This window comes from Janthinobacterium sp. SUN033, from assembly GCF_030397595.1.
Taxonomy (GTDB): Bacteria; Pseudomonadota; Gammaproteobacteria; order Burkholderiales; family Burkholderiaceae_D; genus Janthinobacterium; species Janthinobacterium kumbetense.
This window is the reverse complement of sequence record NZ_JAPQNV010000002.1, coordinates 686,124-743,425: the sequence shown is the minus strand read 5'-3', so window position 1 is coordinate 743,425 and position 57,302 is coordinate 686,124. Positions and strand designations below refer to the sequence as shown.

At 64.6% G+C, this 57,302-nt stretch carries 49 protein-coding genes, 1 other RNA gene and 1 pseudogene (1 of these 51 only partly in view); 23 read left to right on the top strand and 28 right to left on the bottom strand.

Translation table 11 applies throughout. The features are described 5' to 3' along the window. From OX460_RS11960 to OX460_RS11950, 3 genes are all read right to left on the bottom strand, one after another. Nucleotides 1–1,046, bottom strand: partial view of an ABC transporter transmembrane domain-containing protein gene (locus OX460_RS11960; protein WP_289898739.1) — the 5' portion only. It extends 763 nt beyond the left edge of the window; only the first 1,046 of its 1,809 coding nucleotides appear in the window; it begins with the start codon at nt 1,044–1,046; its stop codon lies beyond the left edge, outside the window. Next, entirely contained in the window at nt 1,036–2,787 is a 1,752-nt protein-coding gene (locus tag OX460_RS11955; protein ID WP_289898738.1) for an ATP-binding cassette domain-containing protein, read from the bottom strand. Before OX460_RS11955 ends, OX460_RS11960 begins: the two co-directional genes overlap by 11 nt. Nucleotides 2,788–2,952: 165 nt before the next feature. Then, nucleotides 2,953–3,801, bottom strand: a complete 849-nt coding sequence (locus tag OX460_RS11950; protein ID WP_289898737.1) for a phasin family protein — start codon at nt 3,799–3,801, stop codon at nt 2,953–2,955. Between the two features lie 390 nt (nt 3,802–4,191). Here OX460_RS11950 and OX460_RS11945 point away from each other — a divergent pair, with 390 nt between their 5' ends. From OX460_RS11945 to OX460_RS11885, 13 genes and pseudogenes are all read left to right on the top strand, one after another. Next, nucleotides 4,192–5,466, top strand: coding sequence for an amidohydrolase family protein (locus OX460_RS11945; RefSeq protein WP_289898736.1), 1,275 nt, complete (start codon nt 4,192–4,194; stop codon nt 5,464–5,466). A gap of 36 nt (nt 5,467–5,502) precedes the next feature. Beyond that, entirely contained in the window at nt 5,503–6,021 is a 519-nt protein-coding gene (locus OX460_RS11940; protein WP_099666740.1) for an N-acetyltransferase, read from the top strand. Beyond that, a complete protein-coding gene (locus OX460_RS11935; protein WP_289898735.1) occupies nt 6,018–6,548 on the top strand; it encodes a GNAT family N-acetyltransferase in 531 nt (176 codons plus the stop codon). Before OX460_RS11940 ends, OX460_RS11935 begins: the two co-directional genes overlap by 4 nt. Nucleotides 6,549–6,693: 145 nt before the next feature. Next, entirely contained in the window at nt 6,694–7,956 is a 1,263-nt protein-coding gene (locus tag OX460_RS11930) for a sugar ABC transporter substrate-binding protein (protein WP_251350744.1), read from the top strand. A gap of 120 nt (nt 7,957–8,076) precedes the next feature. Next, nucleotides 8,077–8,967, top strand: a complete 891-nt coding sequence (locus OX460_RS11925) for a sugar ABC transporter permease (RefSeq protein WP_289898734.1) — start codon at nt 8,077–8,079, stop codon at nt 8,965–8,967. Next, on the top strand, nt 8,955–9,782 hold the full coding sequence (locus OX460_RS11920; RefSeq protein WP_289898733.1) for a carbohydrate ABC transporter permease: 828 nt from the start codon (nt 8,955–8,957) through the stop codon (nt 9,780–9,782). The genes OX460_RS11925 and OX460_RS11920 overlap by 13 nt, the downstream gene beginning before the upstream one ends. 21 nt (nt 9,783–9,803) lie before the next feature. After that, complete coding sequence (locus OX460_RS11915) at nt 9,804–10,844, top strand: NAD(P)-dependent alcohol dehydrogenase (protein WP_289898732.1); 1,041 nt, start codon at nt 9,804–9,806, stop codon at nt 10,842–10,844. 2 nt (nt 10,845–10,846) lie between these two features. Continuing rightward, nucleotides 10,847–11,947 (top strand): annotated as a pseudogene (ugpC, locus tag OX460_RS11910) (sn-glycerol-3-phosphate ABC transporter ATP-binding protein UgpC); the annotation flags it as partial. A gap of 63 nt (nt 11,948–12,010) precedes the next feature. Beyond that, nucleotides 12,011–12,901 carry an AraC family transcriptional regulator gene (locus tag OX460_RS11905; protein ID WP_077408099.1) on the top strand — a complete coding sequence of 297 codons (891 nt, stop codon included), beginning with the start codon at nt 12,011–12,013 and terminating at the stop codon, nt 12,899–12,901. 17 nt (nt 12,902–12,918) lie between these two features. Further along, nucleotides 12,919–14,388, top strand: a complete 1,470-nt coding sequence (gene xylB, locus OX460_RS11900) for a xylulokinase (protein ID WP_289898731.1) — start codon at nt 12,919–12,921, stop codon at nt 14,386–14,388. An 85-nt stretch (nt 14,389–14,473) separates the two neighbouring features. After that, nucleotides 14,474–15,133, top strand: coding sequence for a TetR/AcrR family transcriptional regulator (locus OX460_RS11895; RefSeq protein ID WP_289898730.1), 660 nt, complete (start codon nt 14,474–14,476; stop codon nt 15,131–15,133). Beyond that, complete coding sequence (locus OX460_RS11890) at nt 15,117–15,689, top strand: cytochrome b (RefSeq protein WP_289898729.1); 573 nt, start codon at nt 15,117–15,119, stop codon at nt 15,687–15,689. The genes OX460_RS11895 and OX460_RS11890 overlap by 17 nt, the downstream gene beginning before the upstream one ends. A 229-nt stretch (nt 15,690–15,918) precedes the next feature. Then, on the top strand, nt 15,919–17,544 hold the full coding sequence (locus OX460_RS11885; protein WP_289898728.1) for a methyl-accepting chemotaxis protein: 1,626 nt from the start codon (nt 15,919–15,921) through the stop codon (nt 17,542–17,544). On the opposite strand, the gene OX460_RS11880 is transcribed toward OX460_RS11885, so the two are convergent. Further along, nucleotides 17,541–19,706 (bottom strand): TonB-dependent siderophore receptor, encoded by a 2,166-nt coding sequence (locus OX460_RS11880; RefSeq protein ID WP_251350625.1) that lies wholly within the window; start codon nt 19,704–19,706, stop codon nt 17,541–17,543. The two genes, OX460_RS11885 and OX460_RS11880, sit on opposite strands and share 4 nt — an antisense overlap. Before the next feature lie 407 nt (nt 19,707–20,113). Between OX460_RS11880 and OX460_RS11875 the strand changes: the two genes are divergently transcribed. Then, complete coding sequence (locus OX460_RS11875; protein WP_289898727.1) at nt 20,114–21,928, top strand: EAL domain-containing protein; 1,815 nt, start codon at nt 20,114–20,116, stop codon at nt 21,926–21,928. Here the strand turns inward: OX460_RS11875 and OX460_RS11870 are convergent. The 10 genes from OX460_RS11870 to OX460_RS11825 form a co-directional block, all read right to left on the bottom strand. Continuing rightward, nucleotides 21,919–24,369 carry a TonB-dependent receptor gene (locus tag OX460_RS11870; protein ID WP_289898726.1) on the bottom strand — a complete coding sequence of 817 codons (2,451 nt, stop codon included), beginning with the start codon at nt 24,367–24,369 and terminating at the stop codon, nt 21,919–21,921. The genes OX460_RS11875 and OX460_RS11870 overlap by 10 nt on opposite strands. 77 nt (nt 24,370–24,446) lie before the next feature. Beyond that, nucleotides 24,447–25,400 carry a FecR domain-containing protein gene (locus OX460_RS11865; RefSeq protein WP_289898725.1) on the bottom strand — a complete coding sequence of 318 codons (954 nt, stop codon included), beginning with the start codon at nt 25,398–25,400 and terminating at the stop codon, nt 24,447–24,449. Further along, complete coding sequence (locus tag OX460_RS11860; protein WP_289898724.1) at nt 25,397–25,939, bottom strand: sigma-70 family RNA polymerase sigma factor; 543 nt, start codon at nt 25,937–25,939, stop codon at nt 25,397–25,399. Before OX460_RS11860 ends, OX460_RS11865 begins: the two co-directional genes overlap by 4 nt. Nucleotides 25,940–26,062: 123 nt before the next feature. Beyond that, nucleotides 26,063–26,416 (bottom strand): DUF3325 domain-containing protein, encoded by a 354-nt coding sequence (locus tag OX460_RS11855; protein WP_289898894.1) that lies wholly within the window; start codon nt 26,414–26,416, stop codon nt 26,063–26,065. Beyond that, complete coding sequence (locus tag OX460_RS11850) at nt 26,416–28,044, bottom strand: PepSY-associated TM helix domain-containing protein (protein ID WP_289898723.1); 1,629 nt, start codon at nt 28,042–28,044, stop codon at nt 26,416–26,418. Before OX460_RS11850 ends, OX460_RS11855 begins: the two co-directional genes overlap by 1 nt. Further along, nucleotides 28,041–28,379: a DUF3649 domain-containing protein gene (locus tag OX460_RS11845; RefSeq protein WP_289898722.1), complete on the bottom strand. Its 339-nt coding sequence runs from the start codon at nt 28,377–28,379 to the stop codon at nt 28,041–28,043. Before OX460_RS11845 ends, OX460_RS11850 begins: the two co-directional genes overlap by 4 nt. 2 nt (nt 28,380–28,381) lie before the next feature. Continuing rightward, on the bottom strand, nt 28,382–29,128 hold the full coding sequence (locus OX460_RS11840; protein ID WP_289898721.1) for a DUF4198 domain-containing protein: 747 nt from the start codon (nt 29,126–29,128) through the stop codon (nt 28,382–28,384). A gap of 377 nt (nt 29,129–29,505) precedes the next feature. Further along, the gene (locus OX460_RS11835; protein WP_289898720.1) at nt 29,506–31,902 is read right to left on the bottom strand and encodes a TonB-dependent receptor; all 2,397 of its coding nucleotides are present in this window, start codon (nt 31,900–31,902) and stop codon (nt 29,506–29,508) included. 91 nt (nt 31,903–31,993) lie between these two features. Next, nucleotides 31,994–33,094, bottom strand: a complete 1,101-nt coding sequence (locus OX460_RS11830; protein ID WP_289898719.1) for a FecR domain-containing protein — start codon at nt 33,092–33,094, stop codon at nt 31,994–31,996. Next, nucleotides 33,094–33,579, bottom strand: a complete 486-nt coding sequence (locus tag OX460_RS11825) for a sigma-70 family RNA polymerase sigma factor (RefSeq protein ID WP_289898718.1) — start codon at nt 33,577–33,579, stop codon at nt 33,094–33,096. The genes OX460_RS11830 and OX460_RS11825 overlap by 1 nt, the downstream gene beginning before the upstream one ends. Before the next feature lie 168 nt (nt 33,580–33,747). Here OX460_RS11825 and OX460_RS11820 point away from each other — a divergent pair, with 168 nt between their 5' ends. Then, nucleotides 33,748–35,379 (top strand): alpha-D-glucose phosphate-specific phosphoglucomutase, encoded by a 1,632-nt coding sequence (locus OX460_RS11820; protein ID WP_289898717.1) that lies wholly within the window; start codon nt 33,748–33,750, stop codon nt 35,377–35,379. A 46-nt stretch (nt 35,380–35,425) separates the two neighbouring features. Here OX460_RS11820 and OX460_RS11815 read toward each other — a convergent pair whose 3' ends face one another. The 5 genes from OX460_RS11815 to groES all read right to left on the bottom strand — a co-directional run bounded on the left by OX460_RS11815 (nt 35,426) and on the right by groES (nt 40,448). Continuing rightward, nucleotides 35,426–37,000: an oligopeptide:H+ symporter gene (locus tag OX460_RS11815; RefSeq protein ID WP_077408069.1), complete on the bottom strand. Its 1,575-nt coding sequence runs from the start codon at nt 36,998–37,000 to the stop codon at nt 35,426–35,428. An 82-nt stretch (nt 37,001–37,082) separates the two neighbouring features. After that, nucleotides 37,083–37,640 carry a GNAT family N-acetyltransferase gene (locus OX460_RS11810; protein WP_251350638.1) on the bottom strand — a complete coding sequence of 186 codons (558 nt, stop codon included), beginning with the start codon at nt 37,638–37,640 and terminating at the stop codon, nt 37,083–37,085. 93 nt (nt 37,641–37,733) lie between these two features. Beyond that, entirely contained in the window at nt 37,734–38,210 is a 477-nt protein-coding gene (locus tag OX460_RS11805; protein WP_251350640.1) for a hypothetical protein, read from the bottom strand. A gap of 247 nt (nt 38,211–38,457) precedes the next feature. After that, the gene (gene groL / locus OX460_RS11800; RefSeq protein WP_034786546.1) at nt 38,458–40,107 is read right to left on the bottom strand and encodes a chaperonin GroEL; all 1,650 of its coding nucleotides are present in this window, start codon (nt 40,105–40,107) and stop codon (nt 38,458–38,460) included. Between the two features lie 50 nt (nt 40,108–40,157). Next, nucleotides 40,158–40,448 carry a co-chaperone GroES gene (gene groES / locus OX460_RS11795; RefSeq protein ID WP_010400979.1) on the bottom strand — a complete coding sequence of 97 codons (291 nt, stop codon included), beginning with the start codon at nt 40,446–40,448 and terminating at the stop codon, nt 40,158–40,160. A gap of 536 nt (nt 40,449–40,984) precedes the next feature. Here groES and OX460_RS11790 point away from each other — a divergent pair. From OX460_RS11790 to OX460_RS11770, 5 genes are all read left to right on the top strand, one after another. Next, nucleotides 40,985–41,731, top strand: coding sequence for a hypothetical protein (locus tag OX460_RS11790; RefSeq protein ID WP_289898716.1), 747 nt, complete (start codon nt 40,985–40,987; stop codon nt 41,729–41,731). 129 nt (nt 41,732–41,860) lie between these two features. Then, the gene (locus OX460_RS11785) at nt 41,861–42,151 is read left to right on the top strand and encodes a DUF904 domain-containing protein (RefSeq protein WP_306558416.1); all 291 of its coding nucleotides are present in this window, start codon (nt 41,861–41,863) and stop codon (nt 42,149–42,151) included. Beyond that, the gene (locus OX460_RS11780; RefSeq protein WP_034747344.1) at nt 42,151–42,462 is read left to right on the top strand and encodes a cell division protein ZapA; all 312 of its coding nucleotides are present in this window, start codon (nt 42,151–42,153) and stop codon (nt 42,460–42,462) included. Before OX460_RS11785 ends, OX460_RS11780 begins: the two co-directional genes overlap by 1 nt. 54 nt (nt 42,463–42,516) lie before the next feature. Further along, a non-coding RNA gene (gene ssrS / locus OX460_RS11775) (6S RNA) lies at nt 42,517–42,694 on the top strand. A gap of 78 nt (nt 42,695–42,772) precedes the next feature. Next, nucleotides 42,773–43,237, top strand: coding sequence for an EVE domain-containing protein (locus OX460_RS11770; RefSeq protein WP_099666763.1), 465 nt, complete (start codon nt 42,773–42,775; stop codon nt 43,235–43,237). Between the two features lies 1 nt (nt 43,238). Here OX460_RS11770 and OX460_RS11765 read toward each other — a convergent pair whose 3' ends face one another. The 3 genes from OX460_RS11765 to OX460_RS11755 form a co-directional block, all read right to left on the bottom strand. Continuing rightward, on the bottom strand, nt 43,239–44,726 hold the full coding sequence (locus OX460_RS11765; RefSeq protein WP_289898715.1) for a diguanylate cyclase: 1,488 nt from the start codon (nt 44,724–44,726) through the stop codon (nt 43,239–43,241). 192 nt (nt 44,727–44,918) lie between these two features. Beyond that, nucleotides 44,919–45,749 carry a prolipoprotein diacylglyceryl transferase gene (gene lgt / locus OX460_RS11760; RefSeq protein ID WP_289898714.1) on the bottom strand — a complete coding sequence of 277 codons (831 nt, stop codon included), beginning with the start codon at nt 45,747–45,749 and terminating at the stop codon, nt 44,919–44,921. Between the two features lie 79 nt (nt 45,750–45,828). Then, nucleotides 45,829–46,740 (bottom strand): LysR family transcriptional regulator, encoded by a 912-nt coding sequence (locus OX460_RS11755; protein ID WP_289898713.1) that lies wholly within the window; start codon nt 46,738–46,740, stop codon nt 45,829–45,831. A gap of 182 nt (nt 46,741–46,922) precedes the next feature. On the opposite strand from OX460_RS11755, the gene ilvD reads away from it, so the two are divergent. Further along, entirely contained in the window at nt 46,923–48,788 is a 1,866-nt protein-coding gene (gene ilvD / locus OX460_RS11750; RefSeq protein ID WP_289898712.1) for a dihydroxy-acid dehydratase, read from the top strand. A gap of 345 nt (nt 48,789–49,133) precedes the next feature. Then, nucleotides 49,134–49,445 (top strand): c-type cytochrome, encoded by a 312-nt coding sequence (locus OX460_RS11745; RefSeq protein ID WP_099666767.1) that lies wholly within the window; start codon nt 49,134–49,136, stop codon nt 49,443–49,445. Nucleotides 49,446–49,466: 21 nt separating this feature from the next. Here OX460_RS11745 and OX460_RS11740 read toward each other — a convergent pair whose 3' ends face one another. Next, nucleotides 49,467–50,474: an NAD-dependent epimerase/dehydratase family protein gene (locus tag OX460_RS11740; protein WP_251350651.1), complete on the bottom strand. Its 1,008-nt coding sequence runs from the start codon at nt 50,472–50,474 to the stop codon at nt 49,467–49,469. A 91-nt stretch (nt 50,475–50,565) separates the two neighbouring features. On the opposite strand from OX460_RS11740, the gene OX460_RS11735 reads away from it, so the two are divergent. Beyond that, on the top strand, nt 50,566–51,468 hold the full coding sequence (locus OX460_RS11735) for a LysR family transcriptional regulator (RefSeq protein ID WP_251350652.1): 903 nt from the start codon (nt 50,566–50,568) through the stop codon (nt 51,466–51,468). Between the two features lie 91 nt (nt 51,469–51,559). Here OX460_RS11735 and OX460_RS11730 read toward each other — a convergent pair whose 3' ends face one another. The 5 genes from OX460_RS11730 to folD form a co-directional block, all read right to left on the bottom strand. Beyond that, nucleotides 51,560–52,702 (bottom strand): branched-chain amino acid ABC transporter substrate-binding protein, encoded by a 1,143-nt coding sequence (locus OX460_RS11730; RefSeq protein ID WP_070301412.1) that lies wholly within the window; start codon nt 52,700–52,702, stop codon nt 51,560–51,562. 249 nt (nt 52,703–52,951) lie between these two features. Then, the gene (locus OX460_RS11725; RefSeq protein WP_289898711.1) at nt 52,952–53,329 is read right to left on the bottom strand and encodes a hypothetical protein; all 378 of its coding nucleotides are present in this window, start codon (nt 53,327–53,329) and stop codon (nt 52,952–52,954) included. After that, nucleotides 53,326–53,751 (bottom strand): DNA polymerase III subunit chi, encoded by a 426-nt coding sequence (locus OX460_RS11720; RefSeq protein WP_289898710.1) that lies wholly within the window; start codon nt 53,749–53,751, stop codon nt 53,326–53,328. Before OX460_RS11720 ends, OX460_RS11725 begins: the two co-directional genes overlap by 4 nt. Before the next feature lie 5 nt (nt 53,752–53,756). Further along, entirely contained in the window at nt 53,757–55,826 is a 2,070-nt protein-coding gene (locus tag OX460_RS11715) for a M3 family metallopeptidase (RefSeq protein WP_289898893.1), read from the bottom strand. 94 nt (nt 55,827–55,920) lie between these two features. After that, a complete protein-coding gene (folD, locus tag OX460_RS11710) occupies nt 55,921–56,766 on the bottom strand; it encodes a bifunctional methylenetetrahydrofolate dehydrogenase/methenyltetrahydrofolate cyclohydrolase FolD (protein WP_289898709.1) in 846 nt (281 codons plus the stop codon). Between the last annotated feature and the right edge of the window lie 536 nt (nt 56,767–57,302).

Sequence of the window (57,302 nt, the reverse complement as noted above, 5' to 3'; positions counted from 1 at the left end):
GGTGTTTCCCTGCCCTGCGCGTGTTCGAGCGCCTGCGCTTCGTCCAGCAGGGCCGAGACGCGCGCCGTCGCCACCACAGATTGCTGCAATTGACTGAACTGCATGGTGATCTGGATCAAGGGTTCGATCACGCGCGCGATGTAGCTGATGAATGCGTACAGCACGCCCACTTCCACAGCGCCCATCTCGCGCCGGCCGAAGCTGAAGATGACGACGGCCAGCAGCACGATGTTGAGCATGTCGAGCGCGGGGCGCAGCAGCCAGGCGTTGGCGCGCAATTCCTGCATGCGCGCCGTGTAGTGGTCCTGGTTGATGCCCGTGAAGCGCGCGCCGAAGCGCTTTTCCGCGTTATTCGCCTGCAGCACGCTCATGCCGCCGATCGATTCGGCGATCTGCCCGTTGATTTCGCTGCGCAGGGCGCGCGCGCGCGTGACGGCCGGCGCGCTCCAGCGCTGGTACAGGAAGACGATGACCAGCACGGCCGGCAGCAGGGCCAGCACGATCAGCATCAGCCGCCAGTCGAGGAAGGCCATGGCGGCCATGGTGCCGACCAGCACGATGGAGCTGTCGAGGATGACGAACAGCACTTGCACGTACAGCGATTTCACGGCTTCCGTGTCGTTGGTGACGCGGCTGACCAGCTGGCCCGTGATGGCGCGGTCGAAAAAACTCATCGGCAGGCGCAGCACGTGCTGGTACACGGTTTCGCGCAGGCGCTGCACCGAGCGCATGGCCAGGCCGGACAGGCGCACCAGCTGCAGATAGCGCAGGCCGGAAGCGACCCAGCCCGTCAGCAGGCAGCCGCCCAGCAGCAGGGACATGCGCGTCCAGTCCAGGTTGCGCGGCAGCAGATGCTGGTCGATCAGGGCCTTGCCCAGGATCGGCCCCGTCACTTCCAGGGCGGCGGCGAGGATCAGCCAGAACGTGGCCCAGTACAGGTGGCGCAGGTCGGGCGCGGCGGCGCGACGCAGCAGGCCGATGGCTTGCGCGGCCTGGCGGCGCACGGATGGCGTGGCGGTGGTGGCGTGGTCGGTCTTAGATGGCATCGAGGCTGGCCTCCAGTTGTTGATAGCGCCACTGGCTGGCATACCAGCCGTCGCGCTGCATCAGCGCGTCGTGGTTGCCCGTTTCCGTCACGTGGCCATCGCGCAGGACCAAAATCAGGTCGGCGTTGACGACGGCGCTCAGGCGGTGGCTGGCGATGATGGCGCTGCGCTCGGGGCGGCGCGCGCGCAATTCTTCCAGGTGCTGCAGGATGCGCGTTTCCGTGCCCGTGTCGACTGCGGACAGCGCATCATCCAACAGCAGCAAGCCGTTGTCGGCCAGGAGAGCCCGGGCGATCGCCACGCGCTGGCGCTGGCCGCCGGACAGGGTGATGCCTTTTTCGCCCACGTGCGTCTGGTAGCCGTCGGGGAATTGCAAAATGTCCGCATGGATGTCGGCCAGCTGCGCCGCCCGTTCCACTTCCTCGCGCGTGGCGCCGGGACGGGCCAGGGCGATATTGTCCGCGATGGTGGCGGAAAACAGGAACGATTCCTGCGGCACCCAGCTGATGGCAGCGCGCAGCGCATGCAGGGTGTAGGCGTCCAGCGGCTGGCCATTCCACGTGGCCGTGCCCGATTGCGGCGTGACCTGGCGCAGCAGCACGCGCAGCAGGGTCGACTTGCCGCTGCCCGTGGGGCCCACCAGGCCCAGGGTCTGGCCCGGCTGCAGGCGTAGCGAGATGCCGGACAGCGCGGGCGCCGTCTGGCCTGCGTAGGCGAAGCCGATGTCCTGCAATTGCAGGGGGCCGGGCGTCAGCGTATCAATAGTGCCATGGTCGTCGATGGCCAGCGGCGCATCGAGCATCGGCTGCAGGCGCTGCCAGGCGGCGCGGCCCCGTTCGATCAGCGAGAGTACCCAGCCGGCGGCGAACATGGGCCAGATCAGCTGGCCCAGGTACATGGAAAAGCTCGTCAGCGCGCCGATGGTCAGCTGGTCTTGCCACACGAGGTAGCCGCCCAGGCCCAGGGTCAGCGCCGTGGCGGCCGTCAGGGTCAGGCCGACGGCCGGTTCATACGCCGCTTCCCAGCGCTGCGCCGTCAGGCTGGCGTTCGCCGCGTGGCCGGCCAGGGTGGAGAATTGCTTGCTGCTGCGCTCTTCCAGGCCCAGCGCGCGCAGGGTGCGCACGCCCGACAGCGATTCCTGCACATGGTCGTTCAGCGCGGAAAAGCGTTTCAGCGAATCCGTCGACGCCGTATGGATATGGCTGGAAATGCGCCAGAAGGCCAGTCCCATCAGCGGGAAGGGCAGGAGGGCGATGCAGGCCAGGCGCCAGTCCACGCCCAGCAGCATGATGCCCAGCACCATCAGCAGGGTCAAGGTGCCGTCGAAGCCGGCCAGCATGGCTTCGCCGGCGGCCATTTCGATGGCGTCGATGTCGTTGGTCGCCAGCGCCATCAGGTCGCCCGTGCGCTGGTTCTGGTAAAACGACGCGCCCTGCTGCGACATGCGCGTGTAGAAGCGCGTGCGCAGCATCACGCCCAGCTGGTAGGCGGCCTTGAACAGGGTGATGCGCCAGCCCACGCGCAGGAAGTAGATGACGACGCCGACGGCGAGCAGGGTCAGCAGCTCAAGCCACAGTTCGGCCGCCGTCATGCGGTGTGCGGCCAGGGCGTCGATGATGGCGCCCACGCGGCGCGGGATCCAGACGGTCAGTGTTGCCACGCCTGTCAGCATGACGGCAGCGGCGGCATACGCCGGCCAATGCTGACGCACGAAGCCGGCGATGAGCCTCGATAAACTCATGGTTACCTTTTGTTTTGAATAATGGGGTGTCGCGGGGCGGAAGGACGGGCACGCGGACGGAAAGTACGCGTAGGATACAACAAGGCGGAAAAGCGCGCTGTGGGCGGGCACGCAAAAAACGGGCCGTAGCCCGTTGTTTTGCTGCATCAGTGCCGTGCGCGAGGCTTACTTGCGACCGCTGCCTTTGCCGCCCAGCATGTCGAGCTGTTTCGATGGCGTGCCCTTGGGCGCAACCTTGGCTGCCGGCTTGGCGGCTGGCGCAGGGGCGTGCTTCACGGCGGCCTTGGCCACGGTCTTGCCGGCGGCGCTGGTCGGCTTGGCGGCCGGTTTGCTCGTAGGAAATGGTTTCGCGGCCGGCTTGGCCGGTGCTGGCGCGGCGGCTTTCGCTGGCGCGGCGACGGGCGCCGGTGCGGGCTTGGCCGCTTCAGGCTTGGCTGCCGGCTTCGCTTCGACCACTTTCACGGCAGGCTTGTCGGCAATCTTCTCGGCAACCTTGGCAGGCGCCGCTTCCGGTTTGGCTGCCGGCGCGGCGACTGGTGCGGGGGCTGGCGCTGCCTTGGCGGCAGGCTTGGCCACGTCTACAGGCTTGGCGGCAACGGGGGCAGCTGCCGCTGCAGGCGCAGGTACGGCGGCCAGCGCGGGCTTGGCTGCTGCAGGCGCGGGAGCGATGGCAGGGGCGACGGCATCGAGACGGGCCTTGGCCGAGGCCAGCAATTCAGCCTGGGTGCTCGAGGCGATGCCGAACAGCTGGCGGCTGTAGGCCAGCACGCTTTCGATGTTCGGCTGGGCCTGGCTGGTGCTATAGCTGAAGAAGTCGCGCGGATCCTGCGTTTCCAGCAGGTGCTGCGCCGTTTCCGCCGTGTGCGACAGGGCGGCCTTGCCTGCGTTCAAGTTCAGGGCGATGATTTTCTCGGCGCTTTCAAAGACTTTGCTGGTGAGGGTGCTGAAGATTTGCAGCTGGTTTTCCAGTTGCGACTTGGCGGCGCTGGAAAATTGTTCAGGAAGCGGAAACATATTTACTCCTTTGTACGGATTAAAATGCTGGCAAAACGCTCTGCAAAATCCCGAAAACCAGAGTTGGCCGCGTTTTGTAAAGTGGGTAGCGCGCTAAAAGCTGATCATGGACTTTTTATGATGCAACGCAATATGAATATTCTAGCGGTGATTCGAGTTAGTTGAAAGCTATTTTCTCAAGGGCGTGCGCCGCATGTTTGCCACGGGCTGGCTGTATTCATGCGCCTGGCAGCATTTGCAGATAGTTTGCGCGTGCGCAAAGCGTTGTCATGGAATCTATGGCTACGCTTTTGCCAGTGAGTATATTCGTGCACTGCAGCATCCTTGAGGAAATAAGATGACAATGCACTGGAAGCACCAGGTACCGCAGTCAACCGAAGGAGTGTCCGCATGGACCTAGTCATCCGCAATGCCAGCCTGCCCGACGGGCGCCGCGCCATCGATATCGCCATCGAGGGCGGCCGCATCGCCGCCGTCGGCCCCGCCTTGCCCGTGACGGGCGCGCAAGAGATCGACGCCGCCGGCGACCTGGTCACGCCACCGTTTGTCGACGCCCACTTCCACATGGATGCCACGCTCAGCTATGGCCTGCCGCGCGTGAACGCCTCCGGTACTTTGCTCGAAGGTATCGCCCTGTGGGGCGAATTGAAGCCGCAATTGACGCAGCAGGCGCTGGTGGACCGCGCCTTGCAGTATTGCGACTGGGCCGTGGCGCGCGGCTTGCTGGCCATCCGCTCGCACGTGGATATCTGCGACCCGCGCCTGCTGGCCGTCGAAGCGCTGCTCGATGTGAAACGCCAGGTGGCGCCGTATCTGGATTTGCAGCTGGTGGCCTTCCCGCAGGATGGCATCCTGCGCAGCCCCGGCGCCTTCGACAATCTGAAGCGCGCCATCGCCATGGGCGTCGACGTGGTGGGCGGTATCCCGCATTTCGAACGCACCATGGCCGACGGCGCGGAATCCGTGCGCCTGCTGTGCGAATTTGCCTGCGAGCGGGGCCTGATGGTGGACATGCATTGCGACGAATCGGACGACCCGCTGTCGCGCCACATCGAAACCCTGGCCTTCCACAGCCAGCGCCTCAGCATGCAGGGCAGGGTGACGGGGTCGCACCTGACGTCCATGCATTCGATGGACAATTACTATGTCAGCAAACTGCTGCCCCTGATCCGCGAGGCGGGCGTGGCGGCCATTGCCAACCCCCTCATCAACATCACTTTGCAGGCGCGCCACGACACGTATCCGAAGCGGCGCGGCATGACGCGCGTGCCCGAGATGCTGGCCGCCGGCATTCCCGTCGCCTTCGGCCACGACTGCGTGATGGATCCGTGGTACAGCCTCGGTTCGGGCGACATGCTGGAAGTGGCGCACATGGGACTGCACGTGGCGCAGATGACGGGCCAGCAAGCGATGCACGACTGCTTCCTGGCCGTGACGGAGACGCCGGCGCGCATCCTCGGTCTCGAGGGCTACGGCATCGCGCCCGGCTGCCATGCGGACTTGCTGATCCTCGATTGCAGTTCGACGGTGGAAGCGCTGCGCCTGCGCGCGGCGCGGCGCCTGGTGCTGCGGCGCGGGAAAGTCGTCAGCGAATCGCCCCGCGCGCAATCGCGCCTGCACCTGCCGGGGCGGCCCGATAGCGTGAATTTCCGCCTGGGGCGCTGATACAATCAGCCATCACTTGTTATCGGGAGCACCGCCTTGAAAGAAATTGACATCCGCCCGGCCACCGAAGCCGATTTTGACGCCATGTGGCCGATCTTCCAGACGCTGGTGGCCGCCGGCGACACCTATACCTTTCCCGCCGATACCACGCGCGAAGCGTGCCACGCCTACTGGTTCGGCCCTGGCGTGCAAAGCTTCGTCGCCGTGATGGGCACGGAGCGGCTGCTGGGCATGTACAAGCTGGTGGCGAACCAGCCGGGCCATGGCTCGCACGTGGCCAACGCCTCGTTCATGGTCGACCCGGCTGCGCAAGGCGTGGGCGTGGGCCGCCTGCTGGGCGTGCACTGCATGGAAGAAGCGCGCCGCGCGGGCTACCTGGCGATGCAGTTCAACTTCGTCGTCAGCACCAACCTGGCCGCCGTCACCCTGTGGAAAAAACTGGGCTTCACGGTGGTCGCTACCCTGCCGCTGGCCTACCGCCACGCGCAACTGGGCTATGTGGACGCCTACGTGATGTACCAGCTGCTGAGCGACCCGATGCAGTGGCCGGCATGAGCGGCGCCATCACCATCTGCGAGACGCCGCGCCTGCGCCTGCGCACGGTGACGCCGGACGATGCGGCCTTCTACCTGGAGCTGGTCAACGACCCGTCGTGGATCGCCAACATCGGCCAGCGCAATCTCCACACCGTGGAGGCGGCCCGCGCGGCCCTGGAAACGGGGCCGATGGCGCAGTTCCGCGAGCAGGGCTATTCCCTGTACATCGTCGAGCGCCGCAGCGATGGCGCGCCTGTCGGCATGGCTGGCCTGGTGCGGCGCGACAGCCTGCCCGGCCCCGATATCGGCTATGCCGTGCGCCCCGCCTACTGGGGGCAGGGCTATGCCTACGAGGCGGCGGCCGCCATCGTGCGGCACGCGCAGCAGGTACTGCGCCTGCGCACCCTGTACGGCATCACTTCGCAGCAGAACCAGGCGTCGATCAATCTGCTCAACAAGCTGGGGTTGCGCTACGAGCGTTTCTCGCGCCTGCCGCCGGAGGGCAGGGAGACGAATATCTACCGCAAGGATTTTCGCCAGGACTGAGACGGAAAATCCGTATCGGCGAAGTGAAAAAAAGTATTTAGAAACCGGCGCCTTTTGTAGTGGTGATGCGCCGTCTTTGTTTTTATAGTGGTTTCACCGGTGGAAAACCGCCGGACTATAAAAATGGAGACGTGTTATGAAAATCATGACTGCTGTTGCATGGGGCGCCCTCATGTCCGCCGGGTTTGCAGACGCCTCGGCGCAAAGCTGCTCGGTGCCCGTGATCAAGGTGCTGGCGCAAAAAAGCCTGGGCCTGACGGTGATGGAAAAGACCCTCGCCGAGTATGAAAAGAAAAGCGGCACCAAGGTACAAATCAGCTATTTCGGCGAAAACGACCGCCGCTCCAAGGCCAGGCTCGATGCTTCCACCAAGGCCGGCTCCTACCAGATCTACTACATCGACGAAGCCAACGTGGCCGAATTTGCCACGGCCGGCTGGGTCGTCCCCCTGCTCAAATACCTGCCCAAGGAAGCCGACTACGACGACTTCCTGCCGGGCCGCCGCGCCGTCGCCTCGTACAAGGGCGTGGCGTATTTCGCGCCCCTGATCGGCGGCAGCGACTTCCTGTTCTACCGCCGCGACCTGCTGGAAAAGGCCGGCATCGCCGTGCCGAAGACGCTCGACGAACTGGTCGCCGCCGTCAAGAAAATGAACAGCCCGCCAAATGTCTACGGCTGGGCGGCGCGGGGCCAGCGCGGCTCTGGCATGAATGTCTGGCGCTGGTCGCCGTTCATGCTGGCCGCCGGCGGCAAGTGGGAAAAGGATGGCGTGCCGACTTTCAATTCGCCGCAGGCCGTGAAAGCGACCACCCTGTACCGCGACCTTTTCAAGTATTCGCCGCCGGGCGGCGCCACCTACGACTGGAGCAATGCGCTCGAAGCGTTCAGGTCGGGCAAGGTGGCCTTCATGATCGAGTCGACGCCCTTCGCCGACTGGATGGAAGACCCGAAAAAATCGTCGGTGGTCGACAAGGTCGGCTACGTGCGCCCGCCCGCGCCGCTGGCGTCGGCCGCGTACGGCCATGGTCTGGCCATTTCCGCCACGGGCGCCAAAGATGAATGCACGCGCCAGGCGGCCGGCAAGTTCATCGCTTTCGCCACGGGCAAGGAGCAGGAACAGGCGCGCCTGAAGGACAACGTCTTCAGCGACTACAACCGCACCAGCACCATCAACAGCGACTACTTCCGCAAGCACGTCAAGCCGCAGATCCAGGCGGGCCTGACGGACACCACGCCCGTCTCGCGCGTCACCATCTGGCCTAGCCCAGAGTGGCCGGACATCGGCGACAACCTAGGCGTGGTGCTGGAAGAAGTGTTTACGGGCACGCGCGGCGACGTGCAGAGCGCGCTCGATGAGGCGAATGAGTATGCGACTGAGGTGATGCAGCGGGCCAACAGGCGTAAATAAGCCCTTATCGCCAACGACTCCACCAGCTAAAACCAGGGGTCAGACCCGACGGGTCTGACCCCAGCTCTTGCTTTTGGGGTGACGCCAGCGCTTGTCCGTTCTCGTTTGAAAGCCATCACCATGCCGCATTCCATCCGTAAAAAACGCCACACCTGGCTGCCGGCCGTCTTTCTGACGCTGCCGCTGCTGGTCCTGCTGATACTGGGCCTGGTGCCCAGCATCGCCGCCATCAACCTGGCCCTGCAAAACCGCGTACTGCGCTACAGCGATAGCGACTACGTCGGCTTTGCCAATTTTCTCCGCCTGTTCGGCGACCGCCGCTTCGTCAATGCCGTGCAGGTATCGGCCATCTGGGAAGTGGTCACCGTGGCCGGCTCGCTGATCGTCGGCGTGTTGCTGGCCGTGTTCCTGTTTGAGAGAGTCAAGGGACGCACCCGCGACATCATCGCGCTGCTGCTGATCGTGCCCGTGCTGCTGCCGCGCGTCTCGGCCGCCTTCATCTGGAAGTTCATGTATTCGCCGCTGATGGGCATCCTCAACTGGCTGCTCGAGTGCGTGGGCCTGGGCGGCACGGCCTTGCTGTCCGATCCCGCCACGGCCCTGTATGCGGTGGCGCTGGTCGACATCTGGCAGTGGGGCCTGTTCTTCGGCGCCGTCATCCTGAAGCTGCTGGAAACCCTGCCCGCCGAACCGCTGGAAGCGGCGCGCCTCGATTACGCCAGCACGCTGCAGGTGTATGCGTATATTGCGCTGCCGATGCTGAAGGTGCCCATCATGAGCCTCGTGTTCATCAAGATGGTCGAGTCGCTGCGCTCGTTCGACCTGATCTACGTGATGACCAAGGGCGGCCCCGGCATCTCCACCGAAACCCTGGACATGTACGCGTATGCGCAAGGCATCGGCCTGATGGGCAAGGTGTCGTATGCGTCCAGCATGGCCGTGCTGATGATGCTGGCCACGACTGTCATCTTCACTTTACTCTGGAAGCGGGTCGCCAAATGGGAAAACTGACTGTTCGGCGCGGCATGGACCATGCCGCCACCACCGCCATTACCACCGCCATCGTGCTGGTGGCGCTGTTTCCCATCCTGTGGGCCGTGCTCAATTCCTTCAAGGAGCTGATGGACATCGTCACGCCCGTGCCGCGCTTTTTCTTCAGCCCGACCCTGGCTAACTACAAGCAGGTGCTGGCCAGTCCGGAAGTGCTGACGGGACTGGGCAACAGCGTGGCCATCGTCGGCGTGGCCGTCTTGCTGGGCGCCGTGCTGGGCGTGCCGGCCGCGTATGCGATCGCCCGCTATCCGGTTCCCGCCAAGAAGGATATCCAGTTCTTCCTGCTGTCCTTGCGCTTCTTGCCGCCCGTGGCCGTCGCCATTCCGCTGATCTCAATCTGGATCGACCTGGGCCTGTACGACTCGCGCCTGTCGATGGTGGTGACGTATCTGCTGGTGACCTTGTCGACCATCATCTGGCTGTCGATTCCCGCCTTTGCCCGCATCCCGAAAGAGATCGAGGAAGCGGCGGCGCTGGACGGCTACGGCCCGTACCAGGTGTTCTGGCACGTTGCCCTGCCGGTGGCCTCGAAGACCCTGATGGGCGGCATCGTCTTCAGCTTCGTGCTGGTCTGGAATGAACTGATGATCGCGCTGGCGCTCACCTCGTCGAAAAGCATGACCCTGCCCGTGGTGGCGTCGGCGTTTACCTCGATGGGACAGGAAGTGCCGTGGGGCGTGGTGAACGCTTCCACCGTGCTGCTGGCGCTGCCGCCGCTGCTGTTCGTCGGCATCCTGGGCCGGTTGCTCAACTCCATGCTCAAACATAAATAACGATAAACAAGGAAGACAATCATGCAAGCACTCGTACTGGAACAGGCGCATTCAATCACCTTGCGCGACATCGACGTGCCGCTCGCCGTCGGTCCGCGCGACGTGAAAATCAGGATTCATACCGTGGGCATCTGCGGCAGCGACGTGCATTACTTCAAGCACGGCAGGATCGGCCCCTTCGCCGTCGAAGCGCCGATGGTGCTCGGCCACGAGGCATCCGGCGTGGTGGCGGAAGTGGGCGATGAAGTCACGCACCTGAAGGTGGGCGACCGGGTCTGCATGGAGCCGGGCGTGCCGCAGTTCGATTCGCCGGCCACCATGCGCGGCCTGTACAACCTCGATCCCGCCGTGCGCTTCTGGGCCACGCCGCCCATCCACGGCTGCCTCACGCCGTATGTCGTGCATCCGGCCGCGTTCACCTTCAAGCTGCCCGACAACGTCAGCTTCGGCGAAGGCGCCATCGTCGAACCGCTGGCCATCGGCTTGCAGGCGGCGAAAAAGGCGGCCATCAGGCCGGGTGATGTGGCCGTGGTGATCGGCGCGGGCACCATCGGCGCCATGAACACCCTGGCCGCGCTGGCGGGCGGCTGCTCGCGCGTGATCCTGGCCGACCTGGTGCCGGAAAAGCTGGCCCTGTTCGCGGATAATCCTGCCGTGACCACGGTCGATGTGCGCCAGGCCAGCCTGGCCGACACGGTGCGCGAGGCTACCGATGGCTGGGGCGCCGACATCGTCTTCGAGGCTAGCGGCAGCATGCGCGCCTACGACAACATCACCGACCTGCTCTGCCCGAACGGCTGCCTGGTGCTGGTCGGCATGCCGCCGGATAAGGTGCCTTTGGATATCGTCGCCATCCAGGCCAAGGAGGTGCGCATCGAATCCGTCTTCCGCTACGCGAACATCTTCCCGCGCGCCATCGCCTTGCTGGCCTCCGGCAAGATCGACGTGAAGCCCTTCATTTCGCGCACCTTCGGCTTTGCCGACGGCGTGCGGGCGTTCGAGGAAGCGGCCCTGGGCCATCCGCGCGACGTCAAGATCCAGATCGAACTGGCGGGAGACTGATCATGGCAAATATCGCCTGCAGGCAGCTGCACAAGACGTATGACGAGAAGACGGCCGTGCTGCAGCCATTCGACCTGGACATCGATGACGGCGAGTTCATCGTCCTGCTGGGGCCATCGGGCTGCGGCAAGTCGACGCTGCTGCGCATGATCGCAGGCCTGGAAGACATCAGCGGCGGCGAGCTGCTGATCGGCGGCGCCGTCGTCAACGATTTGCCGCCCCGCGCGCGCAACGTGGCCATGGTGTTCCAGAACTACGCGCTGTATCCGCACATGACGGTTTACGACAATATCGCCTTCGGCCTGCGCCGCCTGAAGGTGCCGAACGACGAGATCGAGCGCCGGGTGCGCGAGGTGGCGGCCATCCTCAGCCTGGACAGCCTGCTCGATCGCAAGCCTCGCGCCATGTCGGGCGGCCAGCAGCAGCGCACGGCGATTGCGCGCGCCATGATCAAGACGCCGCAGGTGTTCCTGTTCGACGAACCGCTGTCGAATCTCGATGCCAAGCTGCGCGCGCAGCTGCGTGCCGACATCAAGCGCTTGCACCGTCGCCTGCGCACCACCACGTTGTACGTCACGCACGACCAGCTCGAAGCGATGACCCTGGCCGACCGGGTGGTGTTGATGAAAGGCGGGCATATCGAGCAGATTGGCACGCCGGCGGAACTGTACAACCATCCGCGCACCCTGTTCGCGGCTGGCTTCATCGGCACGCCGGCCATGAACTTCATCGATGGCGTCGTCGAAAAGGAGGGCGGACAAACGGTGCTGGTGTGCGCCGGCTACCGCTGGCCCCTGGTCTCGCCACGCTTCGCCGCGCTGGCGGCGGGTTCGCGTGTGGTCTTCGGCCTGCGTCCGAATCATTTGCGGGCAGCGCCAGCGCAGGCACGAACGCAGGAGCCGGCGGGTACGCATGGCCTGGCGTGCGCGATCGACCTGGTCGAGCTGCTGGGCGCCGAAGCGCTGATCAGCTTTCAGTGCGGCGCATTGACCTTGTCGGCCCTGCTGCCGGCGAATGCGGCCAACAGCGCGGCGCAGGTAGGCCAGACCCTGGCGCTGGCTTTTGACGAGGAACACATGCATCTGTTCGACGCCGACAGCGGGCTGGCGGTGGCCGCGGGCTGAAGTCGTTAAAATAGGGGACCGAGACCGTGCAAGGGAACTGCCGTGACGCCTGACTTGGAACTGATCCACAAACCGATCCACGAATCGTTTCGCGCGTGGGCGCACGGCTTTCCGCACACCGTGGCGAAATGGCATTTTCATCCCGAGTACGAACTGCACTTCATCATCACGTCGAGCGGCAAATTCTTCATCGGCGACCATATCGGCAGTTACGGGGCGGGCAATCTGATCCTGACGGGGCCGAACCTGCCGCACAACTGGGTCAGCGAACTGCCGGAAGGCGTGGTCCTGCCCGAGCGCGACCTGGTGCTGCAGTTTTCCAGCGACTTCATCGAACGTTGCGCGCTGCTGTTCCCGGAAATGGCACCCCTGAAAGCGCTGCTGGGCGAGGCGGGCAGGGGCTTGCAATTTCCCGATGCGCTGGGCCTGCGCCTGGTGCCGCTGATGAAGGAATTGACGACGGCGCAGGGCTTGCGCCGCGTCGAACTGTTTACGCGCCTGTTCGGCGAGCTGTGCGACTGCCGCGAACGGCGCCCGCTGGCCAGCGTCACTTACCTGGCGCAGGCGGGACGCTACATGTCCTCGACCATCAACCTGGTGCTGGCCTACATCAAGCAGAACATCACGCTCGATTTCTGCGAGCAGGACGTGGCCGACGTGGCGGAGATGAACACCCTGAAATTCACGCGTTTCTTCCGCAAGCATACGGGCACTTCGTTCATCCAATACGTGAACCAGGAACGCATCGCGCTGGCCTGCGAGCTGCTGATGAACACGGACATGAAGGTCACCGACATCTGCTACCGCACGGGATTCAACAACCTCTCCAATTTCAACCGCCAGTTCTTGGCGCACAAGCAGATGTCGCCGTCGAAATTCCGCTCCTGCCTGCTGATGAACATGCCCGAGCCGTCAGGCGACGGCCATTCTTAACTTTCTTTTGGAATCAAATGACTTATCTCGGTATCGATATCGGCACTTCCGAAGTCAAGGCCATCCTCACCGATGACGCCCAGGCTATCCTGGCCAGCGCCGGCGTGACCCTGCGCGTCTCCAGTCCCCATCCCGGCTGGTCGGAACAGAATCCCGAGGATTGGTGGCACGCCACCCTGGACGTCATCGCCGCCATCCGCGCCGCGCAGCCGGTGGCGTTTTCCGGCTTGCGCGGCATCGCGCTGTCGGGCCAGATGCATGGCGCCACCCTGCTCGACAAGCAGCAGCACGTGCTGCGCGCCGCCATCCTGTGGAACGACACGCGCGCGTTTGCCGAATGCGTGGAACTGGAAGCGCTGGTGCCCGAGTCGCGCGCCATCACGGGCAACCAGGCCATGCCCGGCTTCACGGCACCCAAGCTGCTGTGGCTGCAAAAATACGAGCCGTCGCTGTTCCGCGCCACGGCCAAGGTCTTGCTGCCGAAGGATTACGTGGCCCTGCGCCTGACGGGCGAGTATGTCTCCGACATGTCCGACGCTTCCGGCACCCTGTGGCTGGACGTGGCCAGGCGCGACTGGTCCGAGCGCATGCTGGCGGCCACCGGCCTCACGCGTGAGCATATGCCGCGCCTGGTCGAAGGCAGCGCTAGCGCCGCGCAGGTGCGATCCTCGCTGTGCCAGGAATGGGGCATCGCGCACACGGTGCTGCTGGCCGGCGGCGCGGGCGACAACGCGGCGGCCGCCGTGGGCCTGGGTGTGGTGGAGCCGGGCGCCGGCCTGCTGTCGCTGGGCACGTCCGGCGTGCTGTTCGCCGGCAGCGACGGCTTCGCGCCGAATCCGGGCCAGGGCGTGCACGCGTTTTGCCATTGCCTGCCCGAGCGCTGGCACCAGATGAGCGTGATCCTCAGCGCCGCGTCCAGCCTCAGCTGGGTGGCGCGGCTGACGCAGTCGTCCGATGTCGGCGAACTGGTGAACCTGGCCGAAGGCGTCGAGGCGCGCATGGCGCCCGTCTTCCTGCCGTATTTGAGCGGCGAACGCACGCCGCACAACGACGCGTCCGCGCGCGGCGTGTTCTTCGGCCTGTCGACGGAACACGGGCGCGCGGAGCTGGCCTACAGCGTGATGGAAGGCGTGGCCTTTGCCATGGCCGACGGCAATGCGGCCCTGCGCAGCGCCGGCACGCGGCTGGAAGAAGCGTCGTTCGTGGGCGGCGGTTCGCGCAGTCGTTTCTGGGCCCAGCTGTGCGCGAATGCCTCCGGTCTGAACGTGCTGCGTCACGACCACGGCGTGGCCGGCGGCACCCTGGGCGCGGCGCGCCTGGCGCAGATGGCGGTGACGGGCTTGCCGCCCGCGCAGGTGTGCACGCGCCCGCCCGTGCAGGAAACGGTGGCGCCGCAGGCGTGCGCCGTGCTCGACGAGCGGCTGGCGCGCTACCGGCGGCTGTATCCGCTGCTGCGCGCGGAGTTCGCGGGAGCGGCTGCGCACTGACGCCGGCAGGTATTTTTGCATTGACATACGTAACGTATGTCAATAACATGCTTTCACATACGCTACGTATGTGAAAGGACTGTCCATGCCCGTCTCCACCGTATCACCCCCGCGCCGCAGCCGCAGCAGCATGATCGAGGAAACCCGCGCCCGGCTGCTGGCGGCGGCGCGCCATGCGTTCGCCGAACAGGGGTATGCGAATACCTCGATGGATGATTTCACGGCCGCCGCCGGCCTGACCCGCGGCGCGCTGTACCACCATTTCGGCAGCAAGGAAAAATTGCTGCTTGCCGTGATCGATCAGCTCGAGGGCGAAGTTGGCGAGCGCCTGCAAGCCATGGCGGACGCCGCGCCCTCTTCGTGGCAAGCGTTTCGCCGCCGCTGCCAGGGCTACCTGGAACTGGCGCTGGTGCCCGAACTGCGCCGCATCATCCTGCAGGATGCGCGCGCCATGTTCGGCGATGTGCCGCAGGCGCACCAGAGCGTCGGCATCGCCGCGTTGCAGGCGGCGCTGCAGGGGCTGATCGATGAAGGCGTGGCGCTGCCTGCGCATACTGGCGTGACGGCCCGCATGCTGTATGGCGCCGTGACCGAAGCGGCCTTCTGGATCGCCGAAGCCGATGGCGACCCGCCCGCGCGGCTGGCCATGTCGCTGGCCGCCCTCGACAAGCTGCTCACTGGCTTGTTGGCCGACCCCGCATCCGCTTTCACTTCCCAGGAACCGCCCCATGCAATGGAAAAATAACGCCGACCGTTTTGGTGCGCTCGCCAAGTTCTTTCACTGGACCAGCGCCGCCGCCTTTATCGGCGCGTATGTCGTTGTCTACTATGTGATCTGGTTCCTGGACGAAGAGGCGCCCGGTACGCTGGCGGTATTGAACGTGCACTGGATGCTGGGCTTGCTGGTGGGCGCGCTGGTGCTGCCGCGCCTGGCGTGGCGGCTGCTCGACGTGCAGCCGCAGGATCCGCCCGGCTCTGCGCTGGAGCACAGGCTGGCGCATGCCGCGCACTGGGGCTTGTATGGCCTGCTGATCGTGCTGCCCCTGACCGGTTACGTGGGCACGGGCCTGCATACTGACTTTGGCCTGTTTACCGTGCCCAGCTTTCGCGATACGGCGCTGTTCGAGTCGATGGCGACGACTTTCGGCATGACCTGGGAAAGCTTCGAGGCGCCGGTGGATATCGTGCACCACTTCCTGGGCAAATGGGTCGCCTGGGGCGTGGTGGGCCTGCATGTGCTGGCCGCCGTGTTCCATCACCGCGTGCGCAAGGACGATGTACTGACCCGCATGCTGCCTTGATGCGGGTACGGGCAAGATTGCCCGGACGACCATGACGGTGACGGAAAATCATGACCATCCAGTCAACCTTGCGCTGTAATTTGTTGTTTCTATGTTGAAAGTGTTTCTCTAACGAAAGCGCTGCTTGGTTTTTCACGGGGCGCGCCCCATGATTTCTTCATTTGGTGAGAATTGGTTAGTTTTGGCGACGTCTTTGTTGCCATCCTGTTCTTGCCGCCGGGAGAAACACATGCAACTCGCGAATCTGAAAATTTCCGTCCGCCTGGGTCTGTTGGGCGCCTTCTTTTTTCTTGCGCTGGTGTTCGTGGGCGTGCGCGGCTGGAGCGCGCTCGACGCGGCCAGTGCGCGCAGCGCGGACGCCATGCAGCGTTCCGTCGCCTTGACGGAAGCGGTCGACGCGGCGCGCAGCGCGCAGGTGGAATTCAAGATCCAGGTGCAGGAATGGAAAAACATCCTGCTGCGCGGCGGCGATGCTGCCGCCTTCCAGCGCTACCGCGAAGCGTTTGTCGCCAGCGGCGCGCAGACGCGCAAGGAATTGAAAAGCCTGCAGGCGATGATGGGCGCATTAAAACTCGACACGGCACCCGTGGAGCAGGCGCTGCAGGCGCACGACGCGCTGGGCGTGAGCTACCTGGCGGCGCTGCAAAAGTATGACGGCGCGCGCGCCGACAGCGCGCAGGCCGTCGATGCGCTGGTCAAGGGCATGGACCGCGAACCGACACGCCAGATCGACGCCATCGTCACGGCCATCGGCAAGCAGTCGCACGCCCTGATGGCGCAGATGAAGGAGCAGGATGATGCCGCGCACCGCAGCGCCAGCATCGCCATGCTGGCCACCGTGCTGGTGACCCTGGTCGTGGGCTCCGTCACCGTGTGGTGGCTGATCCGCAGCATCATGGTGCCGCTGGGCGCGGCCGTCGGCATCGCCCAGCAGGTGGCGGCCGGCGACTTGCGCGCCGTGGTGGCCGACGGCAGCCGCGATGAAATCGGCGACCTGCTGCGCGCCTTGAAGGCGATGAGCGGCAACCTGGCCGCCATCGTGGGACGGGTGCGCGCCGGCACGGACGCCATCGCCACGGCGTCCGCTGAAATCGCCAGCGGCAACATGGACCTGTCGTCGCGCACGGAGGAGCAAGCCAGTTCGCTGGAAGAAACGGCCGCCTCGATGATCGAGCTGACGTCCACCGTGCGGCAGAATAACGACAACGCGGATCAGGCGCGCCAGCTGGCCGGCGGCGCTTCCGACGTGGCGCAGCGCGGCGGCGAGGCCGTGGCGCAGGTGGTGCAGACCATGAGCCATATCAATGCCTCGTCGAAGCGCATCGTCGACATCATCGCCGTCATCGACGGCATCGCCTTCCAGACGAATATCCTGGCCCTGAACGCGGCCGTGGAAGCGGCGCGCGCGGGCGAGCAGGGACGCGGCTTTGCCGTCGTGGCGACGGAAGTGCGCAACCTGGCGCAACGCTCGGCCGCAGCGGCCCTGGAAATCAAGCAGCTGATCGGCGAATCCGTGCGCACGGTGGAAGAGGGCAGCGTGCTGGCCGGCCAGGCGGGGCGTACGATGGATGACGTGGTGAGCAGCGTGCAGCGCGTCAACGCCATCATCGGCGAGATCGCCGTGGCCAGCGTGGAGCAGCGCGACGGCATCGAACAGATCAGCATCGCCATCAGCCAGATGGATGGCGTGACGCAGCAGAACGCGGCCCTGGTGGAGCAGGCCGCCGCCGCTGCGGACGCGCTGCAGCAGCAGGCGGCCAGCCTGGCCGACGCCGTCAGCATCTTCAAGCTGCATGCGGCGCCGGCGCTGGCGTCGACGCCGGAACTGAAGCCGGGCCGGCTGGCGCTGGCTTAAAACGTGTACTTCGCCGTCAGCACGGCGCTGCGCGGATCGCCGAATGCATTGCCGCTGTCGATGCTGCTGATGGCCTGGTAGTAGCTGCGGTCGAAGACGTTGGTCACGCTCAGGCGCACGTCGAGCTGGCGGTTCACTTGCCAGCCCGCGTTCAGGTCGGCCACCGCGTAGCCGCCCTGGCGGATGGCGCTGTTGGTCTTGTAGATCTGGTTCTGCGCCCGTAGCGCGCCGCCGACGCGCCACGCATCGGACAGGCGATAGCTGGTGGACAGGCGCAGCAGGCGGCTGGGGCGCTCGGCCGCATAGCGCGCGCCGACGGCATTGCTGCCTTGCGCCTTGGCGTATTCGGCCGTGTTGTAGGTAAAGCCCGCGCTCACCTGCCAGCGTGGCGTCAACGCGCCGGACACGCTCAGTTCAAACCCGTCGCTGCGCACTTCACCGGCCGCTTCGGAGCAAGACAGCAGGCCGGGACCGCACTGCGTCAGCGGCAGCGCGGTCGCCAGGTTCTTTTGCACGATGCGGAACACGGCCGCCGAGGCGTTCAGCGCGCCGCCGAAGTACTCGCCCTTCACGCCCGCTTCCATGTTGATGCCCGTGACGGGATCGAGCAGCACGCCATTCCTGTCGACGGCGCTTTGCGGATTGAAGATGCTGGTCCAGCTGCCGTACAGCGAATGGTGGGCGTCGACGTCGTACACCAAGCCGGCATATGGCGTGACTTCCCGGCTCACCTTGTAGCCGGAGCGCGCGCCCGACAACGTGTTGATGGCGCGATAGTCGTACCAGTCGACGCGGCCGCCCACCAGCAGGGCCAGCGGATCGGCCAGGCTGAAGCGGGCCGTCGTGTAGACGCCCGTCTGCTTCGTCTTGCTGTCCTGGCCATAATAGAAGGTGCCGATCGCGGGTTTCACGGGCGCGCCCGTATCCCAGCGCACGGGGTTGAAGGTGTAGCTGTAGTCGGGCACCGACTTGTAGCCCTTGTCCTCGGTATCGCGCGTGCGGTAGTTGGCACCGAAGACGATTTCATGGCGGCGGCCCAGCAGGCTGAAAGGACCGGCTGCCTGCGCATCGACTATGCGCTGCTGGCGGTCGTAGACAAAGGCGTTGGCCGCGCTGAGGAGGAACAGATTCGTCTTCGGCACGCGGGCGATGCCCGTGACGACGGAGTCGAGTTCGTCCTGCAGCGCCTGCGCCGCCAGTTTGACCTTCCAGCCGTCGCCCAGCCGCTGTTCGAGTTCGGCGAACAGGCGCGTGTTTTTCTTGTTCCAGAAGGTCCAGTCGGGCGCGTTGCTGGCCGAGCGGTCGAGCGGCAGGAAACTGCCGTCGAGCGCCGTTGGCAAGCCGTACCACGTGGAGCCGGGATTGCGCTCGTCGTTGACGTGAAAGCCCACGCTCAGGGTCGTGTCGCGCGACAGGTCGGCATCGGCGGTGGCGTAGAGCAGGGCGCGCTTGTGGCGGTAGTTCGAGATGAACGTGTCGGTATCCTGATAGGCGGCCACGGCGCGCCCGCGCAGGCTGCCCGCCTGGTTCAATGCGCCGCGCGCATCGACTTCGCCGCGGTAGTCGTTGTAGCGGCCGATGCTGCCCGTGAGCGACACCTCGCTCTGTGCCGTGGGGCGCTTGCGCACGAAATTCATCGTGCCCGACGGGTTGCCCACGCCATTGAGCATGCCGGCCGCGCCGCGCAGGATTTCGACGCGGTCGTACATGGCCAGGGTAGCGAAACCGAGGGTGTCGCCGTCGGCCGACATGGTCAGACCGTCTTCCGTGAAATTGCTGATCGAGAAACCGCGCGAATAAAAGCTGGCCCGCTCGGTGGCGCCCTTGTTCAGGCTCAGCCCCGGCGTGACATTGGCGATGTCCTCGACCGAGCGGATATTCATGTCGTCCATTTGCTGGCGTGTGACGACGCTGACCGATTGCGGCGTCTCGCGCACGGAAAGGTTCAGGCGCGTGGCCGCGTTCATGCTGCCGCTGGTGTAGGAGCCGCTGCCTTCGGTGGTGGCGGAGGCGGCCTGCGCGTTGACGCGCACCTCGGGCAGATTCTGTTCCTGCTGCTGCGTCTGGCCATGGGCTGGTGCACCCAAGGTGCCGAGAATGGCTGCGGCCATGAGGGTCGGCGCCAACGCGGCGGCCTTTCGCTGTGCGCTGTGTATTGTCATTGATTACTCCCGGTGTCGCGATGATGTGGTGGATGAAGCAGGCGGATGCCTGTTTCAAAATATGCGTCGCTGGGGGAGTGTTGCGCCTGGCTTGCCTGGCCATGCCGCTGCGGTCCTGGCGTGGGCGCAGGGACTCAGATGAATGGAGTTGATTCCCAAGAATGAGAATCATTCTCATTTTAGTGTTGCGCAGCAATTGTTGCAATAATTAGTGAGATTGTCTGTGGGAGGATTGCAACAGTGATCACGCCCCGCCGTGATTGACACCAGTCAAGCGGCGCCCGATCAGGCAAATATCGCGCCGGAATTCTTATACTATTTCCTTTCCGCATGGTTCTGCGCCCGGCCGCATGGCGCGCGTTGCAAAGGAAAAGCATGTCTTCCACCTCTTGCCTGCCGGGTGACGCATGACGACGCTGTTGCTGGCGCTGTGCCTGACCCTGGCCGTGATGCTGAGCGTGCTGCTGGCCTGCCAGTGGCAGGCGGCGCGCACGTGGCGCCTGCGCCATGCGACAGGCGTGGTGCTGCAGGCGGCGCAGGCGCAGCGCATGGCAGATGCGCTGGCGCTGCTGCACGCCTTGCCGGCGGCCGTCGTCGGCACCGACCACGCTGGCGTGGTGCGCTACCTGAATCCCCGCGCCAGCGCCATGGGCGGGCTGCTGGGCGACGATGGCCTGGGCCAGCCCGTGACGCAGTTGCTGCCGCTGTTCCATGACGGCACGCCCATCGATGCGGCGCGCCAGGTGCGCGATTGTGTGGCGCAGCAGGAAGTGCTGGAAGTGGCGCGCGGCGCTGTGCTGCTGCGCCATCTCGACGGCAAGCGCATCGACGTGCAGTACAGCTGCGCACCGCTGGCGCAGGGCGGCGCGGTGCTGCTGCTGCACGATGTGTCGGCGCGCCGGCGCGCCGAGCAGCAGCTGGAATTCATCGCCCACCACGACGGCTTGACGGGCTTGCCGAACCGGCTGCATTTCCAGATCCGCTTCGAGCACGGCATCGCGTACGCGCGCCGCCACCAGGCGTTGCTGGCGGTGCTGTTCGTCGATATCGACCGCTTCAAATCCATCAACGACAGCCTGGGGCACGACGTGGGCGACCAGGTGCTGACGGAGTTCGCGCGCCGGGTGCAGCAGTGCGTGCGCAAGGTCGACACGGTGGCGCGCCAGGGCGGCGACGAATTCATCATCCTGCTGACGGAATTGCGCACGGCGCACGATGCCGAGCGGGTGGCCGAGAAAATCGTCGGCGCCATCGCCGCCCCCTTCGTCATCGGCGAATACAGCCTGTCGGTGGCGGCCAGCGTGGGCGTGGCCCTGTACCCGGACGATGACGACGACGTCAATGCGCTGATCGAAAAGGCCGACCTGGCCATGTATGCGGCCAAGCGCCACACGCCCGGCACCTGCCTGCGCTACGCGCCGCGCATGCAGACGCAATCGTATTCTCGCACCATCCTCGAGACGGCCTTGCGCCACGCGCTCGAACGCAATGAATTCGCCCTGTTCTACCAGCCGCGCATGGATTTGAAGACGCGCACGATCACGGGCGTGAAGGCGCTGCTGCGCTGGAAGCACCCGGAGCTGGGCCTGATGATGCCGCTCGACTTTTTACCGGTACTGGAGGAAATCGCCCTGATCCTGCCGGTGGGGGCGTGGGTGATGGCCACGGCGGTGGAACAGGCGCGCAGGTGGATCGCGCAGGGGCAGATGCTGACGGTGTCCGTCAGCCTGTCGGCGCGCCAGTTCTACCAGCGCGACATCGCGCGCAATTTCGCCGCCGCGCTGGAAGCGGCCGGCGTGCCGGGGCATTGCATCGAGCTGGAAATTGCCGCCGGCATCCTGATCGACCGCAACCAGAACTGCGAACTGATATTGCGCCAGTTCCGCCAGCTGGGCATGGCGATCGCCATCAGCGATTTCGGCACGGGCGACGCTTCGCTCAATTACCTGAAACGCTTTCCCACGGATGCCGTGAAGATCGAAAAATGCTTCGTCGACGACGTGGGCAAGCCGGGCGGCGACGGCGCCATGGTGCGCGCCATCGTGGCGATGGCGCGCACGCTGGGATTGCGCACCATCGCCGGCGGGGTGGAAAGCGGCGAGCAGCTGGAACTGCTCGCCGAGATGGGCTGCGACGAGGCGTTTGGCTATTTCCTGGGCCGCGCCATGGCGCCCGAGGGCATCGAGGTGCTGCTCAAAAGCAGCGAAGCCATTCAGAATTGATAGCGCAGCGACAGCATGGCGTTGCGCGGATCGCCGTAGTAGCCGCCCATGCCCGTCGAGTAGTACTTCTTGTCGAAGACGTTATTCACGTTCAGGGTCGCCATCAGCTGCGGCGTGACCTGGTACTGCGCCATCAGTCCCGCCACGGCATACGCCTTCTGCGTGAAGCGTTCGCCGTTCGGCCCGCGGTCGTCCATGTAGATATCGCTCTGCCAGTTCACGCCGCCGCCCAGCACCAGGCCCGGCACGCCCTGCGCCAGGCGCCAGGTGGTCCACAGCTTGGCCATGTTCTGCGGCTGGTTGGTCTGGATGCGCTCGCCGGCGGCGTTGCGGATGCGGCTATACGCATAGCTGGCCGTCAGCTGCCAGTCGGGGCGCAGCTGGCCCGATACTTCCACCTCGACGCCGCGCGTGGTGGCGCCCTTCACCGTGTGATAGGCGTAGGAGCCGCCGCCCGTGCCGATGATCCAGATGTTGCCCGGATCGGCTTCGGCCAGGTTTTCCTGCTTCAGCTGGAACAGGGCGGCGCTGGTGGTGAGCTTGCCGCCGAAGAATTCGCCCTTGGCGCCCACTTCGTAGTTCTTGCCTTCCAGCGGCGCCAGGAAGCGGCTGTTGACGTCGCGCTGGCTTTGCGGCGTGAAGATGCTGGTGTAGCTGGCGTAGGCCGACCAGTGCTGGCCCAGGTCGTAGACCAGGCCCGCATACGGCGTGATCTTGCCGTTTTCGCGCATGGCGTCGTACAGGTCCGTATCGTTGAAATAATCGCTGCGGATGTCGCGCTTCCAGTACGACAGGCGCGCCCCGACAATCACCGACAGCGCGTCCGTCGGGCGCAGGCGCAGGGTCGAATACACGCCGCTTTCCCGTTCCTTGTCGTACGAGCTGCCCAGGCGCGTGCCGCTGTAGTCGGGCACCGGCATGGCGCCATGCCAGGCGTGGATATCCGGCACCGTGTAGTTGTAGCCGTCGAGGCGCCAGTTCGGGTAGATGGGGCCATTCGTCTTGAGTTCCGAGGCGCTCACGCCCAGCACCAGTTCATGCTTGCGGCCGAAGGCCTGGAACGGGCCGCTCACGTACGCGTCGAGCGAGGTCTGTTGCGGCTTGCTGTGCCAGTTGGCCAACCACAGCTTCATGCCGCCGCCCGTCACGCGGTCCGGGTAGCCGTTGCCGGAAAAACCCTGCAGGGCGTCGTACTGGTTGCTGCTGCGGCTGACGGCCACCTTGGCGATCCAGTCGTTGTCGAAATAATGATCGAGCGTGGCGAACAGCATGTTCTGTTCGCGGTCATACGTGCTCCACGCGGCCGTGCCGTTCATCGAGCGGGGAAAATGGGTTTGCGAGCCGTCGGCGTAGAACACGGGGAATTCGCGCCCCGCGCCCTTGAGCTTTTCCTTTTGGTAGTTGATGCCGGCGCTGAGCACCGTCGAAGGCGACAGGTCCGCTTCGACGATGGCGTACAGCACGTCCTTTTTCTGCTGGTAGCGGTCGATGAACGAGCGCTGGTCTTCATGCGCGGCGACGAGGCGCGCGCGCACCTTGCCGTCCGCCGTCAAGGGCGTCGAGACATCGCCCTCGACGCGGTAACGGTCCCATGATCCCAGCTGCGCGCCGGCCGTGGCGGCAAACGTGCGGCCCGGGCGCTTGCGCACCAGGTTGATGGCGGCCGACGGGCTGCCAGTGCCGCTGATCAGGCCTGTTGCGCCGCGGATGACCTCGACGCGGTCGTAGATGGCCATGTCGTAGGTGCGCGCTTTCAGGCTCTTGCTGGTCGGGATGCCGTCGAACATGTACGACGTGACTTCGAAGCCGCGGGAAAACACCTGGTCGTATTCGCGCGTGCTCGACGAATGGTCCACCGTGATGCCGGGCGCCTGCAGCAGCACGTCCTGCAGGGTTTTCAAGCCCTGGTCCTCGATCTGCTGGCGCGTGATGACGCTGACGGCTTGCGGCGTTTCGCGCAGCGACAGGTTCAGGCGCGTGGCGCTGGTCAGGCCCGCGTAGCCGCGCTTGCCTTCCGTGGTGCCGTCGCGCAGGGCGCTGGAGCTGACGGCCACTTCGTCCAGGGTGGCGGCGATCGGCGCGGCGGGCGAGGCAGCACCCGACTTGCGCAGCACGTAGCTGCGTTCTCCGCTGGGCAGTGCTTCGAGGTCCGTGCCGGCCAGCAGGCGGGCCAGCGCCTGCGGCACCGTGTAGCTGCCGCTCAGGCCCGGCGTGCGCACGCCTTGCAGCAGCTCGGCCGCCGCGCCCACGCTCACCTTCGCCTCGATGGCAAAGCTGGCGATGGCGGCGGACAGCTCGCCCGCCGGCACGTTGAAGGCCGTTTGCGCGGCAACTGGCGCGGCGGCGGCACCGGCTGCCATGGCCGGCGCCTGCGCCAGCGACAGCAGGAGCACGGCGCCGCCGATGGCGCGCGCGAGGGGAGTCAGACGAGGAGGGTGCATGGTCTTGCCTTTCCGGTGAGTGTCGTTGTCATACTCACAGGACAGGCGAGGGTGAAAAAAGGGGCCACTTTTGTAAGTTATTTTTGGCGGGCCGCGATGGTGACCCAGTACGGGCTGCGGTACAGCACGTCGACGGGCAGCATGCGCGCCAGGCTGTCCAGCACGGCGTCCGTGTCGTCGAGCTGGAAGGCGCCCGACAGGCGCAAGCCCGCCACCTGCGGTTCCACGCGCAGCAGGCCGGGGCGGTAGCGCGACAGTTCGAAGGCGAAGGCGTCGAGGCGCATGTCCTGCGCCGCCAGCATGCCGCGCGCCCAGGCATCGGCTTGCAGCGGCGCCGGCACGGGCAGGCTGGCGTGGCTGGCGTCGAAGCGGCTTTGCTGGCCTGCCGCGACCGTGCGGACGGTGGCCGAGGGCGCGCGCGGCGTGATTTCCACCGCGTGTTCGAGCACCGTCACGCGGCTGCCGCCGTCGTCGACGCGCACGGTGAAGCGCGTGCCCAGCGCGCGGATGCGCCCATGGCAGGTGGCGACGATGAACGGGCGGCTGCCCGCGTGGTCGGGGCGCGTCTGCACCAGCACTTCGCCGCGGCGCAGGGTCAGACGGCGTTCGTCGGGGCCATACGCCACATCGACTGCGCTGTCCGTGTTGAGCACCAGGGTGCTTCCATCGGGCAAGGATATGTCGCGCCGCTCGCCCACGCCGCTGCGGTAATCGGCCAGTATCTCGTGGCGCGCCAGCAGCCAGGCGGCGGGCGCCGCCATCAGCGCCAGCAGCAGCTGCACGGCCACGCGGCGCTGCGGACGGCGCAGCACGGGCACGGCCAGCTCCGGCGGCAGCAGACCGGCGGTCTGGCTCACTTGCTGCACCCTGTGCCAGGCGCGCGCGTGTTCCGGGTCGAGCGCGCGCCACTGCGCACTGGCGGCCAGGTCGTCCGGCGTGGCCTGGCCCGACTGCTCCAGCAAATACCATTCGACGGCCTGGCGCGCCACCTTGCGCGACAACAGCGGAGATGGTGGCGCGGCCGCGCTCATGGCAGCAGGTCCGGCGCCAGCAGCACGCATTCGGTCAGCGCCTCGGCCATGTAGCGCTTCACGGAGCGCTCGCCGATGCCCAGTTGCGCGGCGATGTCCGCATAGGCATGGCCTTCGATCTGCGCCAGGATGAAGACGGCGCGCACCTTCGGTTTCAGGCCGTCGAGCATGGCATCGACCGTTTGCAGCGCCTGCAGGATTTGCGCGCGCTGCTCGACGGAGGGCTGGTGCTGTTCTGGCTGCGCGGCCAGCGCATCGGCCCACGCCCGTTCCAGCGACTGGCGCCGCAAGTGATTGATCAGCAGGTGCTTGGCGACGGTGGCCAGGTAGGCTTTCGGCGCGCGCAGGGCCGGCGTTTGCGGCTGTGCCGGGGCGCCGGCCAGCAGGCGCGTGAAGGTATCCTGCATCAGGTCGGCCGCATCAAAGGCATTGCCCAGGCGCCGCTGCAGCCAGTGTGCCAGCCAGCCGTGGTGCGCGCGGTAATGGTTTTCCAGCTGCGTGGGCAGCAGGGGAGAGGGCGCGAACGGACTGCCTGGCATGGTGGGAAAAACCTTAATGCAAATAAGAATTATTCTCATTTTAGCGCGGTGAGCGTGCCGACGCAATGCGCTGTTGCTGTCCCGCCACGCACTTGCCGTCACGTGGCGGGACCGCCAGGTCCTCTACAGCATGGCCAGCGCGATGGCGGCCAGCACGGCCGCGCCGCCGACGAGGCGCGCCAGGCGCATGGCCTGGTGCGGCGCGTAGGGCAGCAGCCAGATCAGCAGCAAGCCGCAGCCAGTCAGGCTGCCGACCCAGTAGACGAGGCCGTAGCCGCCGCCGGCGATGTGCATGGCCCAGGCGAGGCCGGCCGCCAGCGCCAGCCACCCCGTCCACTGCAGGCGGCGGCGCAGCGGCGCGGGAGGTTCGGCGCCGCGTCCATGCAAGTCGGCGTAGTGGCGGTCCATCGCCAGGCACAGCGAGGACAGGCCTGCGTAGCACAAGGCAAAGACGAGGAAGTTCGACAGCAGCTCCATCACGCGGCCTCCATCGTCGTCGGCGCCGGCTTGGCGGCGGGTGCGGCCTTGGCCGCCTTCACGGGCAGCGGTTTCAATTTGAACGCCGCATACGCGAGGCCCAGGCCCAGCACCAGCACCACCAGGTCGAAGGCGGCCACCGCCACGGGGCCGCGGCCCAGGAACAGGGTCACGCCCAGGTGCGATTCGGTGGTGAAGACGTTCAGCACGGGCAGCGACGCCAGCAGGAAGGCGCCGGCGGCCAGCTGCATGCGCCACATGGCGCGCGACGGACGCAGCTGGGCGATGATGGCGGCCAGGGCCCAGGCGCCGAAGAAGCAGGCGATTTCCTCCTGCGGCCGGTCTTCCATCGTCACCGACAGCAGGCGGTTGGCCCAGAAATAGGCGCCGAAGGCGATCGGGATGCCGGCGATGGCGCCGATGTTGAGCGCTTCCACCAGGCGCAGGCCGAAGCTGGCGCGCTTGCCGGCGGCCAGCGCCTTGGCCTGCTTCTGGCGCGTCTTGACGGCCCACAGCAAGGCGCCCGTGGCGACCATGGCGCAGCCGGCCAGGCCGGACAGGAAGAACAGCGCGCGCAGCAGCGGTCCGCCGAAACGGGCGATGTGCAAGCCATACATGACGCCGTGCGTGGCCGCCGCGCCGGGCAGCGCGTCGCCGTCGGTGGCCAGCAGCTTGCCGGACACGCCATCGAATTCCAGCGACGGCTGCTTCGACGACATGTCGCGTCCGGACGCGCGCGACAGCGTCACGGTGGCGTTGGCGTCGCCCGGATTATTCACGGAGATGCGCTCGACCTTGCCGCCGCCCCAGTGCTGTTCCGCCTGGCGCACGAGGGGCGCGAACGGCGTCAGCGGCGCGGCCACGCCGGCCGCCTTGCGCTCGTCCGAGCGGCCCGGGAAGGCTTCGGCGAAGAAGGCATCCTGGTCGCCCTTGTAGGCGGCCGTGGCGCCGGACGGCATGTACAGGAACATCAGGGTGACGAGGCCCGTGTAGGTGATCATCATGTGGTAGGGCAGGGCCAGCACGGCCGTCACGTTGTGCGCGTCCAGCCACGAGCGCTGGCCCTTCTTCGGCCGGAAGGTGAACAGGTCCTTGAAGATGCGCTTGTGCGTGACGATGCCGCTGATGATGGAGACGAACATGAACATGGCGCAGAAGCCCACGATCCAGCGGCCCCAGATGGCGGACATGTAGTGCAGGTCGAAATGCAGGCGGTAGATGAATTCGCCGCCCCGCGTCTCGCGCGGCTTGGACAGCACTTCGCCCGTGGCCGGGTCGGCCTTTTCGCTATGAAAATTGCCGCGCCGTCCGCGTTTCTTTTCGCCCGGTTGCGACGGTTTGCTCCAGCCCAGCTGCGTGGCGGGATTGCGCTCGCCGGGCAGGCTGATGAACCAGCGCGTGGCGCCCGTGGCCCGCTCCTGCATCGCCTGTTGCGCGACCTTGGCCGCCACTTCCGTCGTCACTGCGCTGGCGGCGGCGCCATGCAGTTCGGGCTGCATCCACAGGGTGATTTCATTGCGGTAGTAGCTGGCCGTGCCGGCGCAAAACACCAGCAGCAAGATCCAGCAGACGAGCAGGCCGGACCAGGTGTGCAGCCATGCCATCGACTGGCGGAAACCTTCTTTCATGCGAGACTCCAGGATAGTGCGTCCATCCACTGCAGGATGGCGGCGATGACGGCGGCGGGGATCGCGAGGCCCAGCCAGGCGCGCAGGGCGCTGCGCGTGGCGAAGACCCACATCACGGCGCAGGTATAGATGGCAAACGACAGCAGGGTAGCTGTCATGACGGCTTCGGAGCGGGCCATGGGCAGGCTTACCGACAGCAGCATGGTGACCAGCGCGGCCAGCACGTAGCCGCCAACGATGGCCGCCACGCTGCGCGAAGCCACGCCGAGGCGGTACACGGCCCCGGCGGAGAGCCGCAGGCGCGGCATTTTTTCAGTGGTGGCTGGCGCTTGCATGGTCAGTCGTGATCCTTGCTCGGTGGCAGGGCCGGGCCGGCCGGCAGCGGCGTCACGCCTTGCGGCTGCACCAGGCTCAGGGTCGTCACGAACATGGCCTTGTCATAGGCTTGCGCGCCGCGCTGGCCGGCCGTTTTGTCCGTGTGCTGCACTTCCAGCACATAGGTGCCCTTCCATGGCAGCGGGAAGCTGACCAGGCCTTGCGCATCGCTCCACGCTTCCTTGCCCCAGCCCGACTGCACCACGGCGTTGACCTTGGCTTGCGCCAGCGGCTTGCCCTGGTAGCTGACCTGGAACTGGCCTGGTTTGCCGGTCGGCACCAGGTCCAGGGTCAGCGCGGGCGCTTGCGCCTTGCCGTCGGCGACCAGGCGCGCGGCCGGGACCCACACGGTGCGCGTGGCCTTGCCATCCTTTTTCTCTTCCCACGACGGGTAGTTGTCTTCCTCGACGATGATGCTTTCGCCGGCGCCCACCTTGCCATTCAGGATGAACGCGCTGGCCGTCTTGCTCGCCTGCAACGGTTGCGCGCCCTTGGCGGACACCCACGTCACGTTCTTGATGCTGAACTTGTCCAGCAAGCCGGGCGAGGCTTCGCGCAGGTTGTCGCCGAATTCGCCGAAGTACACGCTGGCCGCCTTGCCGTCCTGCTGCAGCCAGATCTGGTGCGCGCTGGCCGTGCCGGAAACGAGGGCCGCGCCCAGCAGGGCGGCGGCGAGGGCGCCGAGGCGCGCGATGGAAGTGAGGTGCATGGTGTATGCCTTAGTTTGTGGTGAGAAACGTGGTTGTCGCAGCGGTGCAAAGTACCGGAAAGTGGCGGCGGCAGCGCCGGCCAGCGAACGTGCTCGCGCCATGAAACGACCTTTTTGCGTTATCGATATGGGAAGGCTTGCTTGGCAGGGAGGCCTGGCTGGCGCAGCGTGTCATCCAGCTGCGCATCGGCCATGCCGTCCTGGCAGGTCGATGGCAGGCGGGATATGCGAGATGCAGACTCCGAACGGAATCCAAATGTGAATGAGAACTATTCTTATTATAGTGCGAGGTTGCGAGACATGCAAGAGTGTGATGTTGTAAACGCGCACGGCCACCGCAGTGACGCGGCGGCCGTGCGTGCGCGGGAGCGCGGAGTTTACAGCTGGCCGCGCAGGGTCAGCATGGCGTTGCGCGGTTCGCCATAGAAGTTGGAACCATACGCGGCCCACACGCGCGTGTAGTATTTTTTGTCGAACAGGTTGTTCACCGTCAACGACAGCTCCAGCGTGGGACTGAGGCGGTAGCCCGCCTGCAAGCCCACTGTGGTGACGGGGCCCTGTTCGAATTTCACGGGCCCGTTCAGGCGGTACATGCTGCTGACGCTGCGCAAGCCGCCGCCCACGCTGATCTTGTCGAGCGCGCCGGCGAGCCGGTAATTGGTCCACAGGTTGAAGTTGTGGCGTGGCGCGATGAAGGAATACAGTTGCGCTTTCTGGTCATCGCTGCCTTCGAGGGTGCGCGTGCTGGTGTAGGAATAGCCGCTCGTGATGTTCCAGCCCGGCAGGGGGCTGCCGTTCAGCTCGGCTTCCAGGCCCTGGCTGCGCATCTTGCCGGCGCCGATGGAAAACAGCGGGTTGGCCGGATCGGGCATGTCGCGGTTCTCGTCTTCCATGCGGAACAGGGCCGCATGCGCATTGACGTTCTTGTCGAACAGCTCCGCCTTCAAGCCCAGTTCGAATTGCTGGCCCGTGCGCGGCTTCAGGGTTTGGCCTGCTGCGTCCGTGGTGGTCTGGGGCGAGAAGATGCGCGTGTAGCTGCCGTAGGCCGACACCTGCTTGTCGAGTTCATAGACCAGGCCCGCGTACGGCGTGAACTTGGCCTTGATGGTGTTGCTGACGTCGGTGAACTGGTTGAAATACGTATTGCGGTTGACGGCATGGTTGTCCCAGTGCGTCAGGCGCCCGCCCAGGTTGACGGCCAGCCGGTCCGTCGCCTGCAGGCGGGTGCGCGCGTACAGGCCGAACTGTTTGGTGCGGTTGTCGTTACCATCAGTAAAAGTGTAACTGGCCTGGGGGATATTGTTATCCGGATGGTAGATGTTGATCGGGGTGACCTTGCCGCCGCCGTAGCGGAAATTTTTGTGCACCTGGCGGTAGTCGGCGCCCACGATCAGGTCGTGGCTGCGGCCGAACGCCTGGAAGGGCGTGGCCAGGTAAGCATCGAGTCCCTGCGTCTTCCAGTGGCTGCGGTAGCTCCAGGTTTTCAGGCAGCTGTCGCCCGTGACAGGGTCTGCCGAACAATCGGACCAGCCGAAACGGCGCGATGGTTCGTCCTGTTCGCGGGACAGGGCGGTCACCTTGAACTGGCCGCCGTTGTCCAGCTTGTGATCGAGTTCGGCAAAATATTCCGTGACCTTTTCCGTGATGTGGTTCCAGGCCGGGTCCAGGTAGGTCGAGCGGGGCACGTCCAGCAGGCGCCCGTCTTCATAGGCGGGCAGGCCGAAGGCGGGACGGCCCTTGTATTCCTGCCAGGTGACGCCGCCCGTCAGCACGGTGCCCGGCGCCAGGTCGACGGCGACGGTGCCGTACAGCAGCGGTTTTTCCGCATACACGTGGTCGACGAAGGAGCGCCGGTGTTCATACGCGGCCACCAGGCGGCCGCGCACCTTGCCGTCCGCGCTCAGGGGGCCGGTGACGTCCGCTTCCGCATAGTAGCGGTCCCAGGAACCCGCGCTGAGCACGCCGCTGGCGGCGAAGGTGTCGCGCGCCCGCTTGCGCACCAGGTTGATGGTGCCGCCCGGGTCGCCCGCGCCCTGGAACAGGCCGGCGGGGCCGCGCAGCACTTCCACGCGGTCATAGATGGCCAGGCCGTAGCCGGCCGACAGGTCGTTGCCCGTGCTGGCGGGCGTCATCACGCCATCGACCTGCACCGAGTCGAGCGCATGGCCGCGCGAGTAAAAATTGCCGTGGTTGCCGCCCGTGCTGCTCGCTTCGACGGTGATGCCCGTCACGCCGCGCATGGCGTCGTCCAGGCTCAGCAAATTCTGGTCGTTCAGCTGCTGGCGCGTCAGCACGGAGACGGACTGGGGAATGTCGCGCAGGCTTTGCCGGCCCTTGCCGATGCTCACCGCTTGCGCCGCATACGACTTCGTCAGCTCGGTATCGATGGTCGCGTCCTGGCGCGCGCTGACGGTGATTTCCGCCAGGGTCGCCACCTTGCCCGTGGCGGCGGGCGCCGGGCGGATGATGACGCTGCTGCCGTCGATGGCAGCCGTCAGGCCGCTGCCGGCCAGCAGACGCTCCAGGCTGTCGGCCACGCTGAGGGTGCCACTGACGGCGGGCGCCGTCTTGCCGGCCACCAGTTCCGGCGCAAACAGCAGTTGCAGATTGGCTTGCCGCGCCAGCTCATTCAGGGCTTGCCCCAGCGGCTGGGCGGCGATGGCCAGTTTGACGGGGGACAAGGTTTGCGCCTGTGCCAGGGGGATGTTGCCCAATGCCAGCATGGCGGCCAGGGCGAGGGGAGCGGGTGTCAGATTGAGGCGGGGGGACCACATGTTGCATTTCTCCAGGTTAATTTATTGTCGATTAACTTGGTAGACGCAGCAGCGGAGAAAATCCTCACCTGCGAATGCGAATTATTTTCATTTATTGCAGTTGCATGGCCGGCGCCTGCGCGGCGGCTTTCGGCGCCATGCCGATGGTGCTGACGGTGCCGTTGCGGACGATCTGCACGGGCAAGAGCTGCGGCAGGGCAGCGGCGAAACGGTCCAGCTGGGTCAGGCTGAAGCTGCCGCCGATGCGCAGCCTGGCGACGGCGGGATCGCGCACGACGAAGCCCGTGTCGCCATAGCGTTCGAACTCGGCCAGCGCCGCGCCCAGCGGCACATTGTCGAAGGTGATCCTGCCGTCGCGCCACGACGCCACGCTGCCCGGGGCCAGGCTGGCGATGGCCGACAGGCGGCCGCTGGCATCGCTGCTGACGCCCTGGCCGGCCCGCAGGTCGACCCGGTCTTGCCGCGCACCCGCCACACGCACCTGGCCATGCTGCACGGCCACGCGCAGCTTGCCGTCGTGTTCGAGGGTATTGCGCACGGAAAACTGCGTGCCTACCACCGTCACTGTCAATGGACCGCTGAGCACGTCGAAGGGCTGGCCCTGCTTCGATTGCACCTGGAACAGTGCTTCGCCGTGCGCCAGGCGTACTTCGCGCCGCTGGCGGTACAGGGTGACGTGCAGTTGCGTGGCCGTATCGAGCTGCAGCGTGCTGCCGTCGGGCAGCGCGACGGCCAGGCGCTGGCCACGCACGGTGGCATACGACTGGCTGAACACGGCTTGCTGTTGCCACCACTGGTAGCCGCCCGCGCCCACGCTCAGCAGCAACATGGCGGCGGCCGCATACGGCAGCGCGCGCAGCCAATGACGGCGCGGCGCCTGCGGTGTCACGTGCGTTGCGGCTGGCGGCACTGCCCAGCGCGCGGCGACCTGCGGGGGAATCCGGCGCGCCACGCGGTGCGTGCTTTGCAGTTGCGCGTAGGCTTCGGCATGGGCCGGATCGGCCGCCAGCCAGGCGGCAAACGCCGACTGGCCCTGTGCATCGAGGTTGCCGTGCCGGCTGAACCAGGTGGCGGCTGCCAGCGCCACGCCATCTTGCGTGGCGGCAAAGTCGGCGTACTCGCGCAAGTCCGCCTGCTCCTGGGCAGAGGGGCCGAAATCATGGCGGGGCGAGTGGGCGGTCATGGGCGCCATTATGTGGCTTCCCGCAAAGAATGCAACTGCGCCTGGCAACTGAGCATGCCGCGCGCGATATGTTTTTCCACCATGCTCATGGAAATGCCCATGCGCGCGGCGATTTGCGCGTGCGGCAATTCCTCGAACACGTGCAGCACGAAGGCGTCGCGGCAGCGGGGCGGCAAGGCGTCGATGGCGGCCACGCAGGCTTGCCAGTCCTGGCTGCTTTCCAGCGCCTGTTCCGGCTGCAGATGACGGGGGGCGGCCGGATGTGCGGCCTCCGGCAGGGCGTCGAGCTCCTCGTGCTGGCGCAAGGCGGCGCGGCGGTGCTTGTCGATCAGCAAGTTGCGCGCCGTGCGGTACAGCAGCGCGCGCGGTTCGCGCACGGCCGCTTCACCCAGCACGCGCGCATAGCTTTCCTGCACCAGGTCGGCAGCGGCCTCGCGGTTGCGCAAGCTGCGCCAGCAAAAGTTCAACAGTTCTTGGTAATAGCGTGCAACCACGGCGTCCGATGTATGAGTCCGCAGCCAGGAATGCCGCATATGAGAATGATTCTCATTATATGTCATGCCGGGATGTGGTGCTAAGCGGCTTGGCGCACCGTGGCAGATGTACAACGCTTTGCCGCTTGCCTGGCATGCGTTAACATGGGAAGTTAATATGGAGGCAAGATGGCTATACAAATCATCAATACGGCGCCGATAGCCGGCCAGCGGCCCGGCACTTCGGGCTTGCGCAAGAAGGTGGCTGTCTTCAGCGCACCGCAATACCTGGAAAATTTCGTGCAGAGCGTTTTTGACACGCTGGGCGACTGCCGCGGCCAGACCCTGGTGCTGGGCGGCGACGGCCGTTATTACAACCGCGCGGCCATCCAGACGGTGCTGCGCATGGCGGCCGCGCACGGCTACGCGCGCGTGCTGCTGGGGCAAGGCGGCATCCTGTCGACGCCGGCCGTCAGCTGCGTGATCCGCAAGCATGGCGCCAGCGGCGGCCTGATCCTGTCGGCCAGCCATAACCCGGGCGGCCCCGATGGCGATTTCGGCATCAAGTACAACATCGCCAATGGCGGCCCGGCGCCCGAAAAAGTCACCGAGGCCATGTTTGCGCGCACGCAAACGATCACCGAATACCGCATCAGCGACGCTGCCGACATCGACCTCGATACCCTGGGAGTGGTGCGCATCGAGCAGATGACGGTCGAGGTGATCGATCCGGTGCTCGATTACGCGGAACTGATGCAGCAGCTGTTCGACTTCGACGCCATCCGCGCCCTGTTCGCGGGCGGCTTGCGCATCTGCTTTGACGGCATGCACGCCGTTTCCGGCCCGTATGCGACGGCCATCCTGGAAGGCATGCTGGGCGCGCCCAAGGGCAGCGTCATCAACGGCGTGCCCCTGGAAGACTTCGGCGGCGGCCACCCGGACCCGAATCCCGTCAACGCGCAGGAATTGATCGCCATCATGGCGGCCGACGATGGGCCCGACTTCGGCGCCGCCTCGGACGGCGATGGCGACCGCAACATGATCGTCGGCCGCCGCTTCGACGTGACGCCCTCGGACAGCCTGGCCATCCTGGCCGCCAACGCCACCGTGGCGCCCGGCTACCGCGCCGGGCTGAAAGGCATCGCCCGCTCCATGCCCACGTCGGGCGCGGCCGACCGGGTCGCCAGCGCGCTGGGCATACCGTGCCACGAGACGCCGACGGGCTGGAAGTTCTTCGGCACCCTGCTCGACGCGGGCCTGGCCACCCTGTGCGGCGAAGAAAGCTACGGCACGGGCTCGAACCACGTGCGCGAAAAGGATGGCCTGTGGGCCGTGCTGTTCTGGCTCAACCTGCTGGCTGAGAAAAAGCAATCGGTGGAAGAGATCGTGCGCGCGCACTGGGCCGTCTATGGCCGCAACTATTACTCGCGCCACGATTACGAAGACATCGACAGTGCCGGCGCGGCGCAGCTGATGGACGCCGTGCGCGGCCAGCTGGTCGCCTTGCCGGGCCAGGTGTTCGATGGCTACACGGTGGCGCTGGCCGACGATTTCAGCTACACGGACCCCGTCGATGGCTCCGTGGCGGCGCAGCAGGGCATCCGCATCGTCATGACGGACGGCGCGCGCATCGTGCTGCGCCTGTCCGGCACGGGCACCGAAGGCGCTACCCTGCGCCTGTACCTGGAGCGCTACGCAGCCGATCCGGCGCAGCATGACTTGCCGACCCAGCAAGCGCTGGCGGGGCTGATCGCCGTGGCGGAAACAGTGGCGCAGATCCGCTCGCGCACGGGGCGCGATGGGCCGACGGTGACGACGTAAAAAAAGGGCGCCCTCGGGCGCCCTTTTGCGTTACATCAAACCGGCATCAGGCTTTCGCCGGGATGACCGCCTGGCGGTAGTTGTCCACCATCTTGTAGCGCTTTGCATACAGACCGAAGGCCAGCATGGCGACGGCGGCGAAGGCGGCGAAGAAGAACATCTGGAAGGCTGTCACGCTGATGCCGCTCTCGGCGATCTTGCCGATCACGCCTTCGTTCATGACGCTGCGGTTGACGATCAGCACCCACAGGTTGCCCACCGTGGTCGACAGGTTCCAGAAGCTCATGATGGCGCCCTTCATGGACACGGGCGCCTGGCTGTACGCGAACTCCAGGCCCGTGGCCGAGACCAGCACTTCGCCGAACGTCAGCAAGGCATACGGCAGGATCTGCCACATGATGGAGACGGCGTTGCCGCTGTCGAGGGCCAGCTGCAGCAGACCGATGACGATCCACGCCAGCGAGGAAAAGCCGATACCGGCCGTCATGCGGCGCAGGGCCGTCGCTTCCAGGCCGAAGCGGTTCAGCATCGGGTACAGCACCAGGTTGTTGAACGGGATCAGGAGCATCACCAGCATCGGGTTCAGCGCCTGCATCTGCGCCGGCAGGAACCAGCTTGGTTTTTCCATGGTGTTCGCCTGCACGATCCACGTCGAGGCCTTCTGGTCGAACAGCGAGAAGAACGGCGTGACGAGGGCGAAGATGACGAGGATGCGCAACACGGCGCGTACGCCTTCGACGGCTTCGTCAGGGTGGATGCCGCGTGCGCGTTCCAGCTGCATGGCCGTGCCGATGCTGCCGAAGGCCAGCAGCAATACCAGCGCGGTACACGCGGCAATCACGAAGCCCCATTCGGGAATGCTGTAGAACGCATACAGGGCGCCGATCACGCCGACGTAGGCCACATACAGGCCGGGACGCGAACCGCCGTCGACACGGGCCAGCAGGGCCGTGCGGGCCACGCGGGTGAACGAATCGGGATTCGGCGGCGCCGGCGGCACGTGCACGTATTTCTTGGCGCCCATCCAGAAGACGATGGTGGCGGCCAGCATCATCAGGCCGGGGATGCCGAAGGCGATCGACGGGCCGAAGTCGCGCAGGAACATCGGCATCAGCAGCGAAGCGAAGAAGGAGCCGAAGTTGATGATCCAGTAGAACAGGTCGAATACCAGCTTGGCCTTGTGCTTGTTGGTCTGGTCGAACTGGTCGCCGACAAACGATGCCACCAGCGGCTTGATGCCCCCGGAACCGAAGGCGATCAGGAACAGGCCGAAATAGAAGCCGTTGACGCTGTTTTCAAACAGGGCCAGGCAGGCATGGCCGGCGCAATACACGAGGCTGAGCCAGAAGATGGTGTTGTACTTGCCAAAGAAGCGGTCGGCCAGCCAGCCGCCCAGCAGCGGGAAGAAGTACACGCCGATGACGAAGGTGTGGAAGACGTGCTTGGCTTCGCCCGTGCGCTGGTCGATCGGGATCATCAGCAGCAAGGTGCTGATGAGGAATGGCGTCAGGATGTTGCGCATGCCATAGAAGCTGAAGCGTTCGCAGCCTTCGTTGGCGATGATGTACGGTATTTGCCGCGGCATTTTGCCCGTGGCGGTTTGTGTCTCGGCCGATGACATTGGCTCTCCCCCAAGTTTTTTTTGTAAGCCGCGATGCTAAGGCCTGCCGCGTTTGCTTGCAACAGAAAAAACGGCCTGTCCGCTATTTCGCAGAGATTTGTAAGGTATTGATTTTCATAAAGACATTACTTTCGGCACTTGCACGCGCCGGGCGGGGCAGCCACAGCTGCATTTGCAGCATGCCATCCGATGCGGGACAGTCTTCCAGGGTAAAACCGCAACCGAGGTACAGGGTCAATGCCGCGTGGTTGTCCTGCGCCACGGCCAGGCGCACGCGGCCCAGTTCGGGAATGGCGCAGGCATGGGTGATGGCGGCCTGCACCAGTTGCCGTCCCGCGCCGCGTCCGCGCGCCTGCGGCGCCACGTACACGCCCCACAGGCTGGCCTTGTCATGCACGACGGCAATCGGTTCGCGGCGCAGGCCGGCCAGCGCGATCAATTGTTCCTCGTCGAAAGCGCCAAATATTATTTGGTTGGAAGTGGCGCGCAAGCGCTGGGCTATCTGTGCCAGCGGCAAGCCGCTTTCCGCCGCATGCGTGGTGCAGAAGGCGGCGGGCAGTTCGGCGATGCCGGCCAGGCGCAGCGCGCGGTAGGCGGCAACGTCGTCTGGCGCGAGGGGACGGACAGTGATGGCTGGCATGTGGGCGAGTATCGGGCTTCGATGCCAGAAAGTAAAGCTTGCGCTGCAAGGCAAGCGTCCCTGGCCATCGCGCCCGCAGCCGGCGCAGGGGCGTTATTGCGTGGCGACGCGCTGCATGGGCGCATTGTCCTTGCGCCATTGTTCCAGGCTGATCAGCTCAGCGCTGACGATGTCGTCGACGAGGATGCGCTTGCCGTCGGGCGAAACGACGAAACTCTCCCACCGGTGCGCCGCATCGGGCGTGCTTTCGAAAAAGCTCAGCTGATAACAGGCGACGCCATCGACGAGGCGCGTCTCGGGCGACGTTTCCATCACGGCGCCATGGGCGCGGCCGCCCGATGCCTTTTCGATATGCGCTGACCAGGCCTTGATTTCCGGCAAAGCCATCAAGGCATCGATGGCGCGCGCGTTCTGCTCCGGCGCCGCCGTCTGGCTGCTCGCGGCGGGGGCATTGTCTGCCTGCGGCGCGGATTGCTGGTGCAGGTAGAACGCGCCGAGCCCGGCGGCCAGCAAGCCGGCCAGGATGCCGGCGATGATGGTGGTTTTGGAAGAGGAGGCGCGTGGCGGCATGATGGTGAGCGTGAGAAAGAGGGACGATGGCGGCCATGCTAAAGCAAAACGCGCAGGCCGGCAATCGCCGGGCTTGCCATACGGGTTTGCGAAACGGGTTTGCCAAATCACCAGGCGAAAAAAAGCCACCTTCCGTAGAAGGTGGCTTTCGGGGCCGCCGGGAGGCGCTGGCAGCTTTTGGTCTGCCAGCCCTGTCCCTGCGTATGCGGCCAGTCGCGCCGTCGCCTGCGCGACTGGCCGCCGGACATTACATCATGCCGTCCATGCCGCCCATGCCGCCCATACCACCCATGCCGCCGCCCATGCCGCCGCCTGCTTTGTCGTCAGCGATTTCGCAGACCATGCAGTCGGTCGTCAGCATCAGCGAAGCGATCGAAGCGGCGTTTTGCAGCGCCGAACGGGTCACTTTGGCTGGGTCCAGGACGCCCATTTCAACCATGTCGCCATATGTGCCGTTGGCAGCGTTGTAGCCGTAGTTGCCCGAGCCAGCCAGTACGGCTGCCACGACGACCGAAGCTTCTTCGCCAGCGTTTTGCACGATCATGCGCAGTGGCTCTTCCATTGCGCGCAGGACGATCTTGATACCAGCGTCTTGATCAGGATTGTCGCCCTTGACCGTGATGTTGGCGCGTGCGCGCAGCAGGGCTACGCCGCCGCCAGGCACGATGCCTTCTTCCACGGCAGCGCGGGTTGCGTGCAGTGCATCTTCAACGCGGGCTTTTTTCTCTTTCATTTCGACTTCGGTGGCTGCGCCAACCTTGATCACGGCAACGCCGCCAGCCAGTTTGGCGACGCGCTCTTGCAGTTTTTCACGGTCGTAGTCCGAGGTCGCTTCTTCGATCTGTACGCGCACTTGTTTTACGCGTGCTTCGATCGAGGCAGCTTCGCCGGCGCCATCGATAACGATGGTGTTTTCCTTGCCCACTTCGATGCGTTTCGCTTGGCCCAGTTCGGCCAGGGTCACTTTTTCCAGGGTCAGGCCGACTTCTTCAGCGATCACTTGGCCGCCGGTCAGGACAGCGATGTCTTCCAGCATGGCTTTGCGGCGGTCGCCGAAGCCAGGGGCTTTCACTGCGCAGGTTTTCAGGATGCCGCGGATGTTGTTCACAACCAGGGTCGCCAGCGCTTCGCCTTCGATGTCTTCCGCGATGATCAGCAGTGGACGGCCAGCTTTTGCGACTTGTTCCAGTACCGGCAGCAGGTCACGGATGTTCGAGATTTTCTTGTCGCACAGCAGGACGAATGGGCTGTCCAGTACGGCAACTTGTTTCTCTGGGTTGTTGATGAAGTATGGCGACAGGTAGCCGCGGTCGAACTGCATGCCTTCAACGATGTCCAGCTCGTCGTTCAGCGACTTGCCGTCTTCTACGGTGATGACGCCTTCTTTGCCGACTTTTTCCATCGCTTCAGCGATACGCTCGCCGATCGAGTAGTCCGAGTTCGCCGAGATCGCGCCAACCTGGGCGATTTCCTTGGTCGTGGTGCAAGGACGGGCGATTTTCGCCAGTTCTTCGACGGTGGCTGCAACAGCCTTGTCGATACCGCGCTTCAGGTCCATCGGGTTCATGCCGGCGGCAACGAACTTCATGCCTTCGCGCACGATGGCTTGTGCCAGCACGGTAGCGGTGGTGGTGCCGTCGCCGGCGTTGTCGCTGGTGCGGGAAGCAACTTCCTTGACCATTTGTGCGCCCATGTTCATGAGCTTGTCTTTGAGTTCAACTTCTTTCGCTACCGACACACCATCCTTGGTGACGGTAGGGGCGCCGAACGAGCGCTCCAGGACCACGTTGCGGCCTTTCGGGCCCAGCGTTACTTTGACTGCGTTGGCGAGGATGTTGACGCCTTCGACCATCTTGGCGCGCGCTGCGTCGCCGAATACTACTTCTTTAGCTGCCATGTTCAATTCTCCTGAGTTTCGGGATGTATCTGTCTACAACGTGGAAACAATTACTTGACGACGATCGCCATGATGTCTTCTTCGCGCATGACCAGCAGCTCATCGCCGTCAACTTTGACGGTTTGGCCGGCGTACTTGCCGAACAGGACGCGGTCGCCCACTTTGACATCCAGAGGACGGACTTTGCCGTCGTCGAGAATCTTGCCATTGCCTACGGCAAGGACTTCGCCTTGATCCGGTTTTTCAGCAGCTGCATCAGGAATGATGAGGCCGGACGCAGTTTTGGTTTCCTGGTCGAGGCGTTTGACGATGACGCGATCGTTCAATGGGCGCAGATTCATACAAAACTCCTTAAAGTTCAATGGATAAGTGTTGCTAAATGAATACATGCCTGGCGCAGCGCCAGGCCTGCTTTCAGTGACCGCCGTTGAAAGCAGCCCGCAACGGTCAAGCAAACCCCATGGCATCGAGTGCGTGCCGGCGCTGGGCAGTGGTGGCATCGCGGCGTCGCCCGCCGCGTAGCGTTCCCTGCTGTTGTCCGGCATGCACCATCATGTCCTGAGGATTGCTACGAAAGAGTTTGTTAGCACTCTCTACTAACGAGTGCTAATTATAGGGACGCTAAGGGTCAACTTCAAGGGCTTATTCAAGGGGAACATATAGATAGATGCTGAGCAGAGCCTGCATCTACACAGGGTTTGCGCCAGCACAAGCCTCGTTCCCGGGCGTCAGCAACAGGCGCGACTCTAGCATGTCGTTCGGAGAGGGGGTGTTCCTGTATGCACAGGAAACAGAGTTTGACTATGAAATTTGATAAGATGATTGCAATTGCATATCAATATCGCCACATATCACCGCTCGCGCCAGAAAGAACACCATGCCATTCCCGCTTTCCCGTCCCGCCCTGCGCCTGCTGGGCGTCACCGTCATCGGCCTCACCTGCCTGGGCAATGCCGCCGCGCAAACGCCCACCATCGTCGATGAAATCACCGTGGCGGCCCTGACCCCGCTGGAAAAGAACATGCTGCTCAATGACTTGTTCAACGACTTGAACAAGGATGACGACGACCAAGAGGCCCATGTGTGGGATAACGGCGGCGACCGCGGCGTGCTGGTGAAAGTCACGTATAACTTCAGCAACTCCGGCATGACGGAGCACAGCCTGAAGGCGCACGTCTGCCGCGACCTGAAATTCGTCGTCACGGCGGCCGGCAAGTCGCAGGACCTGAGCCGCCGCACCTGTTCGCAAAACAGCGGCAACTGGGATGTGCAGGGCAAGGATCCGGCGCCCGTCGTGTATCCGCCATTCCTGTCCGACGTGACCATCGCCAAGCTGAATGCGAAGGAACAGAAAGCCTTGCTGACGGCTGCCGTGCGCACCTTGAAGGATGAAGAGGATGGCAAGACGCGCCAGTGGAGCAACAAGGGCCTGGGCAATGCGGTGCCGCTGGCAGTGCGCCTGACGCCCTCGGGAACGGACGCCAAACCTGGCAGCTACCGCAGTACTTGCCGCGACTTGACGATGGTGCTTGACGGCAAGGGTGGACAACAGACGCTGACGCGCCGCTCTTGCGAAAACCGCTATGGCGGACTGGATATCGAACCCGATTACGTCGACGAGTAAAACGCCGCCATCGCGGCGCTGGCGGATGCGTGCAGATGGCGAAAAGCGCCGGAAAAAGCGTGTATTGTCCGCCAACTGCCCTGCATTGATGTAAATATGTGTGACAGCGGCGTGATTCGATTGACGCCCATGGAGCGTCCGCCCTATAGTGGCGGGATGATTTCCGAATTCAACGAATTATCCGACAAAATAGGCCTGCTGGCCGAAATGACCCATGCGCTGCGCCGTGAAAACGCGCAATTGCGCAAGGACAATGCCGCGCTGGCCGCCGACAACGCCCTGTACGTGCAACGCATGCGCGAGGCGCAGGAGCGGGTGGAAGCGTTGCTGGAAAAAATTCCCGAACTGGTGCAAGCTGGCCTGGAGCAAGCCGCTTCGGAAGCGGGCGCCTATATTGCCGAGAACGAGAAGGAAGCGTAATGCCGCGTGTCGATGTCAATATCATGGGCCAGTCCTACAGCATGGTGTGCCGCGACGGCGAAGAGCGCGCGCTGCGCGAAGCGGCGATCTATCTCGATAGCAAAATGAAAGCCATCCGCGACGCGGGCAAGGTCAAGGGCAACGACCGCATCGCCGTGCTGGCCGCCCTGGGCGTGGCTGCGGAATTCCTGTCCGTGAAGTCGCCGCAAGGTCCGCTGTCGGAATTGACGATACTGGAAGTGAAGCAGAAAATCTCGGCCATGCACACGGTCCTGGATAGTGCTCTGACGCCCCAGGAAAACCTTTTTTAAGCGCGTACGCGACGATTTGTCTTTGCGATGCGCGATCAAAGGAGTAAACTTGGGTCTACCCTGCGGTGTTCGCGATTGCCATATATTCCTTGAACCATTTATGCGCATCGGTTGCGAATTTTGTTTGATGGGAGTGAGCGTCGCTCGTTCGACGAACCCGAAATTGAACTAACGTGACCACCTTGAACCGTTTGGTTCGGGATGCCGGCATAGCGGCACAGGCGGGGCCCAATTTGCAGTACCAAGAAAACGGTTGCAGCATCATGCTCAGCCGTTTTTTTACGCCTGTTGCTTTTGATAGGGAGTGAACATGAAACAATACTGGCTGATGAAATCCGAACCCGATGAAGTGAGCATCGACGACCTGATGGCCGCGCCGCAGCACACCATGCCGTGGTTTGGCGTGCGCAACTACCAGGCGCGCAACTTCATGCGCGATGGCATGCAGCCGGGCGATGGCGTGCTGTTCTACCATTCCAGCTGTCCGCAGCCGGGCGTGGCGGGCGTGGCCGAAGTGGCCAGCGGCGCGTATCCCGATCACAGCCAGTTTGAAGCGGGCGGCAAATATTTCGATGCCAAGGCGACGCCGGAACAGCCGCGCTGGATCAGCGTCGACGTGCGCGGCCTGAAGAAGACGGCGCTGCTGCCCCTGTCCGAGATGCGCCAGATGCCGGAGCTGGAAGACATGCTGCTGCTGAAGAAGGGCAGCCGGCTGTCGATCACGCCCGTGACGCCGGCGCAATGGAAAGTCATTACCGGCAAGCTGAAAGCCTAGTTTAGGCCTGGACTTCGACCCGGTTGCGGCCATTTTGCTTGGCCCGGTACAGGGCCTGGTCGGCGGCGGCCAGCAATGCTTCCGGCGTTTGTCCTGCGTCACTCAAGGCCAGGCCGATGCTGGCCGTGACCAGGCCGCCGCGCGACGGCGCGTGGGCGATGGCGGCCGCGGCGATCGCTTCCTGCATCTTCTGCGCCACCGCCAGGGCGCCCGCGCCATCGGTGGCGGGCAGGATGGCGGCAAACTCTTCGCCGCCGAAGCGGGCCGCCAGGTCGCTGGCGCGCGGCAGCGCGGAATGCAGGGCCGCCGCAATCTGCACCAGGCACGCGTCGCCATACGGGTGGCCGAAGGTATCGTTGAGGCTTTTGAAGAAATCGATATCGATGATCAGCAGCGCCAGCGCTTGCTGGTTGCGCGCGGCCCGTTGCCACTCCAGCTGCAGGGTCTGGTCGAAGCAGCGCCGGTTGGCGATGCCCGTCAAGCCATCCGTCAGCGACAGCTTTTCCAGCTTGTCATGCGCCGCGCGCAAGGCCAGTTCGCTTTGCATGTAGCGGCTTTGCAGGGTGGCCGAGCGCAGCGCGTGCACCGTCAGCGCGACAAACAGGGCGCTGGCCGCCAGGTAGAAATGCTCGCGCAGCACGACGAAGCCCAGTCCCAGCAGGGCTGCCGTGAAGAAGATGGGGCTGAAGTTGTCAATCAGCAAGGTCAACGGCCGCGGCGGCCGCGCCTCTTCCTCGCCCGGCGGCACGCGCATGGCCAGCACCGCCAGCAGCAGGAAAGGCATGCTGGGCAGTATCTCGCTGGGACCGGATTCGGCCAGCGCGTGCAGGGTCAGGTAATTATAGGCGCCCGCGCAGGCGGCGTAGCACCACAGGAACACACTCAGCAGAAGGTAGAAGCGCCCTTGTGCGCCATCGCGGCGGTGCGCCAGCAGGCGCAGCGAGGCGCAACAGGCCAGGACGAGGTTTTCCACGTTGTACGTCGTCACCAGCAGGCTGGCGGGTATCGGCGCGATCGAGCGCTGGTCGAAGGGCGAGACGGAAAAGATGGCCGTGTAGGTCAGGTAGGCCGCCAGCAGCACTTGCACGGCGTCCAGCCATTGCAGGGTGCGCGAAGGGTGGCGGTCGCTGACGGAGGAAATGGCCAGCAGCAAGGGCGCGCCATACATGAAATAGGCAAAATCGGAGAAATACGTCGTGTCGGACGCCACGTGGCCGCTCAGGTCTTGCCAGGCGGAAAGGGCCATGCCCACGCTCCAGAACAGCATGGCGGCCGCAAACAGGCCCCAGCCCGTGCGCACGACGCCGGGTGCGCTCAGGCTGGCGTTGCGGCAGCAGGCGGCCAGCGCCAGCAGTGGCGCCGTCACGCCGAACAGGTAGCTCACGGCGGGGCCGCGCGTCCCGGCCCAGGCCGTCAAGGCCAGCTGCGCCAGCACGTAGCCGCCCGCCAGCGCCAGCCAGAATGTCGTGGTCTTCCTCGCATACTGCATGGATGGGACTCCCCGCTCGAATTGCCAACACAGCATGATTGCATGCCCTGCTCTTGCTGCAGGGTAAAGCGATCATTGCGCTATCGCAAGCGAAGATTCATTCCGCAAGGAAATTGTGCTGCTTTGAGGGAAAGGTTGCCGGGGGAGGGGGATGGCGCGCCTGCCTGGCGCGCCATCGGGGGAACAGCGGTTTTACGTGTTTGCGGGGCGGGCCTTGGTGGGCGGCGTGCCCATCACCTGGCTTTGATACGCCCACACCAGCAGCGCGATGGCGCCGACGATCATCGGCAGGGACAGCATCTGGCCCGAGGTGATCGGCACGCCCAGCCACACGACTTCCCAGTCCGGCGTGCGGAAGTATTCCGTGAAGAAGCGCGCGCAGCCGTACAGCAGGGTGAACATGGCGCCGACGGCCATGCGCGGGCGCTGCTTGCGCGCATACAGCCACAGGATGATGAACACCAGGATGCCGTCGACCAGCATCTGGTAGATCGGCGACGGGTGCACGGGATACGGGATGCCCGGCCATTGCATGGCCCATGGCAGGGTGTCCGGGGCGATGCGGCCCGGCAGTTCGGCATTGATGAAGTTGCCCAGGCGGCCGGCCGCGTAGCCGAGCGGCACCAGCGGCGCGATGAAGTCGAGCACGTCGAACAGGTTCCGGCCCGCCTTGCGGCTCCACAGGTACATGGCCAGGATAACGCCGAGGAAGCCGCCGTGGAAGGACATGCCGCCATGCCACACCATGAAGATCTCGAGCGGATTGTGCAGGAAGTATTCGGGGCGGTAGAACAGCACTTCGCCCAGGCGACCGCCGATCACCACGCCCAGCATGCCGTAGAACAGCATGTCGTCGAGGTCTTCCTTCTTCCAGCCCAGCACGGCGATATGCGGCTGCTTGATGCGCACGCGGCCCAGGATAATGAACAGGGCGAAGGCCAGCACATACATCAGGCCGTACCAGTGCACGGCGAGCGGGCCGATCTGGATGGCTATCGGGTCGGGCATCGGGTGTATCAGCATGGGGTTTCTTTCTTTGTTTAAAGCTAAGGTTGCGTAGTATGGGGGCGCTTGCGTTTTTTTGCCTTAGCGGCCACTTAATTTAACTGGCAGTACCGCCGATCTGCTTGCGCAGCAGCGCCAGGAAACCTTGCAGCACGGCGGACGGATTGTCGCGGCGCCAGGCCAGGCCCGTTTCCACCAGCGGCGTGGCGTCCTGCAGCGGCCTGTATTCTACGCCCGGGCGCATCAGATTCGATACCGATTGTGGCACAAGCGCGATGCCCATGCCAGCCGAGACGAGGCTGACGATGGTTTGCATCTGGATCGCTTCCTGGCCGATCTGCGGCGTGATGCCGGCCGCGCGGAACACGCCGAGGATGGCGTCGTGCAGGGCCGGCGAGATCGCGCGCGGGAAAATGATCAAGGGCAGGGGCGGCACGTCGCGCAGGCGCACGGGTCCCGGCGTGTTCAAGATGTCGAGGCCGGACGGCGCGGCCAGCACCAGCGGTTCGGCCAGCACGGGCAGGTAATCGAGTTCCCCCTTCGCCTTCTCGGGCAGGGGCGGGATCAACAGGCCCGCATCCGTGCGCCCGGCCAGCAATTCGTCCAGCTGCAGGTCGGACGTGGCCTCCTGCAACTGGATCTGTACTTGCGGATAAGCCGTCTGATACGCGCGCAGCAGCGGCGGCAGCACGCTGTAGTCGGCCGAGGAAACAAACGCCAGGCTCAGGCGCCCCGCCTCGCCCTGCGCGGCCCGTTGCACCAGCGCGGGCAAGTCTTGCGCCTGCGCCAGCAGCCGGCGCGCCTCGGGCAGCAGGGCCGTGCCGGCCGGCGTCAGCTGCACTTCGCGGCGCGTGCGCACGAACAGAGGCGCGCCCAGCAAGTCTTCCAGGGCCATGATGGTTTGCGACAGGGGCGGCTGCGTCATGTGCAGGCGCGCGGCGGCGCGGCCGAAGTGCAATTCCTCGGCCACGGTGACGAAATAGCGAAGTTGTCGTAGTTCAAGATTCATATGCATTTCCATGCTGATGGGATGCTGTGATACATAAAACGACTCACAGACACGTGCATCATATATTTGACAGTGGGACGCGCGCAAGGCAATCTGACGTACCCCCACTGCATGCAGGGTTTTACTGCGAATTTTTCTGTAAGCCCGCACAGTCAGGCACCAACACTTTTGGAAGGTCCATCATGCCGCAATACCGCTCCCGCACCACCACCCACGGCCGCAACATGGCTGGCGCCCGCGCCCTGTGGCGCGCCACAGGCATGAAGGATGGCGACTTCGACAAGCCGATCATCGCTGTGGTCAACTCGTTTACCCAGTTCGTACCCGGCCACGTGCACCTGAAAGACCTGGGCCAGATGGTGGCGCGCGAGATCGAAGCGGCCGGCGGCGTGGCCAAGGAATTCAACACCATCGCCGTCGATGACGGCATCGCCATGGGCCACGGCGGCATGCTGTATTCGCTGCCGTCGCGCGACCTGATCGCCGACTCCGTCGAATACATGGTCAACGCCCACTGCGCCGACGCCATGGTCTGCATCTCGAACTGCGACAAGATCACGCCGGGCATGCTGATGGCCGCCATGCGCATCAATATCCCCGTCGTGTTTATTTCCGGCGGGCCGATGGAAGCGGGCAAGGTCGTCAAGGTGGTCAACGGCACGCAGAAGATCATCAAGCTGGACCTGGTCGACGCCATGATCAAGGCGGGCGACAGCACGGTGTCCGACGCCGACGTGGCGGAAATCGAGCGCTCGGCCTGTCCGACCTGCGGTTCCTGCTCCGGCATGTTTACGGCCAACTCGATGAATTGCCTGACCGAGGCGCTGGGCCTGGCCCTGCCCGGCAACGGCACCATCCTGGCCACGCACTCGGACCGTCAGCAACTGTTCCTGCGTGCGGGCCGCCTGATCGTCGAACTGGCCAAGCGCCACTACGAGCAGGACGATTACAGCGTGCTGCCACGCTCGATCGCCACCAAGGCCGCGTTTGAAAACGCCATGGCGCTCGACGTTTCCATGGGCGGCTCGACGAATACCGTGCTGCACCTGCTGGCCGCCGCGCACGAGGCGGAAGTGGCATTCACGATGGCCGACATCGACCGCATTTCGCGCAAGGTGCCATGCCTGTGCAAGGTGGCGCCGATGACGGACAAATACCATATCGAAGACGTGCACCGCGCGGGCGGCATCGTGGGCATCCTGGGCGAACTGGCGCGCGCCGGCCTGCTCAACACGACCCTGCCGACGATCCACGCGCCGACCCTGGCCGACGCCATCGCGCAAAACGACATCATGTGCACGGACAATCCGGCCGTGCATGAACTGTTCCGCGCCGCGCCGGGCGGCGTGCCGACGCAGACGGCGTTCTCGCAGTCGGAGCGCTTCGCTGCCGTCGATACGGACCGCAGCACGGGCTGCATCCGCGACAAGGCTCACGCTTACTCGCAGGATGGCGGCCTGGCCGTCTTGTACGGCAACCTGGCGGAAAAGGGCTGCATCGTCAAGACGGCGGGCGTCGATGAAAGCATTTTGAAATTCTCGGGCAAGGCGCGCGTGTTCGAAAGCCAGGACGCGGCCGTCGCAGCCATCCTGGAAGACACCGTGCATGAGGGCGACGTCGTCATCATCCGCTATGAAGGCCCGAAAGGCGGCCCCGGCATGCAGGAAATGCTGTACCCGACCTCCTACATCAAGTCCAAGGGCCTGGGCAAGGCGTGCGCGTTGTTCACGGACGGGCGCTTCTCGGGCGGCTCCTCGGGCCTGGTGATCGGCCACGCCTCGCCGGAAGCGGCCGAAGGCGGCGCCATCGGCCTGGTGGAAGAGGGCGACTTCATCGATATCGACATCCCCGAGCGCACGATCAACCTGCGCGTGACGGATGCCGAACTGGCCGCGCGCCGCGCCGCCATGGAAGCGAAGGGCGATGCGGCATGGCTGCCCGTCAACCGCGACCGCTACGTGTCGCAGGCGCTGCAGGCGTATGCGGCGCTGACGACGTCGGCCGACCGGGGCGCCGTGCGCGACCTCTCCCAACTGAAGAAGCGCTGACCACACCAGGCAAAACCTACTGCGCGTCGCGATTTGCGGCCTGCGATGCTCACTGTGCATCCGCACAGCTGCGCTTCTCAGCCACAACTCGCTGCCGCTCGCTACGGTTTTGCCAGGTGTTGAATACTGTTGCGCAGGTAAGACAGCCGGCCCCGATCTGCTGCGCGGGGCCGGCTGTCGTTACATCGCCTTACAAACAACATGGTCATGGGCGCGCAGATGGGGCAGAATATGACTGCCTCCCGTCTACATTGCGTTACTACATTGAAACGCTTGATCTGGGCTCGTGGTGCATCTGCGGAAACACAGTAAAATGCCGCAGGAAGTAACTTTGGAGAAAAGACAATGAAACGTTTTATGTTGGTGAGTGTATTGACCGTATCGGCTCTGGCATCGCAAGCAGCGTTGGCCAATCCGGACCTGGCGAAAGCAAAAAACTGCATGGCGTGCCACGCGGTGAGCACGAAACTGGTGGGCCCTGCGTTCAAGGACGTGGCAGCCAAGTACGCTGGCCAGAAAGACGCGGAAGCCAAGCTCGTGGCGAAAGTCATGAAGGGCGGTTCCGGCACCTGGGGCGCGATCCCGATGCCAGCGAACCCGCAAGTGAGCGATGCTGAAGCCCACACCCTGGTCAAATGGGTACTGGCACAGAAATAATCTGTGCCGCAGTACCTGCAGTCAGCGCGCCGGCAATCCCGGCGCATTTTTTTTGCCTGCCGCCTTCAGATTGCCCATGCCCTCCAGTGTCGCCCGCACCGCCTCGTCGAGCGGCGTATGCGCTTCCTGGCCCAGCACGGCCAGCAGCCGCGCATTGTCCATGGACAGGGGCGTTTGCCACAGATAGCGCATCTCGCGCATTTCGCGCAGGGTCGCCACGAACGGTGACGCCAGCGCCACCAGCCACCACGGAAAACGCCGGATGACAGGTGGCGCGCCGGTCGCCTGTTCCACCGCGCGGGCAATCGCGCCCGTCATTTGCCGGCCGTCGTGGTCCCAGTGGCCGGCCATGTGAAAGCGCGCAAAGGCGGGCAAGGTAGCGCGCATGGCCAGCAATCGCACCATCGTGCGCGCCACGTCGGGCAGGTAGGACCACTGGTGGCCCACGCCGGGCGCGCCCGGATACAGGATGCTGCGCACGCTCTGGCCCGGTTTCACCAGCCCCTGCGAAAACCAGTTATTGCCGGCGCGGGGGCCGAAGAAGTCGCCCGCGCGCACGATCAGCACCCTGGCGCCCTGGGTGCTGGCCCATTCCAGCCGTGCTTCCAGCGCCACGCGGATGGCGCCCTTGCGCGTGAGCGGGCGCTGCTGCGCGTCTTCTGTCAATACAGGAAAGGCGTCGGGGCCGAAGTTGTACACGGTGCCAGGCAGCACGATGGTGGCGTTTTCGGCAATCGCCGCGGCGATGGTGTTGTCCAGCATGGGCAGCACCAGCCGGCCCCAGTGGCGGTAGCCGGGCGGGTTGACGGCGTGCACGATGACGGCGCAGCCTTTCGCGGCCGCCAGCACGTCCGCGCGCGACAGCGCATCGCCGCGCAGCCATTCGACGTGATCGCCGCGTGGCGACGGCGTCTCGCCCCGCGTCAGGGCGCGTACCCGCCAGCCCGCCGCCAGGAGCTGGCGCACCATCTCGCCGCCGATGCCGCCCGTGGCGCCCAGTACCAATGCCGTGTTTTTCGTGTTGTCCATCCTGACCTCCGTGTGGTTGATGGAGCCAGTATCTGCCGCGCAAGGTTAATTGGGAATTGACGAGCATCGAGCACAGGCTATACATTTATGTATGACCAATTCGATTGCCTGGGAATACTATCGTTCGCTGCTGGCCGTGCTGAAGCACGGCTCCCTGTCCGGCGCGGCCCGCGCGCTGGGCATCACGCAACCCACCGTCGGCCGGCATATCGCCGCGCTGGAACAGGCGCTGGGCGCGACCCTGTTTACGCGCTCCCAGCTGGGCTTGCTTCCTACGGAAGTGGCGCTGGCGTTGCGGCCCCATGCGGAAACCATGGAGCACACGGCCGCCCTGATGGAGCGCGCCGCCAGCAGCCAGGGGCAGGGCGTGGCCGGCGTCGTGCGCATCGCGGCCAGCGAAGTGGTGGGCGTGGAAGTGCTGCCGACTATCCTGGCCCGCCTGCGCGCGCGCCATCCGGGCTTGATCATTGAATTGGTATTGAGCAACAAGGTGCAGGATTTGCTGCGCCGGGAAGCGGACATCGCCGTGCGCATGCTGCGTCCACGCCAGGAGCAGCTGGTGGCGCGCAAGGTGGGCGATATCGAACTGGGCCTGCACGCGCATGCGGATTACCTGGCGCGGCACGGCATGCCGCTGGCACTGGCCGATCTGGCGCGCCATGCCGTCATCGGCTACGACGAAGCGAGCCCCTTCGTACGCAACGCGGGCGCCGCCTTCCAGGGATTTTCGCGGGAAAACTTTGCCTGGCGCAGCGACAGCGACCTGGCGCAACTGGCCCTGATCCGCGCGGGCGCGGGCATCGGCGTGTGCCAGGCGGGGCTGGCGGCGCGCGATCCGGCCCTGCGGCGCGTGTTGCCGCAGGCGTTTGCGCTGCCCATGGAAACGTGGGTCACCATGCATGAAGACTTGCGCGGCAGCCTGCGCTGCCGCGCCACCTTCGACGCGCTGGCCGAAGGATTACTGGCTTATGTGGCCGGACAGCAAGAACCGTAGCGAGCGGATGTGAGTTGTGGCTGAGAAGCGGAGCTGTGCGAATGCACAGTGAGCATCGCAGGCCGCAAATCGCGCCGCGCAGTAGGTTCTATTATTTGACCACTTCCATCTTGGTCTTCTTGCCATCTCGATATGTAAACAAGGTCAGCGCGCCATCCTTGATGTCGCCGTTGGCATCGAACGAGATCGGCCCCGTCACGCCCTGGTAGTGCACCTTGGCCAGGAATGGCAGGTAGACGGACGGTTTCGACGACTTGGCGTCGGCCATGGCGGTGGCCATGGTCATCACGGCATCGTACACGTACGGCGCGTACAGCTGCACTTCCATATTGTACTTTTGCTTGTAGCGGGCGCGGAAGTCGTCCATGCCTTTTTGCTGCGCGCCCGTCACGCCGCCCGCTTCCGCGCAGGTGACCATGTCTTCGCCCACGGCGTCGCCCGCCAGCTTGCCCAGCGGTTCCGTGCACAGGCCGTCGCCGCCCATGAACTTCGCCTTGATGCCCAGCGCCTTCATCTGGCGCAGCATGGGGCCGCCCACGGAATCCATGCCGCCAAAGAAGATCAGGTCGGGATTTTTCGACTTGATGCTGGTCAAAATGGCATTGAAATCGGTCGCGTTGGCATTGGTAAATTCCTTGCCGACGATTTGCACGCCTGGCGCCGCCTTCTTGGCGCCTTTGACGAACTGTTCCGCCACGCCCTGGCCGTAGGCCGTGCGGTCATCGATGACGGCGATTTTCTTCGCTTGTAGCTTGCCCACGGCATACGCGCCCAGGGTGCCGCCCAGCTTGTTGTCATTGGCGACGACGCGGAAGGCCGTGTTGAATTTTTGCTGGGTATATGTCGGGTTGGTGGCGGCAGGCGAAATCTGCGGAATGCCCGCATTGAAGTAAATGCGCGAGGCGGGAATCGTCGTGCCCGAATTCAGGTGGCCGACGACGCCGTTGACCTTGGCGTCGACCAGCTTTTGCGCCACGGCCGTGCCCTGTTTGGGATCGGCGGCGTCATCTTCGGGCACCAGCACGAATTTCACGGCTTTGCCGTCGATCTTGAAGCCTTTGGCGTTCAAATCCTCGATGGCCATCTTGGCCGCGTTCTCGTTATCCTTGCCCAGGTGGGAGCTGGCGCCAGAGACCGGGGCGACGTGGCCGATCTTGATGATTTCCTGCGCGCCCGCATGGCCGGCAAAGGCGAGGGCGAGGGCGAGAGGAAGGACTTTGGTCTTGAGCAGCATAAACATTCTCCAATGGATAAAGATACGGCGGCGTCTCGTGAAAACCGCTTCGAGGGGCGGTGCATTTGAAGAAGGTACAACAAAAAACAGGCGGCGCAAAGCCGCTTTTGGGGCTTTTTGCATTTTGTCGCAACAATCACCAAAGTGAGGCGCGATGCACCGATTTCGCAGGCGCGAGCGCACCAAAGAATGGCGTTGGAGGGAAGAATAGGATAGGTCGGGTCAGCGCGTAGCGCGTAACCCGATTGCTCAGGGCTGTGCGGGAGGGTGCAGGTGACCTAATTCATGGCTGACGGCATGGGCGACGATCTGTTCCAGCGATTGCTGCAAGTCTTCGCGCAGGGCGCCGCGCATGCCGATCAGGGCGTTTTGCAGGGCCGTCTGCAGGACGTGGGCGATGCGCTCTTCCAGCAGGTGGTCGATCTTGCCTTGCACCTGGTGCAGGATGCGCTGCGTCAGGCGCTGTTCGATGGCGTCCCAGTCGGGTTGCACTATGCTCGGTGGCAACACCGGCGCTTCCTCGACGGCAGGCGCAGCCGCAACTGGAGCGACAGGTTTCGCTACTTCCGGCCCCAGCAGTACTTCCGTCAGCAGGGGGATGCCCTGGTCAAATGGTTGATCACTCATGACTTGCCTGCCACGAAGTGGGTCGGTTGCACGTTTTGCTGGCGGTAGTGCAGGAAGCGTTGGCGGCCCGCCTGCGCATCTTGCTCATCCATGGAGACGATCTCGAAGACGCGCTGGAATTGCGCGTAATTAGCGGGCGGCAACTGCGACAGGTTGACGAGGATGTCGTGGTGCGGCAAGTCCGCCGCTGCATCATCGGTCAGGATGATGGGCGTCTGCGCCGCCAGCGGATCGCCGGCCAGCACGTGGGGCAGGAAATCCGTGGCGGAAATGGTCCACATGGCGCTGTTCAAGGCGTCGAGCTGGGCGCCATCTTGCGTCAGGACGACGACCTTGTTGCCGGCCATATACGCCTTGCGCGCCAGGCGGCAGACGTAGGCCAGCTTGTCCGGCACGTTGCTGTGAAAATCGACGCGGCTCATGGCGATCAAGCGGCCATGCCGCTGTGGCGCAGCAGGGCGTCGATCGATGGTTCGCGGCCGCGGAAGGCCGTGAACGATTCCAGCGCGGGGCGCGAGCCGCCGACGGACAGAATTTCCTGCAGGTAACGCTTGCCTGCCGCCGTGGTGGCCGCTGGGCCCAGCACCTTGGCTTCCTCGAACGCCGCATACGCGTCGGCGGACAGCACCTCGGCCCACTTGTAGCTGTAGTAGCCAGCCGCGTAGCCGCCGGCGAAGATGTGCCCAAAGGAATTCTGGAAGCGGTTGAACGGCGGCGGAATCAGCAGCGAAAACTTGGCGCGCACGCCGTCGATCAGCTGCTGCACGCTCTGACCCGTGCTGGCATCGTAGTCATAGTGCAAATGCATGTCGAGCAAGGAGAATTCCACCTGGCGCAGGGTTTGCAGGCCGGACTGGAAATTCTTGGCCGCCAGCATCTTGTCGTACAGCGCGCGCGGCAGCGGCGCGCCCGTGACGGCATGCGCCGTCATGTGCTCGAGCACTTCCCATTCCCAGCAGAAATTTTCCATGAATTGCGACGGCAGTTCCACGGCATCCCATTCGACGCCGGCAATGCCCGACACGCCCAGCTCGTCGACCACCGTCAGCATGTGGTGCAGGCCGTGGCCGAATTCGTGGAACAGGGTGATGACTTCATCGTGCGTGAACAGGGCTGGCTGTACCTTGCCGTCGACCACGGCCGGTTCCGTGAAGTTGCAGGTGAGATAAGCGATCGGCGTTTGCACGTGCTGGGCGTCGGCGCGTCGTCCGCGCGCGTCGTCCATCCAGGCGCCGCCGCTCTTGCCCGCGCGCGCATACAGGTCCAGGTAGAACTGGCCGATCAGCTTGCCGTCGCGCTCGATGCGGTAAAAACGCACATCCTTGTGCCAGACGGGCGCCGTATCGAGCTTGATCTCGACGGCGAACAGGTTCTGGATCTGGCGGAACAGGCCGTCGATCACCTTGTGTTCAGGGAAATACTGTTTGACTTCCTGAGCCGAGAACGCGTAGCGGCGTTCCTGCAGCTTTTCGGAAGCGTACGGTACGTCCCATGCTTGCAGTTCGGCAATACCCAGTTCTTCCTTCGCGAATTGTTTCAGTTCTAACAAGTCTTTCTCGGCGAACGGGCGCGCGCGTTTGGCCAGGTCTTCCAGGAAAGCGATGACTTGCGCGGGCGAAGTGGCCATTTTGGAGACCAGCGACACTTCGGCGAAATTGGCGTAGCCGAGCAGTTTTGCCTCTTCTTCGCGCAATTGCAACAGGGTGACGATGTTGTGCGTATTGTCCCAGTCCGCTTTCTTGCTGAAGACGTCGCCCTGGTCCGATGCCTTGGTGGCATTGGCGCGGTAGATGGTTTCGCGCAGCGCGCGGTTGTCGGCAAATTGCAGGATAGGGTAATAAGAAGGGAAGTGCAGCGAGAATTCGTAGCCTTGCTTGCCTGCCTTGTCGGCGGCGGCGCGCGCGGCGGCCTTCACGTCGTCGGGCAAGCCGGCCAGGTCAGCTTCGTTCTCGACCAGCAACTTGTAGTCATTGGTGGCGTCGAGCACGTTTTCGGAAAAGCGCGTCGAGACGGCCGCATGTTCTTCCTGGATGGCGCCAAAGCGCTCTTTCTTGTCTTCGGGCAACTCGGCGCCGCCCAGGCGGAAGTCGCGCACGGCATTGTCGACGATGCGCCGGCGCGCGGGTGACAGGCTGGCGAAATCGGCGCGGGCCTGCAATTGCTTGTATTTGCCGAAGAGGATTTCGTTCTGGCCCAGTTCTGTCCAGAATTCCGTCACCTTGGGCTGGTTCGCATTGTAGGCGGCGCGCAGCTCGGGCGTATCGACCACGCTGTTCAAGTGGTTGACGATGCTCCAGGCGCGGCCCAGGGTTTCGGCGATCTGGTCCTGGGGCGCGACGAAGTTTTCCCAGCTCACTTCTTCCATGGGCGCTTCCAGCTGCGCCACCGTGGCGCGCGCCTGGGCCAGCAGGGTATCGATGGCAGGTGTGACATGCTCGTGCGTGATTGCGTCGAAGCGTGGCAGGCCGGAAAAATCAAGCAGGGGATTGGTGTTCATCGTCGGTTCGTCCATTCTGTCTTCATATATGGAGCGCCTGAAAAATGTTCAAGGCCAGGCAACGCCGCCATGAGCATTGTCTCAGGTGCTCCTCTTAAATGCGCTCGGCGGCTTCGACCGTGTTCATCAGCAACATGGTGATCGTCATCGGACCCACGCCGCCCGGTACCGGGGTGATGTGCGACGCCACTTCCTTGATGCCGGCAAAATCCACGTCGCCGCACAGCTTGCCGTCGTCGTCGCGGTTCATGCCCACGTCGATGACGATGGCGCCCGGCTTGACCATGTCGGCCGTCAGGGTGTTGCGGCGGCCGACGGCGGCCACGACCACGTCCGCCTGGCGCGTGTACAGGCCCAGGTCCGGGGTCGCGCTATGGCAGATGGTGACGGTAGCGTTCGCTTGCAAGAGCAGCAGGGCCATCGGCTTGCCGACGGTGTTGCTGCGGCCGATGACGACGGCGTGCTTGCCACGCAAGTCCACGCCCGTGCTTTCGATCAGTTTCATGCAGCCATACGGCGTGCACGGGCGGAAGCCGGGCAAGCCCGTCATCAGTTCGCCGGCGCTCAGGACGGAATAGCCGTCCACGTCTTTCGTCGTGGCGATCGCTTCGATGACCTTGTGCGGGTTGATGTGCTTGGGCAAGGGCATTTGCACGAGGATGCCGTGGATGGCCGGGTCGGCATTCAGGCTGGCGATGCGTGCCAGCAAGTCCGCTTCGGACAGGTCCGCTTCATATTTTTCCAGCACCGAGTGGAAACCCACGTCGCCGCACGCCTTGACCTTGTTGCGGACATACACCTGGCTGGCCGGGTCTTCGCCGACGAGAATCACGGCCAGGCCGGGCTGGGTGCCCTTGGCCGTGAGGGCGGCGGCGCGCGTGGCGATCTCGCTGCGCAGTTTTTTGGAGAGGGCGATTCCGTCGATCAGTTGTGCTGGCATGGTAGGGAGGCTGAGAGCTGGTAGGGGGGAAAAGACAGATTATAAAGCCGGGCGGCGCAAAGGGGCGGTTTTGGCGCCAATGCCGTGACGTTAAAAAGCGGGCCACAGACGCGAGCCTGAGAAAATGCCGATGGCGGCGTTGCAACTCCTTGCCGTACTGGCGTACTGTCTGCGTCGCCGCGCCTTGCCCTCGACATTTTTCAGGCCCGCCTGGCCCGGCATAAAAGCGGGCCACGGACGCGAGCCTGAGAAAATGCCGATGGCGGCGTTGCAGCTCCTTGCCGTACTGGCGTACTGTCTGCGTCGCCGCGCCTTGCCCTCGACATTTTTCAGGCCCGCTTGGCCCGGTATGCCTGTGCTGGCGACGGGGGTTTTAATTCGGTTTGCTGGTGTGCTCGTAGAGCAGGGCCGGCCAGGGCATGCAAGTTTTCCGGTTTCGGCGCTATTTGCTACTCTGATCACCCTAATTTCCGGGCAGAATTTGCGGCAGTGCAGCATAAATTTCATAGGGTGATTTCACAATGCGAAATGCTATA

Coding starts and splice junctions, on each gene's coding strand:
- OX460_RS11945 (WP_289898736.1), top strand. CDS start 4,192: ATGGACCTAGTCATCCGCAATGCCAGCCTGCCCGACGGGCGCCGCGCC.
- OX460_RS11860 (WP_289898724.1), bottom strand. CDS start 25,939: ATGCCAGGCAGTCCGTTCGCGCCCTCTCCCCTGCTGCCCACGCAGCTG.
- OX460_RS11880 (WP_251350625.1), bottom strand. CDS start 19,706: ATGACAATACACAGCGCACAGCGAAAGGCCGCCGCGTTGGCGCCGACC.
- OX460_RS11805 (WP_251350640.1), bottom strand. CDS start 38,210: ATGCCGCCACGCGCCTCCTCTTCCAAAACCACCATCATCGCCGGCATC.
- OX460_RS11715 (WP_289898893.1), bottom strand. CDS start 55,826: ATGAACACCAATCCCCTGCTTGATTTTTCCGGCCTGCCACGCTTCGAC.
- OX460_RS11870 (WP_289898726.1), bottom strand. CDS start 24,369: ATGCACCCTCCTCGTCTGACTCCCCTCGCGCGCGCCATCGGCGGCGCC.
- folD (WP_289898709.1), bottom strand. CDS start 56,766: ATGCCAGCACAACTGATCGACGGAATCGCCCTCTCCAAAAAACTGCGC.
- OX460_RS11895 (WP_289898730.1), top strand. CDS start 14,474: ATGCCCGTCTCCACCGTATCACCCCCGCGCCGCAGCCGCAGCAGCATG.
- OX460_RS11725 (WP_289898711.1), bottom strand. CDS start 53,329: ATGAGTGATCAACCATTTGACCAGGGCATCCCCCTGCTGACGGAAGTA.
- OX460_RS11865 (WP_289898725.1), bottom strand. CDS start 25,400: ATGAGCGCGGCCGCGCCACCATCTCCGCTGTTGTCGCGCAAGGTGGCG.
- OX460_RS11790 (WP_289898716.1), top strand. CDS start 40,985: ATGCCATTCCCGCTTTCCCGTCCCGCCCTGCGCCTGCTGGGCGTCACC.
- OX460_RS11820 (WP_289898717.1), top strand. CDS start 33,748: ATGGCTATACAAATCATCAATACGGCGCCGATAGCCGGCCAGCGGCCC.
- OX460_RS11915 (WP_289898732.1), top strand. CDS start 9,804: ATGCAAGCACTCGTACTGGAACAGGCGCATTCAATCACCTTGCGCGAC.
- OX460_RS11720 (WP_289898710.1), bottom strand. CDS start 53,751: ATGAGCCGCGTCGATTTTCACAGCAACGTGCCGGACAAGCTGGCCTAC.
- OX460_RS11840 (WP_289898721.1), bottom strand. CDS start 29,128: ATGCACCTCACTTCCATCGCGCGCCTCGGCGCCCTCGCCGCCGCCCTG.
- OX460_RS11730 (WP_070301412.1), bottom strand. CDS start 52,702: ATGCTGCTCAAGACCAAAGTCCTTCCTCTCGCCCTCGCCCTCGCCTTT.
- OX460_RS11740 (WP_251350651.1), bottom strand. CDS start 50,474: ATGGACAACACGAAAAACACGGCATTGGTACTGGGCGCCACGGGCGGC.
- OX460_RS11835 (WP_289898720.1), bottom strand. CDS start 31,902: ATGTGGTCCCCCCGCCTCAATCTGACACCCGCTCCCCTCGCCCTGGCC.
- OX460_RS11850 (WP_289898723.1), bottom strand. CDS start 28,044: ATGAAAGAAGGTTTCCGCCAGTCGATGGCATGGCTGCACACCTGGTCC.
- OX460_RS11770 (WP_099666763.1), top strand. CDS start 42,773: ATGAAACAATACTGGCTGATGAAATCCGAACCCGATGAAGTGAGCATC.
- OX460_RS11885 (WP_289898728.1), top strand. CDS start 15,919: ATGCAACTCGCGAATCTGAAAATTTCCGTCCGCCTGGGTCTGTTGGGC.
- OX460_RS11745 (WP_099666767.1), top strand. CDS start 49,134: ATGAAACGTTTTATGTTGGTGAGTGTATTGACCGTATCGGCTCTGGCA.
- OX460_RS11785 (WP_306558416.1), top strand. CDS start 41,861: ATGGAGCGTCCGCCCTATAGTGGCGGGATGATTTCCGAATTCAACGAA.
- OX460_RS11935 (WP_289898735.1), top strand. CDS start 6,018: ATGAGCGGCGCCATCACCATCTGCGAGACGCCGCGCCTGCGCCTGCGC.
- groL (WP_034786546.1), bottom strand. CDS start 40,107: ATGGCAGCTAAAGAAGTAGTATTCGGCGACGCAGCGCGCGCCAAGATG.
- OX460_RS11925 (WP_289898734.1), top strand. CDS start 8,077: ATGCCGCATTCCATCCGTAAAAAACGCCACACCTGGCTGCCGGCCGTC.
- OX460_RS11855 (WP_289898894.1), bottom strand. CDS start 26,416: ATGGAGCTGCTGTCGAACTTCCTCGTCTTTGCCTTGTGCTACGCAGGC.
- OX460_RS11875 (WP_289898727.1), top strand. CDS start 20,114: ATGACGACGCTGTTGCTGGCGCTGTGCCTGACCCTGGCCGTGATGCTG.
- OX460_RS11950 (WP_289898737.1), bottom strand. CDS start 3,801: ATGTTTCCGCTTCCTGAACAATTTTCCAGCGCCGCCAAGTCGCAACTG.
- lgt (WP_289898714.1), bottom strand. CDS start 45,749: ATGCTGATACACCCGATGCCCGACCCGATAGCCATCCAGATCGGCCCG.
- OX460_RS11815 (WP_077408069.1), bottom strand. CDS start 37,000: ATGTCATCGGCCGAGACACAAACCGCCACGGGCAAAATGCCGCGGCAA.
- OX460_RS11955 (WP_289898738.1), bottom strand. CDS start 2,787: ATGAGTTTATCGAGGCTCATCGCCGGCTTCGTGCGTCAGCATTGGCCG.
- OX460_RS11890 (WP_289898729.1), top strand. CDS start 15,117: ATGCAATGGAAAAATAACGCCGACCGTTTTGGTGCGCTCGCCAAGTTC.
- OX460_RS11830 (WP_289898719.1), bottom strand. CDS start 33,094: ATGGCGCCCATGACCGCCCACTCGCCCCGCCATGATTTCGGCCCCTCT.
- OX460_RS11755 (WP_289898713.1), bottom strand. CDS start 46,740: ATGAATCTTGAACTACGACAACTTCGCTATTTCGTCACCGTGGCCGAG.
- OX460_RS11735 (WP_251350652.1), top strand. CDS start 50,566: ATGACCAATTCGATTGCCTGGGAATACTATCGTTCGCTGCTGGCCGTG.
- OX460_RS11780 (WP_034747344.1), top strand. CDS start 42,151: ATGCCGCGTGTCGATGTCAATATCATGGGCCAGTCCTACAGCATGGTG.
- OX460_RS11930 (WP_251350744.1), top strand. CDS start 6,694: ATGACTGCTGTTGCATGGGGCGCCCTCATGTCCGCCGGGTTTGCAGAC.
- xylB (WP_289898731.1), top strand. CDS start 12,919: ATGACTTATCTCGGTATCGATATCGGCACTTCCGAAGTCAAGGCCATC.
- OX460_RS11810 (WP_251350638.1), bottom strand. CDS start 37,640: ATGCCAGCCATCACTGTCCGTCCCCTCGCGCCAGACGACGTTGCCGCC.
- OX460_RS11920 (WP_289898733.1), top strand. CDS start 8,955: ATGGGAAAACTGACTGTTCGGCGCGGCATGGACCATGCCGCCACCACC.
- groES (WP_010400979.1), bottom strand. CDS start 40,448: ATGAATCTGCGCCCATTGAACGATCGCGTCATCGTCAAACGCCTCGAC.
- OX460_RS11765 (WP_289898715.1), bottom strand. CDS start 44,726: ATGCAGTATGCGAGGAAGACCACGACATTCTGGCTGGCGCTGGCGGGC.
- ilvD (WP_289898712.1), top strand. CDS start 46,923: ATGCCGCAATACCGCTCCCGCACCACCACCCACGGCCGCAACATGGCT.
- OX460_RS11845 (WP_289898722.1), bottom strand. CDS start 28,379: ATGCAAGCGCCAGCCACCACTGAAAAAATGCCGCGCCTGCGGCTCTCC.